Genomic DNA, 57,188 nt, shown 5'->3' on the forward strand with positions numbered 1-57,188 from the left:
ATCCATTCGCTCGACTTGCATGTATTAGGCACGCCGCCAGCGTTCATCCTGAGCCAGGATCAAACTCTCCAATAAAGTTAGTTTGTCTAGCATCTAAAAATAAAAATTGACGTTCACGTTGTTTGTTTCGTTCAGTTTTCAAAGAACTACTTSGYCGCTCAWTTGCGACTTCCTTATGTTAACATCTTCRTTTTTCGATGTCAACYAAGTTTTTYAATTTCTTTTTTGTCGTTTWCTGCGTTTCYGCATCAGCGACGTTTATTAATWTATCATATCCTTACTCTTAGCGTCAACACTTTTTAATAAAAAATTCTTTTTCTTACATAACGAATACATTCTTCCCTATTAGCAACTCTCCGAAATAAACAAAAAATGATTTTATACCTTTCTTCCATCGCCTTTTTTACAACGCTATGTATACGCTCATCTTCAAAATCAAATAAAAGTTCCTCTAACTCTCTCTTCAGTATGTATTCCATTTCTTTTTTCTCTTCCTTCGTCAACATAATCCCAAGCAAATTATCACCCCAATAACTCCTTACGTGTACCGATAAACGCCCCACTCATTTTCAATTATCAATACTGTATCATCAAAAAACAAAATTCTATCACTCATTATATCCACCACTTACGATATTAATCCCTTGTTCTCTTTTTTTAATTTAAAGCATATATGTAACTGAAAAGGATTGGACAAAGGGGCGTAATATTATGTTTTTCTTTTTTATTACGAGTAAAAGAACATTTAAACACATTAGCTTAATAATCGTACTTTCCTTATTTACAGCATGGCTACTCTTTTTAAAAACATATTCACATGAATCTGCTTTTTCAACTGCTACTGGCCCTAAAGTGATTTACAAAGGGGACACTGCAAAAAAACAAGTTGCATTCACGTTTGACATTAGTTGGGGGGACAAAAAAGCTATTCCAATCCTTAATACACTCAAAGAAAGAGAAATTAAGAATGCAACCTTCTTTCTCTCTGCTGCATGGGCTGAAAGACACCCCGATATTGTCGAACGCATCATGAAAGATGGACATGAGATTGGTAGTATGGGCTATAATTACACATCCTACACTTCACTAGAAGCAAATGAAATACGACGAGATCTTTTGCGGGCACAAGATGTTTTTACGAAACTTGGCGTAAAACAAGTCAAGCTATTACGTCCACCTAGTGGCGATTTTAACAAAACAACTCTTAAAATAGCGGAATCACTCGGATACACCATCGTTCATTGGAGTAACAATTCAAATGACTGGAAAAATCCCGGCGTAAATAAAATCATTTCCACAGTCTCTAGCAATTTAAAGGGTGGAGATATCGTCTTATTACATGCTTCTGATTCTGCCCTTCAAACAAATAAGGCTTTACCATTACTCTTACAAAAATTAAAGAGCGACGGATATGAACAAACATCTGTATCACAACTTATTTCCAACACAAGTACAAAAAGTGAAGATATTAAGTAGTTCCTTTCTACACGGTCCTTCACACATAAAAAGCTCTGCTATCTTTTGTTAAGATAGCAGAGCTTTTTTATCCTAGCATTTACAGACGGTAAGAATCTGGATAATTAAAAATCCACTCTCCTCATTAAGCTGACTTACTCTTTTGTCCAATTAAACGATGCAATACAAGTAACTGATATGAATTACATAATAAAAGTGGTATCACCATTAAATATAACCAATCTGTATCATTAATCCTGAGCGCTGGTACCCATTCAAGAATTGTTACAACAACCATAAAGAACAGAGCGGGAACAAATGCTTTTTTATTCGTTTCTTTACTCTTTATATAAGCGACGATTGCCCCAAACATAAATAACATCCCAGCAACAAGTATGTTATTCCCTAATGAAACTTCCCCATTTGCAACAAGTACTGACCTTAAATAAACGAAATCAAATAATACGAACGCAATAAAGAACAGTTGCACTGTATTCCATAAAGAAGATGACCGAAACATCCCTAATCCAAAACGATGGATCGTTAAATACGCAAAGAACCCCATTTGACTTATAACACTAAAAATAAATCCTACGCCCATCAACCAAAAGGAAATTGCTAAAATCTCTTTTCCGTCGAAATTTTGAAAAAATTTAGCGTACTTGTCCCACTCTAAAACAAAACCAATAAAGACTGTGCTAATCCCACCAAGAAACAAYGTCGTAAAAAATAGTCGTACCCACTTGCGGCTATTCACAACACATCCCCCATTATTCTTATATTTCTAATTAAATTGTAACAATGACAATTTCAAAAAGCTAGCCATGTTAATGTATAAATTCCTTAAAGAGATTTATATTAAAAAAAGAGAACTTTGCTGAAAGGAGCTCCAACTTATGAAACGGATGCTGCTCGTTTTGATTTCTTCTTTTCTATTTATAGCACTAGCGGCATGTGCACAAGAAAAAGAAGCAAAATCCGAACTTGATTATGATCAAACAAAAAAAATGATTGTTGATATTTTAAAAACCGATCAAGGAAAAAAAGCGATCCAAGATGTATTAACTGATGAAAAAATGAAACAAGCACTCATACTAGATGAAACAGTAGTAAAGAAAACGATTGAAGATGCACTGGTATCTGAAAAAGGGCAACAATTCTGGGAAAAGCTCTTTAAAGACCCTGAGTTCTCATCGAAATTTGCTAAAAGTATGGGAAAAGAACAAACAAACTTAATGAAAACTTTACTAAAAGATCCTGAATACCAATCAGGTGTTATAGAGATTATGAAAAATCCTGAAGTAGAGAAAATTATGTTACAAACAATGAAGAGTAAAGAATATCGTCAATATTTACAGCAAGTACTAACTGAAACTGCCGAAAGTCCTCTCTTCCAAGCTAAGATGATTGACATCATTAGTAAAGGTGTACAAAAAGCCGAAAAAGGTGGGTCTGATAAGAAAGGCGCAGGTGGTGAAGGCGGTTCTCAAGATGGGAACAAAGAACAATAATAAAAATTATAGCACTGAGTGGACAATGTATATATTGTCCACTCATTACTACTTTATTTTTGCGCGACAGCTGTTTTATCAATAACTGTCTCAGCTATCGTACGATAAATGAGACCCGTTGTATGTGTATCTTCATATACTGACGGCGCAAAGTCCTCTTTATTCCAATCAGGTTGTTGAAGTGGAATTCGGCCAAGTATATCCGTTTGGAGTTCCGTAGCCAATTTATCTCCTCCACCTCTTCCAAACACATACTCTTTTTCACCAGTTGCTTTACTTTCAAAATACGCCATATTTTCAACAACACCAAGAATRCTATGTTCTGTACGTAAAGCCATGGCTCCAGCGCGCGCTGCTACAAATGCCGCTGTTGGATGCGGCGTTGTTACAATAATCTCTTTACAAGCCGGCAACATCGAATGTACATCTAAAGCAACATCACCCGTACCTGGTGGTAGGTCCAATACTAAGTAATCTAAATCACCCCACTCTACTTCTGTGAAAAAGTGATTTAACATTTTCCCAAGCATCGGTCCTCTCCAAATAACAGGTGCGTTATCTTCTACAAAGAATCCCATTGAGATTACTTTCACGCCTAGACGCTCCACTGGTATTATCTTATCACCTCTTACGATTGGACGTTTTTCTATACCCATCATATCCGGTACACTAAAACCGTAAATATCCGCGTCRATGATACCAACCTTTTTGCCTAAACGAGCTAAAGCAATTGCAAGGTTAACAGAAACAGTTGATTTCCCTACTCCACCTTTTCCACTTGCCACTGCTAAAAATGTTGTATTTGAGTTCGGTGATAATAAGGATTCACTTTTCTCYTCCTCTTGCGGTGGTGCAAACTGAGCTAATTCCTCTTCTGTAAATTCTGCAAAACGAAGTCCCACTGTTGTTGCTCCAAGTTCTTTTACTAACTTTACAATTCCAGACTGCAACTGCATTTGTTCCGCTGTACCCGTCTTTACAATTGCAATTTTAACACTTACATGTTCCTTCTCAGGCTTGACTGTCACCTCTTTAATTGCATTTGTTTCTTTTAACGTTTTATGTATAAACGGATCTACAATCCCTTCCAATGCTTCCACTACCTGCTCTTTTGTTACCATAATTAGCCCAGCCCCCTGTATGAAAAATAACGTATTGTTAATTAAATTTATCTCTCTTTATTTTTGAAATAAATGCGTTTACATTTCCAGTATAACATATTTTCGGAAAACTTCGTTAACGAGAGAAACTCGAAAAAATCCTCCTTATTCTGGAGGATTTCCTTTTTCCGTAAAATAACGTAATATACCACGATATATTGCAGCAGCTACTTTTTGTTGGTATTTCTCCGAATTTAACATATATCTTTCATTCACATTCGATAAAAAGCCAGCCTCAATTAAAGCACCTGGTGTTTTGGCATACTTCAATAAATACACGTGAGGAATTGTTTTAGCAGAACGATTCGTATTTTCTAAGCTTGTTCTCAATTCAGCTTGTATAAATTTCGCAGCCCGTTCATTTTCAATAGAAGAACGATAGTAGAACGTTTGTGCGCCCTTAGATCCACTACTAGTTAGGGCATTTAAATGAATACTCGCAAAAAAGTCTACATCAGGCTTATTAATGATCTCAACACGCTTTTTTAAATCCTCTGCTTTACGTCTACTATATGACTTTGTATCTTTATTAGCTAAATCATAATCTCCTTCACGCGTTAAAATAACTAAAGCACCTTGTTCTTGTAAATAATCTTGTACCTTTTTTGTAATCTCAAGTGTAATATCTTTTTCTACAATATCCTTTCCACCAACAGCCCCTCCGTCTGGCCCACCATGCCCAGCATCTAGTACAATCACTTTCCCTGATAAGGGTAAATTCCAAGCTCGCCACGATTTTGTAATTTGAAATTCTTGTTTAACTAAAAAAAACAAAACAACCGCAGCGAGCGCAAAAGAGATAATTCGAATTCTCTTCATACCTTTCCTCCTCCAGCTAGTCCCTCTAATTACTTATATGGGACAAGAGGAAAGTTTATGCTTGTCTTAGTGTAGCTTTAATCGATATCTTCTTTCGCCTTTTTCATAGCCTTCCTGCCACCACAAGCCGATAAACTGCTGGCAAGATTCAAAAAGCAATTCCTCGTCTTGCAACTTAATTTCACGTATAGTCATACTCGTTAAAAATTGAAATAACGTTTCAGTTAATTGTTGTTCTTCTTCTAAAGCCCTATATTTCACATCAAAGAATGATTCGCCATGATAACCAAATTTACTGTATCTCGCTCCTAATAAATAAGATTCTATCCCTAGTTCAATGCAATAATCTTCATACTGACGATGAAGTTCTTGCATTTGAAAGGCATCACGAATATTTAAACGCAATGTTTTTAATGATAATTCTCGCAGCATCTTCCGCTCGTATTTTAACTGCTTTTCTTTTTGTTTTTCTTGTAAGCTGACAATGACATTCATAGTACTTATAAACCTCCCTAATACGTATTAGTCTAAACTTCTAAAGAAGAAGCATACGTAGGACGGTAGCACTAAAATATTCCAAGCTAAAAAAATTACAAAAGAAGAATTAAACATAAAAAACCCCAACCAAAATGGTTGGGGTTTGTAGTTCGCAAAAATTAACGTTTTGAGAACTGAGGTGCACGACGTGCGCCTTTAAGACCGTATTTTTTACGCTCTTTCATACGTGCGTCACGAGTTAATAGACCCGCACGTTTTAATGTTAGACGGTATTCTGGATCAGCTTTTAATAAAGCGCGAGAAATACCGTGACGAATAGCACCAGCTTGACCAGTGTATCCACCACCATTTACGTTTACAAGTACATTGTAGTTACCTAAAGTTTCTGTTGCAACTAGAGGTTGTTTCACTACTTCACGTAATGCAGCAAATGGGATATAGTTTTCAAAATCACGACCGTTAATAATAACGCGTCCTTCGCCTGGAACTAGGCGTACGCGCGCTACTGAACTCTTACGACGTCCAGTGCCATAGTATTGAACCTGTGCCAAAGTAAGCCCTCCTTTAATTAATTATCCGCGAAGTTCGTAAACTTCTGGTTGTTGTGCTTGGTGTGGATGCTCTGCTCCAGCATACACGTTTAATTTCTTAGACACTTGACGTCCTAAACGTCCTTTTGGAAGCATGCCTTTAATTGCAAGCTCTAACATTTGTACAGGGTAGTTTGTACGCATTTCTAGAGCTGTTCTTTGCTTAAGTCCACCTGGGTGGTTAGTGTGACGGTAGTAAATTTTATCGTTTAATTTATTACCTGTTAAATGAATTTTCTCAGCGTTAATAATAATTACATGATCACCCGTGTCAACGTGTGGTGTAAATGTTGGTTTGTGTTTACCACGTAAAATGGATGCTACTTCAGTAGATAGGCGACCTAAAGTTTGACCTTCAGCATCAACCACATACCATTCTCTGGAATACTATCCGGATCAAGCTTTCCTTGACCTACGCTAAGTAACGTACCAACAATAATTCTGACCATATTATATAAAAATCCATTACCTACAAAGCGAAAAATTAATTCATCGTCTTGCTCAATTAATTCGATTTCATAAATTGTTCGTACTTTATCTTTTTTGTCAGTTTTTGCCGAACAAAAAGAAGTAAAGTCATGCGTTCCAATAAAATAAGGAATCGCTTTTCTTATAGAGTTTATTTCGAGTGGATATGGATATTGATATACGTAATTTCTACGGAATACATCCGCAGTTTTTGATAATAATACACGATAGCGATATTCTTTTTTCTCGACACCGTAACGTGCATGAAATTCTTCTGTTTTCTTCTCTACCTGCCTGATAATAATATCATCCGGCAACATTGTATTTAAAGCATTACTCCATTGCCACTCTTCAAGAGACAAAGGTGTATCAAAGTGTATCACTTGTCCTTTGGCGTGAACAGTAGAATCCGTTCTGCCTGATGCCTGCACACGAACAAGTTCTCCTTTATGCAACTTCTGCAATGCTTTCTCTATTTCTTGTTGAACAGTCCGCTGCTGTGGTTGAATTTGGTAACCACAAAAATGAATGCCATCATATGCAACTGTACATTTTATTCTTTCCATTTCTCTATTCTCCATTACGACCGCACCCATGCCAAAATACAAGCTAAACAAAGTAAGCTTACAATTGTTACTGTATCACTTATTTTCCAGCGTAGTTGCCTAAATTTAGTACGTCCTTCGCCACTTTTATATCCACGAGATTCCATCGCAATCGCTAAGTCCTCTGCACGCTTAAAAGCACTGATAAATAATGGAACGAGTAGTGAGATAATAGCTTTCATCCTATCTTTTATAGGTCCCCCGGCGAAATCAATGCCCCGTGACGCTTGTGCTTTCATAATTTTACTCGTTTCATCCATTAATGTCGGGATAAAACGTAGTGAAATTGACATCATTAATGCGATTTCATGAACAGGAACTTTTATACGCTTGAACGGCTTTAATAACGTCTCCAACCCATCTGTAATTTCAATAGGTGTCGTCGTTAACGTTAATAATGTCGTCATTAAAATAATAACGAAGAATCGTATAGAAATGTATATCCCTTGCTCTAATCCTTTTTCATGTATCGAAAACCAACCAAGCTGGAATAGTACGTCCCCTTCTTTATTTGTAAAAATATGCAGGAAAAATGTAAAAAGAAAAATCCATAAAATTGGTTTTAAGCCCGAAAGTACATAACGAATCGGCACTTTTGCAAAAAATAAAGCAATGAGTGCATATAAAAATAAAAATCCATATGAAATCGCATTATTTGCTAAGAAAACAACAAATACATATAAAAAGACAATCAACAGCTTCGTACGAGGATCAAGTTGATGAATGAGTGACTGACCTGGAATATATCTCCCAATAATCAACTGCTGCATGATTCATGACCACCTTTTCGTAACACCTGTACAACTTCATGAGTAAGATCCTCTAAAGATAAGGTAGCCTTCGAAATTGAAATACCAAACTTCTCTTCAATTGCACGTTTATACTTTAAAGACATTGGAAGATCCACACCGATTTGTTCTAATTCATCAGCATATGAAAATACTTCCTCTGCTCTTCCTTGCAAAAAGACCGTTCCTTTATGCATGACCACTATTTGATCTGCATACTTAGCGGCATCCTCCATATTATGGGTAACAAGAATGACTGTAAGCCCCTGTTCCTTATGCAAATTGTAAAACATCTCCATGAGCTCGTGCTGTCCTTTTGGATCAAGCCCTGCTGTAGGTTCATCTAATACAAGCACTTCGGGTTCCATCGCAAGTACGCCTGCTATTGCAACACGCCTCATTTGCCCACCGCTTAATTCAAACGGAGAACGTGCTAATAACTCTATGTCCAATCCAACAAGCTGGATTGCATCTTTCGCCTTTTGTTTTGCCTCTTCTTCAGATACACCAAAATTAGTCGGTCCAAAACAAATGTCCTTTTCAACTGTTTCTTCAAATAGTTGATGTTCTGGAAACTGAAAGACAACCCCTACTTTTTTTCGTAGCGGCTTAAGCTTTTTCTCTTTCTTCCCTGCTGAAATTAAATGTTCACCAATTTGAACCGTACCATTTGTCGGCTGCAATAAACCATTTAAATGTTGAATCATCGTCGACTTACCTGAACCAGTATGACCGATAATGGCATAATAGCCCCCACTTGGAAACGACACGTCTACATCATAAAGTGCGCGTCTTTCAAATGGAGTTTTATATTGATAACGATGTTCTACTTTTTGGAATGTAATCTCCAAAGTTCGTTCACCAAGCTTTCCATTGTAAGATGCGTATTTTGCAAGTGAATTTCATTTCTTTTTAATAATTCTGCTATTTTCACCGAAAAAGGTACATCTAATCCAATCTCTTGGAGCATATGAGAGGATTTGAAAATTTGCTCTGGAGTACCTTCCTCTAGTATTTCTCCCTTGTTCAAAATAATAATACGGTCTGACTGTGCCGCTTCTTCTAAATCGTGCGTAATCGATAATACCGTAATACCCTTTTGATCAACAAGTTGTCTGACCGTTTCTACTACTTCACGTCTCCCCTGAGGGTCTAACATTGAAGTTGCTTCATCTAGTATTAAAATAGATGGTTGAAGTGCTAGAACACCTGCTATTGCGACTCGCTGCTTTTGTCCACCAGATAACGAATGGGGTTCTTCATTTAAAAAATCTTCCATACGGACAAGTTGCAGAGCTTGTTCTAGTCTTTCTATCATCTGCTCCCTCGGCATTCCGATGTTCTCTAGGCCGAATACAACGTCATCTTGTACTGTCGTTCCAACAAATTGATTATCTGGATTTTGAAATACCATMCCAATTTGCTTTCGAACATCCCATACTGTTTCCTCTGATAAAATCATTGTATCATTTAAAGTAATTTTCCCTGATTCCGGTAAAAATAAGCCATTCAATAATTTTGCAAGTGTAGACTTCCCTGAACCATTTTGTCCAATAACAGATACCCAYTCTCCTTYATATAAGGAAAACGAAACATCTTTTAATGCATAAGAGGCTGCCCCAGGATATTGAAATGATATATTTTCTGTCCGAAGTTTCTCTTTTTTCAATACAAGGCACCCTTTCTTTCGYCAAGTTAGCCTATTTTTATACTTAAAAAAAAAGGGCCATGACCAGTTACTTGAAAAGAACTGTCCTGCCCTTTTAATCATCATTATACTAACTCGATAATTACCATTGGTGCTGCGTCTCCGCGACGTGGACCAATTTTTGCAATACGAGTGTATCCGCCTTGGCGCTCAGCATAGCGTGGAGCTACATCAGCGAATAATTTTTGAAGTGCATCTTGACCAGTCTCAGCGTTAGCAACCTCATTACGGATGAAAGCTGCTGCTTGACGACGAGCATGAAGATCTCCGCGTTTACCTAAAGTGATCATTTTTTCCACTACAGAACGAAGTTCTTTTGCACGAGTTTCTGTCGTTTGGATGCGCTCGTTGATAATTAAATCAGTAGCTAAATCACGTAACATAGCTTTACGTTGCGCACTTGTACGGCCTAATTTTCTGTATGCCATTCGTAGTTCCCTCCTTTGTTGATGGGTTTAAATCCTCAGTCGTCTTTACGTAAACCTAAACCTAATTCCTCAAGTTTATGTTTAACTTCTTCTAAGGATTTACGTCCTAAGTTACGAACTTTCATCATATCTTCTTCTGTTTTGTTCGCAAGCTCTTGTACAGTATTAATTCCTGCACGTTTTAGGCAATTATAAGAACGAACAGAAAGATCTAGTTCTTCGATAGTCATCTCAAGAACTTTTTCTTTTTGATCTTCTTCCTTCTCGACCATAATCTCAGCATTTTGTGCTTCGTCAGTTAAACCAACAAAGATATTTAAATGCTCAGTTAAGATTTTGGCACCTAAAGAGATAGCTTCTTTTGGCCCGATGCTTCCATCCGTCCATACATCAAGCGTAAGCTTATCATAATTAGCCACTTGTCCGACACGTGTCTTTTCCACTTGGTAAGTCACACGTGATACTGGAGTATAAATAGAATCAATAGGAATTACTCCTATTGGTTGATCTTCGCTTTTATTTGCAACAGCTGGCGTATACCCACGGCCACGCTTTGCAGTTAAACGCATGCGGAAATGCGCATTTTTTGCTAACGTTGCAATGTGTAAATCTGGATTTAAGATTTCAACATCACTATCGTGAGTAATATCAGCAGCTGTGACAATACCTTCGCCCTGTACATCGATTTCCAACGTCTTCTCTTCTTCAGAGTAGATTTTAAGAGCTAACTTTTTCAAGTTTAAAATCATCGTAGTAACATCTTCTACTACGCCCTCAACTGTTGAAAATTCGTGTAAAACGCCATCGATTTGGATAGCAGTTACAGCGGCACCAGGGAGTGAGGATAAAAGAATACGACGTAAGGAGTTACCCAAAGTAGTACCATATCCACGCTCAAGCGGTTCAATCACGAATTTACCATACTTAGCATCTTCGTTAAGTTCAACCGTTTCGATTTTCGGTTTTTCGATTTCAATCATTAACTAAACCCTCCTTCAAAACGTCGAAACCCCGGTTAAACAAAGGAAGAACCTCTGTTTAACCGAAAGTCCCCCTTAGGCAGTTCCCGATTGTGCACAACAAGCGATGTTTCTGTACGAAATTTCTCGATAATGCATCATATCCATTATAGACAAAAGGGAAAATTCTATACAGAAAAATTACACACGACGACGTTTTGGTGGACGACATCCATTATGAGGAACTGGAGTAACATCTCTAATTGCTGTTACTTCTAGACCTGCCGCTTGAAGAGCACGAATTGCAGCTTCACGACCAGCACCAGGACCTTTAACAGTAACCTCTAAAGTTTTTAAACCATGCTCCATTGCAACTTTAGAAGCAGCTTCAGCAGCCATTTGCGCAGCGAATGGAGTAGATTTACGAGATCCACGGAAACCAAGTGCACCAGCACTAGACCAAGAAAGTGCGTTACCGTGAGTATCTGTAAGTGTTACGATTGTGTTGTTGAAAGTAGAACGAATATGAGCTATACCAGCTTCAATATTCTTTTTCACACGTTTTTTACGAGTGTTTGTTTTACGTGCCATTGTTAGTTCAACCTCCTTTACTTATTATTTCTTTTTATTTGCTACTGTACGACGTGGACCTTTACGTGTACGAGCATTGTTTTTAGAGTTTTGACCACGAACTGGTAAACCACGACGGTGACGAAGACCACGGTAAGAACCGATCTCCATTAGACGTTTAATGTTAAGAGATACTTCACGACGAAGGTCTCCCTCAACTTTAATACGATCGATGATATCACGGATACGTCCTAATTCATCTTCCGATAAATCACGAACTCGTGCTTCCGAAGAAATACCAGCTTCTGTAATGATTTTTTCAGCAGTTGGGCGACCAATGCCGAATACGTAAGTTAAAGAAATAACAACGCGCTTGTCACGAGGAATATCTACACCTGCGATACGTGCCATTCTGAATGCACCTCCTTCTGATTAACCTTGTTTTTGTTTATGTTTAGGGTTTTCACAAATAACCATTACTTTTCCACGTCTACGAATAACTTTACATTTTTCGCAGATTGGTTTAACTGACGGTCTTACTTTCATGTCTCGAACCTCCTTAAAGATTACGGAGTGCTATATTATTTAAAACGGTACGTAATACGACCACGATTTAAATCGTACGGAGATAATTCTACCGTAACTTTGTCTCCTGGTAAAATACGAATGAAGTTCATACGGATTTTACCAGAAACGTGAGCCAATACGACATGCCCATTCTCTAATTCTACTTTGAACATAGCATTTGGCAACGTTTCAAGAACGGTACCTTCGACTTCAATTACATCATCTTTAGCCATTCAATAGTTCTCCCTTCTTCAAATCAGTAACATTTTACACTGCTCTGAAATCCCGGAGAGCCAGCTACTTATAAAGTGGTAAGGATTTCGTATCCTGCTTCTGTAAGAGCAATCGTGTGCTCAAAATGGGCACACCATTTACCATCTACCGTTACCACTGTCCAGTCATCAGATAGTGTTTTTACATATCGTCTTCCTTGATTCACCATCGGCTCAACACAGATGACCATTCCCGGCTTTAATCTAGGGCCTCTATTTGGTGGACCATAGTGCGGGATTTGAGGGTCCTCATGTAAGTCTTGCCCGATTCCGTGACCAACATACTCCCTAACGATCGAGAACCCATTCTCTTCAGCATGTGTTTGAACCGCATGCGAGATATTTGATAATCTTTCGCCTGGTTTTACTTGTTCTAGACCAAGATACAACGATTTTTCTGTGACATCAAGTAGCTTTTGAACAGATTCAGAAATGTTTCCAACTGGATACGTCCATGCAGAATCACCATGGTACCCATTGTATTTCGCACCAATATCGATACTGATGATATCGCCCTCTTCGAGCTTACGCTTCCCTGGAATCCCGTGTACAAGCTCTTCATTTACAGAAGCACAAATGCTCCCCGGAAATCCGTTGTATCCTTTAAAAGATGGCGTAGCACCATATTTTCGAATCGTCTTTTCCGCTATTTGATCGAGCTCTTTCGTTGTAATTCCTGGAGTAATATGTTGTTTCAACTCTTGATGAGTTAAAGCAACGATCCTGCCAGCTTCTCGCATGATTTCTATCTCGCGAGGAGTTTTGCAGATGATCATTACGCTAAGTCTCCGATGAGAACATCGATATCAGCAAATACTTTATTGATATCTTGCTCACCATTAATGCTTTGTAAGTAGCCAAGCTCCTCGTAGAAATCAAGCAAAGGTTTTGTTTGCTTAATATTTACATCTAAACGATTTGCTACAGTTTCTTCATTGTCATCAGAGCGTTGATATAATTCGCCACCACATTTATCGCACACATCAGCTTTTGCTGGCGGATTGAATTCTAAGTGGTAAGTCGCACCGCATTCTTTACAAATGCGACGGCCTGTAAGGCGTGTTAATAACAACCCTGAATCCACATTAATGTTTAAAACATAGTCGATTTTTTTGCCAAGATCTTTCATAATCTCTTCAAGAGCTGATGCTTGTGCAACAGTTCGTGGGAAACCATCTAATAAGAAGCCTTTAATACAGTCTTCTTGGCTTAAACGTTCACGAACAATTCCAATTGTAACTTCATCTGGAACAAGCGCACCTTTATCAATAAAAGATTTTGCTTGTAAACCAAGTTCAGTTTCAGCCTTCATAGCTGCACGGAACATATCTCCTGTTGAGATGTGAGGGATGTTATACTTGGCAACAATCTGTTCGGCTTGTGTACCTTTACCAGCACCAGGAAGCCCCATTAAAATCAAGTTCATCCTTGTTCCCCCTCAGTACATGAGCATGTAGGGAAGACAGTTCTTCCCACTTACTCACTGCTTGATAAACCCTTTGTAATGGCGTTTTACCAATTGGCTTTCTAGCTGCTTCATTGTTTCTAAAGCAACGCCGACAACGATTAACATACTCGTTCCACCAATCTGTGCAGATGGAGGAAGATTTCCCAATTTCGTAAAGATAACTGGTAAGATTGCAATCGCTGCTAGGAAAATTGATCCCACAAAGGTCAAACGATACAAGATTTTTGTTAGATATTGTTCTGTATTCTTACCCGGACGAATACCTGGAACATATCCACCTTGCTTGTTTAGATTCTCTGACATTTGCTCTGGATTAACCTGAACAAATGCATAGAAATATGTGAAGGCTACAATGAGCGCAACATATATGATCATTCCCACTGGGTGAGAATAGTTAAAGTTTGCAATAATCCACTGCGATACATCATGTTTCGGGAAGAACTGTGCAATAGTTGGAGGCGTAATTAAGAATGAAACAGCAAAAATGACTGGAATAACACCCGCACTATTTACCTTAAGTGGTAAATGAGTGTTTTGTGCTCCAGCATGATTCCCATTCCCTCCTGTTACACGCTTCGCGTATTGAATTGGGATCTTTCTAACAGCCTGTTGAATGAAAATAACACCAACAATAACTGCTAGCACAGCTAGTAAAATCAATGCAACTTTAACGATACTCATGAACAATTGATCTCCGATATTTTGAAACTGTTGTTGATACACTTGAGATATAACACTTGGGATCGCTGCGGCAATACCACCAAAGATAAGAATGGAAATACCATTACCTACACCTTTAGATGTAATCTGTTCACCTAACCACATTAAAAATGCAGTACCAGCAGTCAGTACCGTAGCAATGTATAAATAAGTGCTCCAACCTGGATTCAAAATTAATTGCCCACCTACCATACCGTTAAAACCGATTGACATACCAAACCCCTGAATAAACGCAAGAACAATTGTAAAGTAACGCGTGAATTGCGTTAGTTTACGACGGCCCATTTCGCCTTGCTTCGACCATTCCGAAAATTTAGGAACAACATCCATCTGCAATAATTGCACGATGATGGATGCTGTAATATACGGCATGATTCCCATCGCGAAGATGGAGAAGTTCTTCAAGGCGCCACCGCCAAATGTATTTAGGATACCTAAGGCATTTAATTGATCTTGTGCTTTCAGTACGTCTCCATTTGTAAATGGCACTGGGATAAACGTGCCAATCCTGAATACGACTAACATCGCTAAAGTGAATAATATTTTACGTCTTATCTCAGCAACGCGCATAAAGTTGGAGATTGTACGAAACATTAGATCACCTCAACTGATCCGCCAGCTGCTTCAATTGCTTCTTTAGCACTTGAAGAGAACTTGTGCGCTTTAACAGTTAATTTTTTCTCTACTGCTCCGCTTGCAAGAATTTTAACACCGTCGTTTAACTTGCTGATAACGCCAGTTTCCAGCAATAATTCAGGTGTTACTTCTGTACCATCTTCAAAACGATTTAACGTTGATAAGTTTACAATAGTAAACTCTTTACGGTTAATGTTTGTGAAGCCGCGTTTTGGTAAACGACGGAATAGTGGAGTTTGACCACCTTCGAAGCCAAGACGAACACCGCCGCCAGAACGTGCGTTTTGTCCTTTATGACCTCTACCAGCAGTTTTACCGTTACCAGAACCGATACCACGACCGACACGGTTACGTACTTTACGAGAACCTTCTGCAGGTTTTAATTCATGAAGTTTCATTCCCAGGCACCTCCTTATATTAATGAGTTATCCTTAAGCTTCTTTTACAGAGATAAGGTGAGAAACTTTGTTGATCATACCAAGAATAGCAGGAGTTTCTTCCTTAACTACAGTTGAATTCAACTTTTTAAGACCTAAAGCTTCTACCGTCGCACGTTGATCTTGTGGACGACCAATTACACTACGAGTGAGGGTAATTTCTAACTTTTTCGCCATTTGTTTTCCCTCCTTAACCTAGTAGCTCTTCTACAGATTTACCGCGTAATTTTGCAACATCTTCAGCGCGCTTAAGTTCGCTTAATCCGTTCACAGTAGCGCGAATCATGTTGATTGGTGTGTTAGTACCAAGAGATTTCGAAAGAATATCTTGTACACCAGCTAATTCTAGTACCGCACGAACAGGTCCACCAGCAATAACACCAGTACCCTCAGCAGCAGGTTTTAAGAATACTTCACCAGCTCCAAAATGACCGTTGATTGTATGTGGAATTGTTGTACCAACTAATGGTACTGCGATTAGGTTTTTCTTAGCGTCTTCGATAGCTTTACGGATTGCGTCTGGTACCTCTTGTGCTTTACCAGTACCGAATCCAACATGACCGTTTTTATCGCCAACTACAACTAGTGCAGCAAAGCGGAAACGACGACCACCCTTAACAACTTTCGCGACACGATTTATCGTAACTACACGTTCTTCAAGTTCTAATTTACTTGGGTCAATGCGTTGCATCAATTTTCCCTCCTTTGACCATTAAAATTGTAATCCAGCCTCACGAGCAGCTTCAGCTAGAGCTTTAACACGGCCATGGTATAAGTAACCACCGCGATCAAATACTACTTCTTTAACGCCTTTCTCTACAGCACGCTTAGCAACTGATTCTCCAACTTTCGTAGCAGCTTCAGTATTGCTAGTACCGTTAAGAGCAAGGTCTTTATCAAGAGTAGATGCACTTACTAATGTTACACCATTTACATCATCAATAACTTGAGCGTAAATATGTTGGTTAGAACGGTACACGTTTAAACGTGGACGTTCTGCAGTACCAGTAAGTTTAGCACGTACACGTGCATGTCTTTTCTTACGAGTCGCATTTTTAGCAGCTTTAGTGATCATTCTTGTCACTCCTTTCTTTCACCTAACGGGTTTACTTAGCAGTTTTACCTTCTTTACGACGAACAACTTCGCCTTCGTAACGAATACCTTTACCTTTATATGGCTCAGGAGCACGTACAGCACGGATGTTAGCAGCAAATTCGCCAACACGTTGCTTGTCGATACCTTTAATTACGATTTTAGTTGGTACAGGTACTTCAACTTCAAGTCCTGCTTCTGGAGTCATTTCTACTGGATGAGAATAACCTACGCTTAAAACAAGTTTATCACCTTGTTTTTGAGCACGGTAACCAACACCGACTAATTCAAGTCCGCGTACGAAACCTGTAGTTACACCTTCAACCATGTTTCCGATTAAAGCACGAGTTGTACCGTGTAATGCACGGTGTTCCTTCTGTTCAGATGGACGCTCAACTGTTAGTGTATTTTCTTCAATTTTGATAGACATATCAGTTTTGAAAGTACGAGTTAATTCACCTTTAGGGCCTTTTACTGTTACAGTATTGTCTTCTGCAACTGTAATAGTAACACCTGCAGGGATTTCAAGAATCTTTTTACCAATACGAGACATGTGGTCACACCTCCGTTCGTTTTAAATATATATTACCAAACGTATGCTACTACTTCTCCACCAGTTTGTAATTGACGAGCATCTTTGTCTGTCATTACTCCCTTAGATGTAGAAACAAGAGCGATACCTAATCCGTTAAGTACACGAGGTACTTCATCAGCTTTTGCGTAAACGCGTAAGCCAGGTTTACTGATACGCTTTAATCCAGTGATTACACGTTCATTGTTTGCACCATATTTCAGGAAAATACGAAGGATACCTTGTTTGTTATCCCCGATGTATTCTACATCACGAATGAAACCTTCACGTTTTAAAAGTTCAGCGATCTCTTTTTTGATTTTAGAAGCAGGAACCTCTAATTTCTCATGACGTACCATATTCGCATTACGGATGCGAGTAAGCATGTCTGCAATTGGATCTGTCATCACCATGTGTTTTACCTCCTTCCCATTTGTGGGTTTTACCAACTAGCTTTTTTAACACCAGGAATTTGACCTTTATATGCAAGTTCACGGAAACAAATACGGCAAAGCTTAAATTTGCGGTATACAGAATGCGGACGACCGCAGCGTTCGCAACGTGTATACTCTTGTACTTTAAACTTAGGAGTACGCTTTTGTTTCGCGATCATAGATTTTTTAGCCACGTTTTCGCCTCCTCTACTTAGCGTTGGCTTCCATTATTTTTGGAATGGCATACCGAATTGTGTTAAAAGTTCACGAGCTTCTTCATCAGTTTTCGCTGTAGTAACGATTACGATGTCCATACCTCGGACTTTACTTACTTTATCATAATCAATCTCAGGGAAAATTAGTTGCTCTTTAACACCTAATGTGTAGTTCCCACGACCATCAAATGATTTCTTAGAAACACCACGGAAATCACGTACACGTGGTAAAGAAACTGATACTAATTTGTCGAAGAACTCATACATTTGCTGACCGCGTAAAGTTACTTTCGCACCGATTGGCATACCTTCACGAAGACGGAAACCAGCGATTGATTTTTTAGCGCGAGTTACAACAGGTTTTTGACCTGCGATTTGAGTTAATTCTTCTACTGCATTGTCTAAAGCTTTTGAGTTAGATACCGCGTCACCAACACCAGTGTTGATTACGATCTTTTCGATTTTCGGTACTTCCATCACAGATTTATAGTTAAACTTGCTCATTAGAGCAGGAGTAATTTCCTTTTGGAACTTCTCTTTAAGGCGATTCAATGAAGTGACCTCCTTTCTTAAGAAAATTATTTATCTAATAATTCACCAGATTTTTTTGCAATACGCACTTTTTTACCATCTTCTACTTTGAAGCCTACGCGAGTAGGTTCGCCTGTTTTCGGATCTAATACCATAACATTAGAAACGTGAATAGGTGCTTCTTTCGTAATAATTCCACCTTGTGGATTTAATTGAGATGGCTTAGAGTGTTTTTTAACGATGTTAACACCCTCAACGATAACACGGTTTTGCTTTGGGAAAGCCACAAGGATAACACCTTGTTTTCCTTTGTCTTTACCAGTGATTACCTGAACTTTATCACCTTTTTTTACATGCATCTTAATTCTGCACCTCCTTAGCAAGGCAATACCTTAAATTATAGAACTTCTGGAGCTAAAGAAACGATCTTCATGAAGTTGCTATCACGTAATTCACGAGCTACTGGTCCGAAGATACGAGTACCACGTGGGCTCTTATCGTCTTTGATGATAACCGCTGCGTTTTCATCAAATTTAATGTAAGAACCGTCCGGACGACGAGCTCCGCTCTTCGTACGTACCACTACTGCCTTAACAACGTCACCTTTTTTAACAACGCCACCTGGTGTTGCTTGTTTTACCGTAGCAACGATAATATCACCAATATAAGCATATTTACGACCAGAGCCGCCTAATACTTTAATTGTTAAAAGTTCGCGGGCACCAGAGTTGTCAGCAACTTTCAAACGAGATTCTTGTTGGATCATGTTATGAAACCTCCCTTCGGACTAAAAATTCCGATTCGTCTATTTAGATAACAACCGCTTCTTCAACGATTTCAACTAAACGGAAACGCTTAGTAGCAGAAAGCGGGCGAGTTTCCATGATTTTAACGATATCGCCAAGTTTCGCTTGGTTTTGCTCATCATGGGCTTTATACTTTTTAGAATACTTAACACGTTTTCCGTATAAGGAATGAGTTTTGTAAGTTTCAACTAAAACTGTAATCGTTTTGTCCATTTTGTCAGAAACAACACGACCAGTATAAACTTTGCGTTGGTTACGTTCGCTCACTATGCAAACCTCCCCTCAATTTATCGATTAATTCCGATCTCTCTTTCACAAACTACAGTTTTCATACGAGCAATCGCTTTACGTACTTCACGAATGCGAGTTGGGTTCTCTAATTGTCCTGTAGCAAGTTGGAAGCGAAGATTAAACAACTCTTCCTTTAAAGCTTTAACTTTTGTTTCGATTTCGGCAGTGGTTAATTCACGAATATCATTAGTTTTCATTAGATTCACCACCATTTTCTTCACGTTTTACGAATTTACATTTCACAGGTAACTTGTGAGCTGCAAGACGTAATGCTTCGCGTGCTACCTCTTCAGATACACCCGCAATTTCAAACATAATTTTCCCAGGTTTTACTACTGCTACCCAGCCTTCTGGTGCCCCTTTACCGGAACCCATACGTACTTCTAGAGGTTTTGCAGTGTAAGGTTTAGAAGGGAAAATTTTAATCCATACTTTACCGCCACGTTTCATGTGACGAGTCATTGCACGACGAGCAGCTTCGATTTGACGGTTTGTAATCCATGAAGCAGCTAGTGCTTGTAAACCAAATTCACCAAAAGCGATTTCAGTTCCACCTTTTGCACGACCACGCATTTTACCACGATGCTCTCTACGATATTTTACGCGTTTAGGCATTAACATATTATTTTCCTCCTTCCTCAGAAGCTTTCTTTTTTGTAGGAAGGACTTCTCCACGGTAGATCCATACTTTTACGCCTAATTTACCGTATGTTGTATCAGCTTCAACTGCTGCATAGTCAATATCAGCGCGAAGTGTATGAAGTGGAACAGTTCCTTCACTGTAAGATTCTGCACGAGCGATATCAGCTCCGCCAAGACGACCAGAAACCTGTGTTTTAATACCTTTTGCTCCTGCACGCATAGCACGTTGAATAACTTGCTTTTGTGCACGACGGAATGATACACGGTTTTCTAATTGACGAGCGATGTTTTCGCCTACTAATTTAGCGTTAAGATCAGCTCTCTTAACTTCTAAAATGTTAATGTGTACACGCTTGCCTGTTAATTGGTTAAGAGCTTTACGAAGTGCTTCAACTTCAGTACCACYTTTACCAATTACCATACCAGGTTTTGCAGTGTGAATTGTAACATTTACACGATTTGCTGCACGTTCGAYTTCTACTTTAGCAACAGCAGAATCTTTTAAGCGTACAGTAATGTACTCACGGATTTTGATGTCTTCATGTAATAACGTAGCATAATCTTTCTCAGCGAACCAACGAGATTCCCAGTCGCGGATAATACCGACACGAAGACCAATTGGATTAACCTTCTGACCCATCGATTATCCCTCCTTCTTTTCTGATACCACAACTGTGATGTGGCTTGTGCGTTTGTTAATTTGGCTTGCACGACCCATTGCACGTGGACGGAAACGTTTCAACGTTGGACCTTCGTCAACGAAGACTTTTTCAACAACTAGGTTGTTAATATCCATCTCATAATTGTGCTCTGCATTTGCGATTGCAGATTTTAAAACTTTTTCTACAACTGGAGAAGCAGTTTTTGGTGTGTGGTTAAGGATAGCAATCGCTTCACCCACTTGCTTACCTCGGATTAAGTCTACTACTAAACGAACCTTACGAGGAGCAATACGAACTGTTCTCACTACTGCTTTAGCTTGCATTGAAGTGCCTCCTCTCATTATCTTCTAGTTTTCTTATCGTCAGCAAGGTGACCTTTATACGTACGAGTTGGTGCGAATTCACCTAACTTATGGCCAACCATATCCTCAGTGATGTACACAGGTACGTGTTTACGACCATCATATACAGCAATTGTATGTCCGATGAACTGAGGGAAGATTGTTGAACGGCGAGACCAAGTTTTAACAACTTGTTTTTGCTCAGATGCAACTAATTTTTCCATTTTGTTCATTAAGTGATCATCGACAAATGGTCCTTTTTTTAAGCTACGAGCCATTTTGGTGCCTCCCTTCGTGATTGGCGTACGGTTCTTGAAGCGAACCGTACTACAATCCCATTATTTTTTACGACGACGAACGATAAATTTATCAGACGCTTTGTTTTTCTTACGAGTCTTGAATCCAAGAGTTGGTTTACCCCATGGAGACATTGGAGACTTACGTCCGATTGGAGAGCGACCTTCACCACCACCGTGTGRGTGATCAACCGGGTTCATTACAGAACCACGAACTGTTGGGCGCTTACCTAACCAGCGAGAGCGACCTGCTTTACCGATTTTGATAAGTTCGTGTTGTTCGTTACCAACTTGACCGATTGAAGCGCGACAAGCAGATAATACTAAACGTACTTCACCAGAAGTTAAACGTACAAGTACGTATTTTCCTTCTTTACCAAGTACTTGAGCAGATGTACCAGCAGAACGAACTAATTGTCCGCCACGACCAGGCTTAAGCTCGATGTTATGAACAACAGTACCTACTGGAATGTTGATTAATGGTAATGCGTTACCGATTTTAATGTCAGATTCAGGACCAGACATAACTTCCATACCTACTTCTAAAGTTTTAGGAGCAAGAATGTAACGTTTTTCACCGTCAACGTAATTAATTAATGCGATATTCGCAGAGCGGTTTGGATCATATTCGATCGTAGCAACGCGTCCTGGAATTCCATCTTTGTTACGCTTAAAGTCGATGATACGGTATTGACGCTTATGTCCGCCACCTTGATGACGTACAGTAATTTTACCTTGGTTATTACGACCAGCCTTTTTGCTTAAAGGAGCAAGTAAAGACTTTTCCGGTCTGTCGGTCGTGATTTCAGCGAAATCATTCGTAGTCATGTTACGACGACCGTTAGTAGTTGGATTATACTTTTTAATTCCCATCTCAATTTCCCTCCTTCTTTAGTAAGAATTAAACGCCTTGGAAGATTTCGATTTCTTTGCTGTCAGCAGTTAGCTTAACGATTGCTTTACGACGACGGCTAGTAAAACCAGCGTGACGACCAACACGTTTTGCTTTCGGCTTGTAGTTCATGATATTTACTTTGTCTACATTAACACCAAAGATCGCTTCTATAGCGTCTTTAACCTCTGTTTTATTAGATTTAACGTCCACGTCGAACGTGTATTTTTTTTCAGCCATCATTTCCATAGAACGTTCAGTGATAACTGGGCGCTTAATGATATCACGAGGATCTCTCATTATGCAAGCACCTCCTCTACTTTTTCCACTGCCGCTTTTGTCATGATTAGCTTATCATGATGAAGCACATCTAGCACGTTTACGCCATCAGCAGTGATTACTGTTACTCCAGGGATATTGCGAGCAGATAACTCTACAGATTCGTTTGCATCAGCAGTTACGATAAGAGCTTTCTTCTCAACAGTTAAYCCTTTAAGTACTGCTACCATGTCTTTTGTTTTTGGTGCATTTAACACTAGGTCCTCAAGAACTACAATGTTGTTCTCAACTACTTTAGTAGCTAATGCAGATTTGATTGCTAAACGACGAACTTTCTTAGGAAGTTTGTACGCATAGCTTCTTGGTGTAGGTCCGAATACCGTACCACCACCACGCCATTGAGGAGAGCGGATAGAACCTTGACGAGCACGTCCAGTTCCTTTTTGACGCCACGGTTTACGACCACCACCGCGAACTTCAGAGCGAGTTTTTACTTTGTGTGTACCTTGACGTAAAGATGCACGTTGCATCATTACAGCTTCAAATAGTACAGCTTCATTTGGTTCGATACCGAAAATAGCTTCAGCTAATTCGATTTCACCAACCTGTGAACCAGTTTGGTTATATACAGTAACTTTTGGCATTGGAATTCCTCCTTCCTATTGTGAATTATTTGCTAACCTTCACAGCGCCTTGAACAACTACAAGAGATTTCTTAGCACCTGGAACGTTACCTTTTACTAGTAATAAGTTGCGCTCAGTGTCAACTTGAACGATTTCTAAGTTTTGGATAGTAACTTGGTCTCCACMCATACGTCCAGCAAGTTTTTTGCCTTTGAATACACGGTTCGGAGCAACTGGCCCCATTGAACCTGGACGACGGTGATAGCGAGAACCATGAGACATAGGTCCGCGAGATTGTCCGTGGCGTTTAATAACACCTTGGAAACCTTTACCTTTAGAAATTCCTGTTACGTCAACGATTTCACCTGCAGCGAAAACTTCAACTTTTACCTCTTGACCAACCTCTAATCCGTCCACGTCTGCATCGCGGATTTCGCGAATGAAGCGCTTAGGAGTTGTAGATGCTTTAGCAGTGTGGCCTTGTTCAGGTTTGTTAGTTAACTTTTCACGTTTATCTTCAAATCCTAACTGAATTGCGTTGTAGCCATCAGTTTCAGTTGTTTTCTTTTGAAGAACAACGTTTGGATTAGCAGCGATTACCGTTACTGGGATTAACTCACCGTTCTCAGCAAATACTTGAGTCATACCGATCTTTCTTCCTAAGATTCCTTTGGTCATGAGTTACACCTCCTACATTTTTAAGTTATATGAATTATAATTTGATTTCGATATCTACACCAGATGGTAAATCTAAACGCATTAATGAATCTACTGTTTGCGGAGTAGGACTCACGATGTCGATTAGACGTTTGTGCGTGCGCATTTCGAATTGTTCACGAGAATCTTTGTACTTATGAACAGCACGAAGAATTGTGTAAATAGTCTTCTCAGTTGGTAATGGGATTGGACCAGAAACTGTTGCCCCAGAACGCTTAGCTGTTTCTACAATTTTCTCAGCTGATTGATCAAGAATACGGTGATCATAAGCTTTTAAACGGATACGAATTTTTTCTTTTGCCATTATTTTCCCTCCTTCGTTCGCCTATTTCTAAAATAGACCTTCTCCATGGAAATTTCCCCACACCATGCCATGGCAAAGCGGCCGGGTGTGTCAGCAACCTTCCACTTCATCGCAGTCAAAGACCAACATTGTCTATTATACAATGTTATTCGTCTAGATGCAAGCATCTTTTTGTTCGCATCTGCTTTTCTCTACTTTTGCTATTATACATGGCACTTTAAAGAATATCAAGTTTTCATCTACTCTTATTCACCTTACAGTTTTTGGGTGTTGTTTTCGTTTTATATACTATAGAAGAAACTCATCCAAAAATAGAAAACGCATCTCTTTCTTCTATAGTAATAAGCAATAAAAAAAACTCAAGGGAGAATCCCTTGAGTTTTTAATAATCTAATTAAAGACTACTCAGCAACGATTGTAGCAACTACACCGTAACCTACTGTACGTCCACGCTTGAGCTTGGTCAAGAAGCTTACGGAACATTTCGACACCAGTTACAGTTGTAGTAGCATTCTCTTCAGCAAGACCGATGATTTCTACTACGTCACCAACTTTAACGATTCCACGCTCAACACGACCAGTTGCAACTGTACCACGACCTGTGATAGAGAATACATCCTCGATAGGCATTAAGAATGGTTTGTCAGTTTCACGTTCTGGAGTTGGGATGTAAGCATCAACTTCAGTCATTAATTCGATGATTTTTTCTTCCCACTCAGCTTCTCCTTGAAGAGCTTTAAGAGCAGAACCTTTAATTACAGGAATATCGTCGCCTGGGAATCCGTATTCAGATAATAGGTCGCGAACTTCCATTTCTACTAATTCTAATAATTCTTCGTCATCTACCATGTCGCATTTGTTTAAGAATACAACGATGTAAGGAACACCTACTTGACGAGAAAGAAGGATGTGCTCACGTGTTTGAGGCATTGGACCATCAGCAGCAGATACTACTAAGATACCGCCGTCCATTTGAGCAGCACCAGTGATCATGTTTTTAACATAGTCAGCATGACCTGGGCAGTCAACGTGTGCATAGTGACGAGTTTCAGTTTCGTACTCAACGTGTGCAGTTGAGATTGTGATTCCGCGCTCTCTTTCTTCTGGAGCAGCGTCGATTTGATCGTATCCGCGTGCTTCAGCACCACCAGCTTTTGCAAGAACTGTAGTGATCGCAGCAGTTAATGTAGTTTTACCATGGTCAACGTGGCCGATTGTACCGATGTTAACATGGGGTTTAGAACGTTCGAATTTAGCTTTAGCCATTCTAAATTCCTCCTTAGTTTATATAGGTTATTTTATATTTAGACTAGAAAGTGAAACTTGCATCTCACTTTCTAAGCTTACATAAGTAGTTATACTTGAACAATCGATAAAAATCAATTATTCACCTTTATTTTTTTTAATAATTTCTTCAGAAACAGACTTCGGTACTTCTTCATAATGATCAAATGTCATTGAGAATGTTCCGCGTCCTTGAGTGTTAGAACGTAATGCTGTTGCATAACCGAACATTTCAGAAAGTGGAACCATAGCGCGAACAACTTGTGCGTTACCGCGAGCTTCCATACCTTCTACACGTCCACGACGAGATGTTACGTCGCCCATAATGTCACCCATGTACTCTTCAGGAATTACAACTTCAACTTTCATCATTGGCTCAAGAATTACTGGGCTACATTTAGAAACCGCAGCTTTAAGCGCCATAGATGCAGCGATTTTGAACGCCATCTCAGATGAATCGACATCATGGTAAGATCCGTCAACTAACGCAGCTTTAATATCAACTAGTGGATAACCAGCTAGTACACCATTTTTAAGTGCGTCTTCAAGACCCGCTCCAACAGCTGGGATGTATTCACGTGGAACTACACCACCGACAACCTTGTTTTGGAATTCGAATCCTTTACCTTCTTCATTAGGTTCAAACTCAATCCAAACGTGACCGAATTGTCCACGACCACCAGATTGACGAGCGAACTTACCTTCAACTTTCGCAGCAGCGCGGAAAGTCTCACGGTATGCTACCTGAGGAGCACCAACGTTTGCTTCCACTTTGAATTCACGGCGCATACGGTCAACAATGATATCAAGGTGAAGTTCACCCATACCAGCGATGATTGTTTGGCCAGTTTCTTGGTCAGTGTGAGCACGGAATGTTGGATCTTCTTCAGAAAGCTTAGATAATGCTGTACCCATTTTATCTTGGTCAGCTTTAGATTTTGGTTCGATAGCTACAGAGATAACTGGTTCTGGGAATTCCATAGACTCAAGGATAACAAGACTCTTCTCATCACAAAGAGTATCACCAGTAGTAGTATCTTTTAAACCTACAGCAGCAGCGATATCACCAGCGTAAACTGTTGAAATCTCTTCACGGCTGTTAGCGTGCATTTGTAGGATACGACCTACACGCTCACGCTTACCTTTAGTTGAGTTTTTCACGTATGATCCAGAGTTTAACACACCAGAGTACACACGGAAGAACGTTAACTTACCAACATAAGGGTCAGTCATGATTTTGAATGCTAGAGCTGCGAATGGTTCTTCATCGCTAGACTTACGCTCGATAGCTTCCTCCGTATCCGGAAGAGTACCTTTAATAGCGGGTACATCTAATGGAGATGGTAGGTAGTCAATAACTGCGTCTAACAGAATTTGAACACCTTTATTTTTGAATGCAGAACCACAGATTACTGGGAAGAATTCWACAGAAGTTGTAGCCTTACGGATACCAKCTTTAAGCTCTTCTACAGTGATTTCTTCACCTTCTAGGTACTTCATCATCATTTCTTCATCAAGCTCAGCTACCGCTTCAATAAGTTTYCCACGGTATTCTTCAGCTAATTCTTTGTGCTCTTCAGGAATTTCAACACGCTCGATGTCTGTTCCTAAATCGTTACTGTACATGTAAGCACACTCTTCAACAAGGTCAATAATACCATTGAACTCGTCTTCAGCACCGATTGGTAACTGAATTGGATGTGCGTTTGCTTGCAAACGATCGTGGATTGTTCCTACAGAGTATAAGAAATCTGCACCAATCTTATCCATTTTGTTAACGAATACGATACGAGGTACACCATAAGTAGTAGCCTGACGCCAAACAGTTTCTGTTTGTGGTTCTACACCAGATTGTGCATCAAGTACTGCTACTGCGCCATCAAGTACGCGTAAAGAACGTTCTACTTCTACTGTGAAATCTACGTGTCCTGGAGTGTCAATGATATTTACACGGTGACCTTTCCATTGTGCTGTAGTTGCAGCAGAAGTAATTGTGATACCACGTTCTTGCTCTTGCTCCATCCAGTCCATCTGAGATGCACCTTCATGAGTTTCACCGATTTTATGAATACGTCCTGTGTAATACAGAATACGCTCAGTTGCTGTTGTTTTACCAGCATCGATGTGAGCCATGATACCAATATTACGAGTGTTTTCTAAAGAGAACTCTCTAGTCATTTGGTGTCTTGCTCCTTCCATATATGGATTGGATTATTTTATTTTAAGTAGCAAAAAAGCCACTTTATATTGTTACATATGCCAGTGTCCAGTACCCTCATTATGTAAAACGAGCGCCCAACGAAAGGGAGAGGCATTCTCCCTCTCCACACTTCCATAAGCGACAAATAAAGCGGTTTATGCTTACATTTATTTTACGTTGAATCCTACCAACGGTAATGAGCAAATGCTTTGTTAGCTTCTGCCATTTTATGAGTATCTTCACGTTTCTTAACAGCTGCACCAGCGTTGTTAGATGCATCTAAGATTTCGTAAGCTAGACGCTCTTCCATAGTTTTTTCACCACGAAGGCGAGCATAGTTTACTAACCAGCGAAGACCTAAAGTTGTACGGCGTTCTGGACGAACCTCAACTGGAACTTGGTAGTTAGCACCACCAACACGACGAGCGCGTACTTCAAGAACAGGCATGATGTTCTTAAGAGCTTGCTCGAATACTTCCATTGGTTCTTTATCTGAACGTTCACGAACGATCTCGAAAGCGTTATAAAGAATTGTTTGAGATTTACCTTTTTTACCGTCAACCATCATTTTGTTGATTAGGCGTGTTACAAGCTTAGAATTGTACATTGGATCTGGTAACACGTCACGTTTCGCAACAGGTCCTTTACGAGGCATATTGAGTTCCTCCTTTCATTATAAATTTATTATTTTTTAGCAGGTTTTGGTCGCTTAGTACCATATTTAGAACGTCCTTGCATACGTTTGTCAACACCAGCTGTATCAAGCGCACCACGAACGATGTGGTAACGTACCCCTGGTAAATCCTTTACTCGACCACCGCGAATTAATACTACGCTATGCTCTTGTAGGTTATGACCGATACCTGGGATGTAAGCTGTAACTTCAATACCATTTGTTAAACGTACACGAGCGTATTTACGTAACGCTGAGTTAGGTTTCTTCGGAGTCATTGTACCAACACGAGTACACACACCACGTTTTTGAGGTGCAGAGATATCAGTTGATTTTTTCTTTAAAGAATTAAAACCTTTGTTTAACGCAGGTGATTTAGACTTCCATACTTTATCAGTACGACCATTTCTCACTAATTGGTTAATAGTAGGCATTTGATTATCCTCCCTTCGCATGTTTGTATGACCACATATCCAGGTGGTTCATTATTAGTTGAAAACAAAGTTTTTGCAAGGAAGAGCAAATGCTCTCTCCTCACAAAAACAGTTTTAACTTATTATTCCTATTGCTGAAGCTCCCACTTGAATCCCCGAAACTTTTCCAAGCTTACGAACTGATTCAACTTTGGTTATGGGTATGTTATGTTGCAAGGCAGTACGAATGATAACATGGGTTAACCGCACATCAGCATCTTCCGCAATAACAACTTCTTTAACTATACCATTTTTGATTGCTTCCAATGTTCGTTTATGACCAACGACTACATTTTCAGCATTTGACACTTTTTGATAAGACATATAAATATCCTCCAAAGCATCGTTCAGGAGCAACCTTGATTATAGTAACATTTTGTCTCATACAATGTCAACTAGGATTAGCTGTTTTTATACAAAATTTACGACGGAAAATTTTACTGTTCCACATAAACTTCATCGTTTTCTACATTCATGTTATCTTGTGTTGTTTTTACAAGATCCACTTTGCGATAACGATTCATACCTGTTCCAGCAGGAACAAGCTTACCGATAATAACATTCTCTTTCAATCCTAGAAGCTCATCGCGTTTACCCTTAATTGCTGCATCTGTTAGAACACGAGTTGTTTCTTGGAATGACGCCGCAGATAAGAACGAATCTGTCTCAAGTGAAGCTTTTGTAATACCAAGTAGAACCGGTCTAGCCGTTGCTGGTTGTTTACCTTTCAGTAACACCTTCGCATTCGCATCAGTAAACTGATGGATATCTAGTAATGTTCCTGGTAATACATCTGTTTCACCCGCATCACTTACACGAACTTTACGTAGCATTTGACGTACCATTACTTCTACGTGTTTGTCACCAATTTCTACCCCTTGCATACGGTATACTTTTTGAACTTCACGTAATAAGTATTCTTGAACTGCTGTAATGTCCGTTACTTTTAGTAATTCCTTCGGATCAATAGAACCTTCTGTTAACTCTTTACCGTGGCTAATTGGCTGTCCTAGAGTTACTTTCAGACGAGCACCGTAAGGAATAGCATACGTACGAGCTTCAACTTCACCCTGTACAACTACTTCTTGGCGATCTTTAACATCGTTGATCGCTGCGATAACACCGTCAATTTCACTGATAACTGCCTGCCCCTTCGGATTACGAGCTTCGAAGATCTCTTGGATACGAGGTAAACCTTGTGTGATATCATCCCCGGCAACCCCACCTGTATGGAACGTACGCATCGTTAACTGTGTACCTGGCTCACCGATAGATTGAGCTGCGATAATACCTACCGCTTCTCCTACTTCTACGTCTGTACCAGTTGCTAAGTTACGACCGTAACACTTCTTACATACACCATGGCGAGTATTACACGTAAACGCTGAACGAATGTTTACAGTTTCAACACCCGACTTTTCAACGATATGAGCAATATCTTCAGTAATTAATTGATTTTCAACAACTAATACTTCACCTGTCTCAGGATGTTTTACAGTTTTTCTTGCAAAACGTCCAACAAGACGATCATATAGTGACTCAATAACTTCATTACCCTCTTTAATCGCACCAATTAGTAAACCGCGATCTGTTCCACAATCATCTTGACGAACAATTACATCTTGTGCAACGTCTACAAGACGACGTGTTAAGTAACCAGAATCGGCAGTTTTAAGTGCTGTATCGGCAAGACCTTTACGCGCACCATGCGTAGAGATGAAGTACTCAAGTACTGTTAAACCTTCACGGAAACTCGATTTGATCGGAAGCTCAATGATACGACCAGATGGATTGGCCATCAGACCACGCATACCAGCAAGCTGGGTAAAGTTCGATGCGTTACCACGGGCACCGGAATCACTCATCATGAAGATTGGGTTGCGTTTATTCAAGGATTTCATCAGCTTTCCTTGGATAACATCTTTTGCATTACTCCAAATAGAGATAACRCGATCGTAACGTTCTTCTTCCGTGATTAAACCGCGACGGAATTGTTTAATTACATTATCTACTTTTGCTTGTGCTTCATGGAGAATTTCATCTTTTTCACCTAATACAAGAATATCTGATACCCCAACTGTAATACCAGCTTTTGTAGAGTATTTAAATCCTAAGTTTTTCATACGGTCAAGCATGCGAGACGTTTCTGTAATTTGGAAACGTTTGAATACTTCCGCAATAATATTACCAAGGATTTTCTTGCTAAATGGTGCCACTTCTTCGCGACTAGCAATAATTTCTTTAATGTTCGCACCTTTTTCAACGAAATATTCCGCTGGTGTTTCTTTTTCAAGGTTTGAGTTTGTTGGTTCATTAATATAAGGGAACGACTCTGGTAAGATTTCGTTAAATATTAATTTACCAACTGTTGTTAATAGAAGCTTACTCTTTTGCTCTTCAGTAAACGTTACATTATTTACCGAACTCGCAGCAACTGCAACACGTGTGTGCAGATGTACATATCCATTTTGGTATGCAAGTATTGCTTCGTTTGCATCTTTGAAGACCATACCTTCACCGATTGCACCCTCGCGCTCAAGTGTTAAGTAATAGTTACCTAATACCATATCCTGAGATGGAGTAACAACTGGTTTTCCGTCTTTTGGATTCAAGATGTTTTGTGCCGCTAACATAAGGATACGAGCTTCTGCTTGTGCCTCTGATGATAACGGAACGTGAACCGCCATTTGGTCACCGTCAAAGTCCGCGTTGTATGCAGTACATACAAGTGGGTGAAGACGGATTGCACGACCTTCTACTAGTGTAGGTTCAAACGCCTGGATACCAAGACGGTGAAGTGTTGGTGCGCGGTTTAGAAGCACTGGATGCTCTTTGATCACAGATTCTAAAACGTCCCAAACTTCAGGGTGTACACGCTCGATTTTACGTTTAGCACTCTTAATGTTGTGTGCTAATCCTTTTCCAACTAACTCTTTCATAACGAAAGGTTTAAACAATTCAAGTGCCATTTCTTTCGGCAATCCACATTGGTACATCTTTAAGTTCGGTCCTACRACGATTACAGAACGGCCAGAGTAGTCAACACGTTTACCTAATAAGTTTTGACGGAAACGTCCTTGTTTACCTTTAAGCATGTGAGATAGTGATTTTAATGGACGGTTACCTGGTCCAGTAACTGGACGGCCACGGCGACCATTATCGATTAATGCGTCTACAGCTTCTTGTAACATACGTTTTTCGTTTTGAACGATAATGCTTGGTGCACCTAAGTCCAATAGACGTTTTAAACGGTTGTTACGGTTAATTACACGACGATATAAGTCGTTTAAGTCAGAAGTAGCAAAACGTCCACCATCTAACTGTACCATCGGGCGTAGTTCTGGTGGGATAACTGGAAGAACCTCTAAGATCATCCAAGATGGGTGATTTCCAGAGTTACGGAATGCTTCTAATACTTCTAGACGTTTAATAGCACGAGTACGGCGTTGTCCTTGTGCTGTTTTTAATTCTTCTTTTAAGAAGTCTACTTCTTTATCTAAATCGATGTCTTGCAGTAATTTTTTAATCGCTTCTGCACCCATAGCAGCATGGAATGTACTGCCATATCGATCACGATATGCACGGTATTCTTTTTCAGAAAGTAATTGCTTCTTATCAAGTGGTGTATCTCCACTTTCTGTTACAACATAAGAAGCGAAATAAATTACTTCTTCAAGCGCGCGAGGGGACATGTCTAAGACAAGTCCCATGCGGCTCGGGATACCTTTGAAATACCAAATATGAGATACAGGAGCAGCTAATTCGATATGACCCATACGTTCACGACGAACTTTTGCACGCGTTACTTCAACGCCACATCGATCACAAACTACACCTTTATAACGTACACGTTTATATTTCCCGCAATGACATTCCCAGTCCTTTTGTGGTCCGAAAATACGCTCACAGAACAAGCCATCTTTTTCAGGCTTTAACGTACGATAGTTAATTGTTTCTGGTTTCTTAACTTCACCGTATGACCAAGAACGAATCTTGTCAGGTGAAGCAAGTCCAATCTTCATATATTCAAAGTTATTTACATCTATCAAGGGGCCTACCTCCCTTTTAGTCTACAGGTTATCCCAATTATTCCTTAGTTGTCTCAACTTCAACATTCAATTTATCTGCTGATTGATGATCATCGTCATCTTCCGTATCACGCATTTCAATTTCTGTATCGTTGATAGACATCATTTTAACGTCCATACCTAAACTTTGCAGTTCTTTAATCAATACTTTGAATGATTCAGGAACGCCTGGTTCTGGAACATTTTCACCTTTAACAATTGCTTCATACGTCTTAACACGTCCAATAACATCATCAGACTTCACTGTTAAGATTTCTTGAAGAGTATAAGCAGCACCATAAGCTTCAAGTGCCCAAACCTCCATCTCACCGAAACGCTGTCCACCGAACTGAGCTTTACCTCCAAGAGGTTGCTGCGTTACAAGTGAGTATGGTCCAGTAGAACGAGCATGAAGTTTATCGTCAACCATGTGCGCAAGTTTGATCATATACATGACACCAACAGATACACGGTTATCGAATGGCTCACCAGTACGTCCGTCATACAGGATTGTTTTCGCGTCATTTGCCATACCAGCTTCTTCAATTGTGCCCCATACATCTTCCTCACGAGCACCATCGAATACCGGTGTTGCAATGTGAATACCAAGGTATCTTGCTGCCATACCAAGATGAAGCTCTAATACCTGACCGATATTCATACGAGATGGTACCCCTAATGGGTTTAACATGATATCGATTGGCGTACCATCTGGTAAGTAAGGCATATCTTCTTCCGGTAAAATACGGGAGATAACACCTTTGTTACCATGACGACCGGCCATTTTGTCACCTTCAGAAATTTTACGCTTTTGAACGATATATGCACGTACAAGTTGATTCACGCCTGGTGGCAATTCATCGCCATCTTCACGGTTAAACACTTTTACGTCTAAGATAATACCGCCACCACCGTGTGGTACACGTAGTGATGTATCACGTACTTCACGTGCTTTTTCACCGAAGATTGCATGTAATAGACGTTCTTCTGCCGTTAATTCTGTTACACCTTTTGGCGTTACTTTACCAACAAGTAGATCTCCATCTTTTACTTCAGCACCGACGCGAATAATACCGCGCTCGTCAAGATTACGAAGTGCATCTTCTCCAACATTCGGGATATCACGTGTAATTTCTTCTGGTCCAAGCTTCGTATCACGAGCTTCTGATTCATATTCTTCAATATGGATAGAAGTGTACACATCATCTTTTACAAGGCGCTCACTCATGATGATCGCATCCTCATAGTTATAACCGTCCCATGTCATAAAGCCAACAAGCACGTTACGTCCAAGCGCCAGTTCACCTAGTTCCATAGAAGGACCATCCGCAAGGATTTCACCTTTTACAACTTGGTCTCCAACACTTACGATTGGACGTTGGTTGTAGCAAGTTCCTTGGTTAGAACGAATGAATTTTTGCATTTTGTAGCGATCTAAGTCGCCTTTTACTGTTTGACCGTCAACGTCTACATAGCGACGTACCCAAACTTCACGTGCTTCTACGCGCTCAACAACACCAGGCTGTTTACTCATCTGCTGTTAAATAATCAACCTGCCCTGTTACAAGACCAGTTTCTGGGTCAACACGACGGTATGGCGTTTCAATGAAACCAAACTCATTTACTTTCGCAAACGAAGATAATGAGTTAATCAAACCGATGTTTGGTCCCTCTGGTGTTTCAATTGGACACATACGACCATAGTGAGAGTAGTGAACGTCACGTACTTCAAAGCCTGCGCGCTCACGCGTTAAACCACCGGGTCCTAATGCAGATAGTCTTCGTTTGTGAGTTAACTCTGCTAATGGGTTTGTTTGATCCATGAACTGAGATAACTGAGAACTTCCGAAGAACTCTTTAATAGATGCAATAACCGGGCGAATGTTAATTAACGCTTGTGGTGTAATTGCATTTGTATCTTGAATCGACATTCTCTCACGAACAACACGTTCCATACGAGAAAGACCGATACGGAATTGGTTTTGTAGTAACTCTCCTACAGAACGCAGACGACGATTTCCTAAGTGGTCAATATCATCTGTATCCCCTACTTTATATAGCAAGTTAAAGAAGTAGCTAATAGAAGCAAGAATATCACCTGGTGTGATGTGTTTTATATCACGAGTAATATTTGCATTCCCAATTACGTTTATAGATCGTTCGCCTTCTGATTCTGGAGCATAAATCTTAATAGATTGCAGCTCAACATCGCCTGCTACCACTCCACCCATTGGTTTCGCTGTTTTGAATCCAATGTTTTTCTCTAAGTAAGGTAGAATGCGATCCAGTGTACGACGATCTAAGACTGTTCCTTCTGCCGCTAAAATTTCACCAGTTTCTGGATCCACCAGTGTTTCAGCTAAACGTTGGTTAAACAATCTGTTTTTAATGTGTAGCTTTTTGTTGATCTTATAGCGACCTACATTTGCTAAATCGTAGCGCTTCGGATCAAAGAAACGAGACACAAGTAAGCTCTTTGCATTTTCTACTGTTGGTGGTTCACCAGGGCGTAGACGCTCATAAATTTCAAGCAATGCYTTCTCWGTGCTATCTGTGTTGTCTTTTTCTAACGTATTGCTTAAGTATTCGTTATCACCTAAAAGCTCGGTGATTTCTTGATCAGAGCCAAACCCTAATGCGCGTAACAAAACAGTTACAGGAAGTTTACGCGTACGGTCAATACGCACATATACAACATCCTTAGCATCTGTTTCATACTCTAACCAAGCTCCGCGGTTTGGAATTACAGTAGCAGTAAAACCACGTTTTCCGTTTTTATCCACTTTGCCACTATAGTATACGCTTGGAGAGCGAACTAACTGGGAAACGATAACACGTTCTGCACCGTTAATTACGAATGTTCCAGTCTCTGTCATGAGTGGGAAATCTCCCATGAACACATCTTGTTCTTTTACTTCACCAGTTTCCTTGTTGATTAGACGCACTTTTACACGAAGTGGTGCTGCATACGTCACATCACGCTCTTTGCATTCTTCTACAGAGTATTTAGGTTCACCCAAGCTGTAGTCGATAAATTCAAGCGATAGATTTCCCGTAAAGTCTTCGATCGGAGAAATGTCTTGGAACATTTCTCGCAAACCCTCATCAAGAAACCACTGATAAGAAGAGGTTTGAATTTCGATAAGATTTGGTAACTCTAATACTTCACTAATACGGGCATAACTTCTTCGTTGGCGGTGGCGTCCGTATTGAACTAGTTGACCTGTCAACTGCTTCACCCCTCAAATCATGAGTATTATAAATGCACAAAAAAATTTGTGCAAAATCACAAATAAATACAACTACTGCTATTAGCGTAGTTTTTTTCTCTTAAAGATAGATACGTTGAGTCTTTCTACCTGCTCAAAAAAGAAAAATGGCTTCTATAAGAAAACCATCATTCTGTTTCATAATCTGCTGATTTTACTATCTTTTCCAAGAGAAGCAAAAATATACATCTTTCTCAACGCAGAAAATCATATATTGGCATTGTATAATGTTAACATAGCCAAAAATAACCGTCAACGCTTTTTTGATTTTATGATATAATATCCTTTTTTCTTTTCTACAACTTCAACTTCAGAAAATACTTCTTCTAGTTTTTTCATCGCAGATGGCGCACCTTGTTTCTTTTGAATAACAATCCACAATTCTCCACCTGAAACTAAATACTCCACAGCCTTTTCTAAAATCTCATGCACGATATCTTTACCAGCACGAATTGGAGGATTAGATAGAATAACAGCATACTTGCCATCTACATTTTCATAGACACTACTTTGCAAAATACGTATATTTTCAATTCTGTTATTAGCGGCATTTTCTTTTGCAAGTCCCAAGGCCCTTTCATTCACATCCACCATGTGAATTTCACGATTTTGAAACTCTTTCGCTAACGACAAACCGATTGGACCGTACCCACATCCTACGTCTAACACATTACCTTTAACATCTGGCATTTGAAACGCTTCAATTAAAAGACGAGAACCAAAGTCCACTTCGTTTTTCGAGAACACCCCATGGTCAGATAAAAAAGTGAATCGAGATTCACGAAGTGTAACTTCCCATCGTTTACGATCACTTTTACTAGAAGGGTCGTTAGAAAAATAATGGTCTGCCATATGGCCACCTCTTTTCTTTACAGTTAAAAAAAAAGCTCGCATAAGAGCGAGCTTTTTTTAAAGCACCAAAAGTTAATTACTTAACTTCTACAGCAGCGCCAACTTCTTCAAGTTTAGCTTTCATTTCTTCAGCTTCCTCTTTAGTAACGCCTTCTTTGATTGCTTTTGGAGTGTTGTCAACTAATTCTTTAGCTTCTTTTAAGCCAAGACCAGTGATTTCACGTACAGCTTTGATAACTTTGATTTTTTGAGCGCCAGCACTTGCAAGTACTACGTCAAATTCAGTTTGCTCAGCAGCAGCTTCACCAGCGCCACCAGCTACAGCTACAGGAGCAGCAGCAGTTACGCCGAATTCTTCCTCGATAGCTTTTACTAAGTCGTTAAGTTCTAATACAGTCATAGATTTAACTGCTTCAATGATTTGTTCTTTAGTCATTGTAAATATCCTCCCTTAAATAGGTTTGTATTGTTTTATAGATAACAAGTAATTATCTTTTAAAAAATTAAGCGCCTTGCTCTTCCTTTTGATCTGCAACTGCTTTAGTAGCAAGTGCAAGGTTACGGATTGGAGCTTGAAGAACGCTAAGAAGCATAGAAAGTAAGCCTTCACGTGATGGAAGAGTAGCGATAGCTTTAACCTCATCAAGTGTTACAAGTTTACCTTCGATTACGCCCGCTTTAATTTCTAAAGCTTCATGATTTTTAGCGAAGTCGTTTAATACTTTCGCAGGAGCAACTACATCCTCGTTACTGAACGCGATTGCGTTTGGTCCTGTTAAGAATTCGTTTAACTCAGCCATTTCAGCAGACTCTGCAGCACGACGAGTTAAAGAGTTTTTGTAAACTTTGAACTCAACGCCAGCTTCACGTAAGTTTTTACGTAATTCTGTTGCTTCAGAAACTGTTAAACCACGGTAGTCAACAACAATTGTAGATTTACTCGCGCGAAGTTTTTCAGCGATTTCAGTTACAACTTGTTGTTTAGTTTCGATTACTTTGCTCATGTTATTACACCTCCTGTAGATTATATAGAAGATGTACCGAAAGTGCACTAAAAACCTCCATGCCCAACTTGTAGACATGGAGGCATATAGTCACAGAAAAAAGATTCCGCTTCGTATATTAACACCTAGGTAGGAAATTAAGTCGAATCGACTCCTACTGTCTACGGTACACTATTAAAATTCACAACATAAATGATTATATTAAAACTTCTTTATGAAGTCAACTTCCAATTTTTACGCAAGTGTAGAAACGTCTACGCGTACGCCAGGTCCCATTGTAGAAGCAACAGTTGCGTTCTTCATGTAAGTACCTTTTGCAGCAGCTGGCTTAGCTTTTTGTAGCGTGYCAGCAATTGTTTTGAAGTTTTCTACTAATTTAGCATCTTCGAAAGATACTTTACCGATTGGAACGTGGATGTTACCAGCTTTATCAACGCGGTATTCAACTTTACCAGCTTTGATTTCGTTAACAGCTTTAGTTACATCGAAAGTAACTGTTCCAGTTTTAGGGTTTGGCATTAAACCTTTAGGTCCTAATACACGACCAAGTTTACCAACTTCACCCATCATATCAGGAGTTGCTACTACTACATCGAAATCAAACCAACCTTTTTGGATTTTACCGATGTAATCAGCATCGCCTACGAATTCAGCGCCAGCAGCTTCAGCTTCTTTTGCTTTTTCGCCTTTAGCGAATACTAATACACGTTGTACTTTACCAGTACCGTGTGGAAGAACAACTGCACCACGAATTTGTTGGTCAGCTTTCTTAGGGTCAACACCTAAACGGAATGCAGCTTCTACAGTTGCATCAAATTTAGCTGTGTTTGTTTTCTTTACTAATTCTACTGCTTCTGTTGCAGAGTAAGCAGATGCACGATCAACAAGCTTCGCAGCTTCAACGTACTTTTTACCTCTTTTAGCCATGTTTGTTTCCTCCTTGAATGTGGTTTTAGCGGAATAACCTCCCACGTTTACGCCTTCATTCCGGGAACCCCCGAGGATGTGCGCCCATCCATTTATTTAAAAATGATGATCATTTACGATAATAAAGGTTGCGAATTGGAATTCCAGACCCGCAACCTTTTTTACAAAAAACAAATCGAATTAGTCTTCGATAACGATGCCCATACTGCGCGCAGTACCTTCAACCATACGCATTGCAGCTTCTACGCTAGCAGCGTTTAGGTCAGGCATTTTAGTTTCAGCGATTTCGCGTACTTTATCACGCTTAACAGTTGCCACTTTATTACGGTTTGGTTCACCAGAACCAGACTCAATACCAGCTACTTTCTTAAGAAGAACAGCAGCAGGAGGAGTTTTAGTAATGAAAGTGAATGAACGGTCTTCAAATACCGTAATTTCAACAGGGATGATAAGACCAGCTTGATCAGCTGTACGAGCGTTAAACTCTTTACAGAAGCCCATGATGTTAACACCTGCTTGTCCTAATGCTGGACCAACCGGCGGAGCTGGATTAGCTTTACCTGCAGGAATCTGAAGTTTTACCATTTTAATTACCTTTTTAGCCACGAGACACACCTCCTTAAGTCCGTGATGTGGTCAATTGGGCAGTGATTTGCCCTCCCACTTCATATTTTATCATAATGATAAAATCTTTTTCAAAAAACGTCTCCGTTACCGAAGACGTACTGACTTAAAAGATATTATCACTTTTTACAATTCATTTCAAGTTTCATTTTATAATTTTTCAATTTGATGGAAATCAAGTTCAACCGGAGTCTCGCGACCGAACATGTCTACAAGCACGCTAACTTTTTTCTTTTCCACAYCAATTTCTTCAATCGCACCTGTATAATCCGCGAATGGCCCCTCATTTACACGCACTGTTTCATGAAGTTCAAATTCGAAATCAACCACTTCATTGTCCATTCCCATATGCTTCATGATGGTAACAACTTCCTCTTCTAATAGAGGCGATGGTTTAGATCCTGAACCAGAAGAACCGACAAAGCCTGTTACACCTGGCGTATTACGAACAACATACCAAGAATCGTCAGTCATGATTAGTTCTACTAATACGTAACCTGGGAACACTTTTCTTTTCGTTATTTTTTCTTTACCATTTTTCATTTCTACTTCTACTTCTTCCGGGACAACAACACGGAAAATTTTATCTTGCATACCCATTGATTCTACACGTTTCTCTAGGTTTGCTTTTACTTTATTTTCATATCCAGAATAAGTATGGACAACATACCAACTTTTTTCCATTCATTTAGGACGAGCGTCCTTCCCTCCCTGACGTACATTTTTTTGCGCAAATGAAAAAACCCGTTCACCGGGCTTTTACACAGTTCTTATAAATAACATTATATCATGGATAAGTGCTTCTTATTCAAGAATTAACCAAGAATTAACCGAATTAAAGAAGAAATGCCCATATCAACCACTGCGAAGAAAATCGCAAAGAACACAACTGTCGCGATAACAGTCGTTGTTGATCGGAGTAATTCATCTTTTTTAGGCCAACTTACTTTTTTCATTTCGCGACCTACATCGCCGAAAAAGTTCGTTAAACGCATCTACGGGACCTCCAGTTTATTATTTCAATTATTTATTTTGTTTCTTTGTGAACTGTATGCTTATTGCATGTTTTACAAAACTTCTTTATCTCAAGTCGCTCTACTGAGCTCGTATCTTTCATCGTAGAGTAGTTTCGATTTTTACACTCTTCACATGAGAGTACAACTTTTTTCCTCATTAGTTACACCAACCTTGTAACATTGTCCCTAAAAATGTATCATACAACAAAAGACAATGTCAATGTCATGACTTTCACTCTCTTAACAAAAAGAAAACAGGTGAATTATTTTACACCTGCGGCACTTGCTATGAATTTAAAGTTGTGCTCTCTCTCATCTCCATATATCTTTCTAATTTCCTTTTTACACGCTGCAATGCGTTATCAATAGATTTCACGTGCCTGTTTAACTGTTCTGAAATTTCTTGATAGGAACGACCATCTAAGTATAAAGAGAGCACTTTTCTTTCTAAATCGCTTAATAATTCAGATATTTTAGATTCTATGTCTGTATATTCTTCCTGACTTATAATCATCTCTTCTGGATCAGTTACTTTCGATTCCGAAATAACATCTAATAATGTTCGATCAGATTCCTCATCGTAAATTGGCTTATCTAAAGACACATACGAATTTAACGGAATATGTTTTTGCCTTGTTGCTGTTTTAATAGCGGTAATAATTTGTCGAGTGATACACAGTTCAGCAAATGCTTTGAACGAAGACAGCTTGTCCCCTTTATAATCACGAATAGCTTTAAACAATCCAATCATGCCTTCTTGAACAATATCTTCTCGATCGGCACCCACTAAGAAATAAGATCTTGATTTCGCGCGAACAAAGTTCTTATATTTGTGAATTAAATATTCTAGAGCGTCAGTATTACCTTTTCGAACTAACTCAACGATTGCCTCATCCTCTAAATCACGAAATGTAACGTCGCCTACACTTACGAAGCCTGCTTCCACCCTGATCCCTCCGACCGCTATATATTTAGCAATATTATACAGTAAAAAGATAAAGAGCGTCAATGCTTCAACGCTCTCCTCTTCTTAATTTTTCTAATTTTTCTGTAATATCTTCACTAAATATCTTTCGCATGGCGGGTTGCTTTTCTTTCGTGTCTTTTGTACACCTTCTTACTTGTTGTTCCATCGCTTGCACTTCTAACTCTAATTCACGCGCAGATTTTCGAAGTGCACCTTGCGCAAATATAATCCATTGCTCCGTATAATCCGAAGTTGCAACGTATATTTGTGTATTTATATTTCTAAGCTCAATCGCAAGTTGTTCTATCTTTTCATCTGCAGTTTGATTTTTTCTCGTGAATATTACTTCCACCCGTGATTGTTTCATCTTTTTTTCAATACCATAGACTGTATAGGCATCAAAGACAATCATTACCTTTGTGCCTGTATAGCCTTGATAATCCGCCATCTTATCAATAAGTGCGTCTCTTGATGACTGTAAATCTACATCCCGCAGTTTCTTCAAGTCTCCCCAAGCCCCGATAATGTTGTAACCGTCAACGATTAAAATATCGTTCATTTTTTATTTACCAATTTCGTGACGTTTACGATATACCTCATACATTAACAAACTTGCGGCTACTGAAGCATTTAAGGATGTAACTTTACCGACCATCGGTAAAGTAATTAGGAAATCACACTTTTCACCAATAATACGACTCATACCTTTTCCTTCACTACCAATTACTAGTCCGATTGGCATATTACCATCTAAATTACGGTAATCTGTTTTCCCTTTGGCATCTGTACCAGCAATCCAAAGTCCACGTTCTTTTAATTCATCAATTGTACGCGATAAATTTGTTACACGTGCAACAGGAATATATTCAATTGCCCCAGTCGACGCTTTCGCAACTGACGCTGTAAGCCCCACCGCTCTTCTTTTTGGAATAATAACCCCATGAGCCCCTGTTGCATCCGCAGTACGCATAATAGAGCCTAAGTTATGTGGGTCTTCAATTTCATCTAAAATTAAGAAGAACGGATCTTCATTGCGTTTTTCTGCTAATTTAAACAAATCCTCTAACTCAGCATATTGATATGCAGCTACTTGAGCAATTACACCTTGATGATTACCCTCAACTAATTGATCTAATTTCTTCTTTGGTGCGTGTTGCAAAATAACCTTATTCTCTTTTGCTAATGCTAGTACAATTTGCACTTGTCCTTTGGCAGCACCTTCCGCTACCAAAATTTTATTAATATCTCGCCCCGCTCTTAAAGCTTCAATTACAGGGTTACGTCCGATAATATATTCACTACTCATGATGATGTGCTCCCTTCCTTTTCTTCCAAAACGTCAATCGCCTTATATACAATCTCGTCCAATCTTTCACGATTATTCAACAAGTGATGATAACCGATTAGCGCTTCAAAGGCTGTACTGTGTCGATATGTTTGTACATCTGTATTTTTTGGAACAGTACCCGAATTCGCATTACGCCCTCTTCTTAATACCGCCTCTTCCTCTTCTGTCAAAAATGCCGTTTCTAATAAATGATAAACAACTTTCGCCTGTGCTTTTGCCGAAACAAAGCCCGTCCCTAAGCGATGTAATTGATTAGGGCGAACTGTCCCCTTTTGAAGGAGGTGATAGCGGATATATTGCTCATATACCGCATCACCCATATATGCTAAAGCTAAGCTGTTCAATTGCTTTGCATCAATCATTCTTATCCTCTTTTCCATCTTGTACCTTGAGCGGTATCTTCTAAAATAATATTACGTCCTTTTAAATCATCGCGAATTTGATCAGATAGTGCGAAGTCACGATTTTGACGAGCTTCAATACGCTTTTGGATTAGTGCTTCAATTTCTTCATCAAGCAACTCTTCTTGCGCTAATTCTAATCCTAAAATACTAAATAATGTTTCAAGTTGTTTTACATACGCTTCAATTACAACTTTAGAAGTATGTTCTTCTAACAAATATTGATTTGCGTGATTTAACGCCTCAGACTGCGCAATTTCATTTTCATGATGAGGAAATGCTAAATCTTGACCACCAGCATGAATATCAATTGTATCCCCTAAATATTTACGCGCCATTGCTGAGCATTCAATATGCCACCCTGGGCGTCCTTTCCCCCAAGGGCTTTCCCAGAAGATTTCTCCTTCTTTCGCAGCTTTCCATAAAGCAAAATCAAGAGGGTCTTGTTTCTTTTCTCCTACTTCAATACGTGCACCGTGACGTAAGTCTGCAATCGGTTGATGTGATAATTTACCGTAACCTTCGAATTCTTTCGTTTTAAAGTACACATCACCTTCTGATTCATATGCATACCCTTTATTCACAAGTTCTTGAATAAATTCAATAATGATATCCATATTTTCCGTTACACGTGGATGAACCGTTGCATGTTTGCAACCTAGTGCCGTTACATCTTCAAAGTAAGCTTCAACAAAACGATCTGCAATTGTTGGCACATCTTCACCTAATTCGTTTGCCGCCTTAATTAATTTATCATCCACGTCAGTAAAGTTAGATACATACTGCACATCATATCCTTTATATTCTAAGTAACGGCGTACTGTATCAAACACCATAGGTGGTCTTGCATTCCCAATGTGAATGTAGTTATACACTGTAGGTCCGCACACATACATCTTTACCTTATTTTCTTCTAATGGCATAAACTCTTCTTTTTGACGCGTTAACGTATTATAAATGTGAATAGTCATTTTTATCCTTCCTTCCTACCTTTACTTCGAGTTGCTTTCTCAATTTATCAAGTTCTACTTCCATAACCTTTAATTTATCAAAAATCGGATCCGGAAGATCAGAATGATTTAATTCTTGACCAATCTTTACTCCATTTTGAATAACGACTCGGCCAGGTATACCTACAACTGTAGAATGCGCAGGAACTTCCTTTAACACGACAGATCCTGCTCCAATTTTAGAATTCTCTCCAATAGTAATAGAACCTAGTACTTTAGCACCTGTTGCAATTAATACATTATCCTGAATTGTAGGGTGCCTCTTTCCTTTTTCTTTACCTGTACCACCTAATGTGACACCTTGATAAATTGTTACGTTTTCGCCAATTTCACACGTTTCTCCAATTACAACCCCCATTCCATGATCAATGAAAAAACGACGACCAATAGTTGCTCCTGGATGAATCTCAATGCCAGTAAAAAAACGACTAACTTGCGAAATCCAACGTGCCATAAAGAAAAAATTCCTTTTATAAAAAGCATGTGCAATTCGATGGGCCCAAACTGCATGTAATCCAGAGTAAGTTAAAATGACTTCGAAATAACTTCTTGCCGCTGGATCCTGTTCAAAAACGACTTCAATATCTTCCCGAAGCCTCTTAAACATCGATGTTCCCTCCCCTTTATGGGCTGCTTTTTTCGAGTGAACTAACTCCCCACTTCCCCCTAAATCTCTATACAAGGGGATAAAACTTATACTCACACCATTTACACGGTATAAAAAAAAGACGTCTCTGTCATATAGACAGAGACGCCTTTTAAGCGCGGTTCCACTCTGTTTAGGCTAAAGAAGCCTCAAACTCATCCATGATAACGGTTTACACCGCTTCTGTTTACTTTGCGCCCTAAGACGTTCCGCGAAATACTTCGCTGTTCAACAGAAGACTCGAAGGGGCATTTCAAAAATCCGCTTATAAACCACTTCCAGCCTAAGGGTGGTTCTCTCTGTAAAAAGCCTGATTTTCTACTTCTCCTTCTCGTCGCTTTTCCTTATTAGATTTTAGATATACTTATTATATTGCTAAACCTAGAAAATGTTAACCAATTACTTTTTGAATACGATTTAAAACTTTTTCTTTTCCAAGAAGAGCAATAGCGTTAGGAAGCTCTGGACCATGTGTTTGTCCAGTAGTAGCAACACGGATTGGCATAAATAGGTTTTTACCTTTATGTCCTGTTTCTTTTTGAACTGCTTTAATAGCCGCCTTAACTGCCGCTGGCTCCATTGCTTCTAAAGCTTCTAATTGATCGGCAAATGCACGAAGTACTTCAGGTACTTGTTCACCTTTCAATACTTCTTGTCCCTCTTCTTCATGATCAACATGATCTTTAAAGAACATTTCAGAAAGCTCTACAATTTCAGCTCCAAAGCTCATTTGGTCATGATATAAAGCAATTACATCACGAACCCACGCTTGTTCTTGTTCGCTTAAGTTTTCACCTACGCGACCCGCTTTCACTAAATGCGGTAAGCTTAGTTCAACAACCGTATCTAAATCTTGTTTTTTCATATATTGGTTGTTCATCCATTTTAGTTTTTGGGAATCAAATAATGCAGGTGATTTTGATAAACGAGCTGCATCAAACATTTTGATAAACTCATCTTGAGAGAAGACTTCTTCTTCACCTACTGGTGACCAACCTAGTAATGCAATAAAGTTAAAGATTGCTTCTGGAAGATATCCAAGCTCTTTATATTGCTCAATAAATTGAATAATAGATTCGTCACGCTTACTTAGCTTTTTACGGCTTTCGTTTACAATTAAAGTCATATGACCGAACTTCGGGATATCCCAACCGAAAGCTTCATAAATCATCATTTGTTTTGGCGTGTTTGAAATATGATCATCACCACGAAGTACGTGTGTAATCTCCATTAAGTGATCATCTACCGCTACCGCAAAGTTATAAGTTGGAATTCCATCTTTTTTCACGATAACGAAATCACCAAAATCATTTGAATGGAATGCAACTTCATCTTTTACGAGATCTTTAAACGTGTAGTCACTATCAGCCGGCACACGGAAGCGAATACTTGGAATACGGCCTTCAGCCTCAAATCCTTTAATTTGCTCCTCAGTTAAATCACGGTGGTTTCCTGCATAACGCGGTGTTTCACCACGAGCGATTTGACCTTCACGCTCTGYTTCTAGCTCTTCTTCTGTCATATAACATTTGTAAGCTAAATCACGCTCTAATAAATCTTTATATAATTTTTTATAAATATCTAAACGCTCTGTTTGACGATATGGTCCAAATTCACCACCAACATCAACACCTTCATCCCAGTCCATACCGAGCCATTTCAAGTATTTTAATTGGCTTTCTTCTCCACCAGCAACATTACGTTTCACATCAGTATCTTCAATACGAATAATAAACTTACCATCTTGATGACGAGCAAATAAATAATTAAATAATGCCGTACGCGCATTTCCGATATGTAAGTGTCCTGTTGGACTTGGCGCATAGCGCACTCTCACTTGCTTTTCCATAGTTGGTACACCTTCCAATCTTAATGTCAACACATTCTATAATTGTACACCAAAAAAACGTGATTATCCATCTTACGAATTAAAAACCACTATTTTTTCTGTAATAAAACAACCGCTTGAGAAGCAATCCCTTCTTCTCTACCTGTAAATCCTAATTTTTCTGTTGTTGTTGCCTTTACATTAATATTATCAATAGACGTTTCTAATAGTTCACTAATACGTTTACGCATGCTTTCAATATGCGGTGCCATTTTTGGCTTTTGGGCAATAATTGTACAATCTAGGTTCCCTAGCTCATAACCTTGTTCACGCACAAATTCCCAAACCTTTTGTAACAATACAGCTGAATCCGCATCTTTAAAGGCAGGATCTGTATCGGGAAAATGTTTTCCAATATCTCCTGCTGCAATTGCTCCTAGACATGCGTCAGCAATCGTATGTAACAATACATCTGCATCCGAGTGACCGATTAATCCTTTTTCATGAGGAATTGTAATTCCRCCGATAATTAACGGTCTMCCTTCCGCAAATTCATGTACATCAAAACCTTGTCCAATTCGAAACATTCTTTACATCCTCCTCAATCTAAACTACTTTATAAATTCTATATTATATTGCTATCTCTATAAAGAAAAGCCCGGCAACTGCCGAGCTTTTCTTTACTATAATACCATCACTTCTATTTCTTCTGAACATGAAGGAAACTTTCAGCAATTAGTAAATCCTCTGGAGTCGTCACTTTAATATTATAGTAACTCCCCTCTACTACGCCTACTTTCTTCCCTACACGTTCTACGAGACTTGCGTCATCTGTACCAAGAAAACAACTTTGCTTTGCACTTCTGTGAGCTTCTAATAAAAGAGGAACAGAAAATCCTTGTGGTGTTTGAACCGCTTTAAGCTGAGAACGTTCTACCGTTTCAACAACAACACCCTGTTCTACTTTCTTAATGGTATCCTTCACTGGCACCGCACAAATGGAAGCACCATATTTCTCTGCTGCAGTTAATACATCTTGCATCATCTTATTCGTTACGAACGGGCGTGCACCATCGTGTACGAGAACATAYTCMACWCCACTCACATACTGAAGCGCATTATACACACTATCTTGTCTTTCGGCCCCGCCTTGAATAAATTGCACCTGCTTTTCAACCGGGTACTTCTGCATTAACTCCTCAAAATAAGGGCGTTCYTCTTCGTTAATTGCCATGATAATACGTTTACATGCTTTATCTTTTTCAAAAGCACGTAATGTATGCACAATGATAGGTACTCCATTTATAAGTAAGAACAACTTGTTTTTGCCAGCACCCATCCGTTTCCCTTGACCCGCTGCTGGAATAATTAACGTATACATATTAATAATCCTCTACTTATAATGCTTTTTCTAATAATTTACGTTTTGCGAAAATCATACGACCAGCCGATGTTTGCAACACACTTGTAACTAGTACATTAAGTTGCGAACCGACATATTCTCTACCGTCTTCTACTACAATCATCGTGCCATCATCTAAATATGCCACACCTTGATTTTGTTCTTTACCATCTTTCACAACATAAACACTTAATTCTTCGCCAGGGAGTACGACTGGTTTAATTGCATTTGCTAAATCGTTAATGTTTAATACTGTTACTCCTTGTAATTCAGAAACTTTGTTTAAGTTGAAATCATTTGTTACAACAGTTCCACCAGTGATTTTAGCTAACTTTACAAGCTTGCTATCCACCTCTTGGATATCCTCAAAATCGCCTTCATAAATTTCCACCGGAATTGGTAGCTCTTTTTGAATACGATTTAAAATGTCTAATCCTCTGCGACCACGATTACGCTTTAAAGCATCAGAAGAATCGGCAATATGCTGAAGCTCTTCTAATACGAATTGTGGAATCACAATTGTTCCTTCTAAAAACTTCGTTTGGCAAATATCCGCAATACGTCCATCAATAATTACGCTTGTATCGAGAATTTTCCAATGAGTTGTAGATTTTTCTACCTCTACCTCTTCGTTCTCGCTATTGTTTTTCTTCTTACCTCCACGCTGGGGTAATGTAAATAATCCTAGCAATTCRTTTCTCTTTTTAAATCCTACTTGGAATCCTAAATAACCAAGTAAAAGAGTAAAGAACACTTGTAATACTGTACTAATGACTGGAATCGTGAATTCACGAATTGGTATCAAAATTAAATATGCAACAATAAGACCAGAGATCAACCCTAATGTACCAAATAAAACATCCGCTACCGGTGCCTTTACAAGGGCTTCTTCGATATGTTTAATAAGTTGAACAATATAATCCACAAGCCAAAATGTTGTTAAAAATAAAATAATTGCACCAATAATTGCACGAACGTACGATCCCTCAAGCAAAGGAACAGCACCAACGTCCAATACATTAATAACTTTTGGGATTAGAAAAATCCCTAACGCTCCCCCGATCACTAAAAAGAAGAGCTGTACGATCCTTTTTAACATCCAACCACCTCCTACTCATTATTAACCATTGTTTTGCTAATCAAAACGCCGAATGCAAAAGCGGACGTGTTTTTTTGTAAATAGTTTTATTTACCAATATACCATATCATATAACAAAAATGTTCTAGTGTCGTTATATTATGGAATCAATGTAATATTCTTAATTGTGTCTACTCATATAGAGATGCTCTTGAATTCTTTTTAGGCCCTCTCGTATTTTCTTCGCCCTAACTTCCCCAATTCCTTCCACATCATCCAATTCATTAATAGTTGCACGACAAACACCTTGCAATGTTTTAAATCGATTAATTAAATTTTCAATGATAAGTGGTGGAACACGAGAAATTTTGCTTGCGATTCGGTATCCCCTCGGTGTCACGCTTTCTTCTAAGCTCATTTGCCCTGGATAGCCGAGCAATTTAACTAAATCGCTATCCTCTAAAAGCTGTGTATTTGCAAGATCTTGTAACTTTTTCAAAATTTGATGGTGATCCTGCGTTTTTTCTTGATAATAATCCTTAATTAATAACGCTGCCTCTGCTTCTAAGTCGGCTAGTAATTCTGTAAGTTGTAAACGAATTAACCTTCCTTCCGTTCCTAACTCATGAATGTAGCTCACTATTTCATTTTTAATACGCAGTACCATTTCAACACTATGTAAAACGTGAACTACCTCGGACATTGTAACGACCTCTTCAAATTCTAGAATRCCCAAATTCGTAATCCCATCATTCCATACAGCTTTATATTTTTCTAACGTTTGAATAGCTTGGTTTGCCTTTGTTAAAATTACACCTATATCTTTTAGTGTATAACGTAAGTTCCCTTGATATAGTGTAATTACGTTACGTCTTTGTGAAATAGCCACAACAAGGCTAGCCGTCTGCTTTGCTACACGCTCTGCCGTTCGGTGACGCATACCTGTTTCAATAGAATCAATGGATGGATCTGGAACTAATTGTGCATTTGCAATTAAAATTTTGCTCCCAGTTTCATTTAAAATAAGTGCCCCATCCATTTTTGCTAATTCATATAAACTAGCCGGTGAGAATGCACAATTAATGTGAAATCCTCCATCAACAATACTTTTAATCTGCTCATTATACCCAAGAACAATTAGCCCTCCAGTTTGCGCACGAAGTACGTTATCTATCCCTTCGCGTAGTGGTGTTCCTGGGGCAACAAGCTGTAGAATATTAATCATGCTTTTGACACGCTGCTTGTTTTCCTCCATAGCCTAGCCTCCTAATGTCAAACGAAGCGCTTCTCCTAAATTAGAAACACCTACTACCTCAATCCCATCTGGAATTGTCCATCCTCCCAAATTTTTTCTAGGAATAATAGCACGTTGAAATCCTAATTTCGCTGCTTCTTGTACACGTTGTTCAATTCTTGATACTCTTCTTATTTCTCCAGTTAGGCCTACTTCTCCTATTACCGCATCGGCTGGTGCAGTAGCTTTATCTCTGAAACTTGAAGCAATACTTAAGGCGACAGCTAAATCGATTGCTGGTTCATCTAATTTCAAGCCACCCGCAACTTTTAAATATGCGTCTTGATTTTGCAACAATAAACCTGTTCTTTTTTCTAGCACTGCCATAATAAGTGAAACGCGGTTATGATCAATTCCCGTCGCCATTCTTCGAGGATTTCCAAAACTAGTAGGGGAGATTAATGCTTGTATTTCTACTAAAACCGGTCTTGTTCCTTCCATTGAAGCAACCACTGTGGATCCTGCAACTCCAACTGGACGTTCCTCAAGGAAAATTTCAGAAGGATTTAGTACTTCTGCAAGACCTAGTTCCTTCATTTCAAAGATACCCATTTCATTTGTGGAACCAAAACGGTTCTTCACAGCTCGCAAAATACGATATGTATGGTGACGATCTCCTTCAAAGTAAAGAACTGCATCAACCATATGTTCTAGCATACGTGGTCCTGCAATTGCCCCTTCTTTTGTCACATGTCCGACGATAAAAATAGGAATCCCTTTYGTCTTTGCAAGTTTCATTAATTCCGCTGTACATTCACGTACTTGTGTTACACTCCCTGGGGCTGACGTCACTTCAGGTAAATGTATCGTCTGAATGGAGTCAATAACAACAAAAGCTGGATTCATCTCTTCAATGTGCGCTGCAATTCTCTGTAAATCAGTCTCTGCTACAACAAATAGATTACTACCCTTTACATGCAAACGATCTGCACGAAGTTTGATTTGCTTTGCTGACTCCTCACCTGATATGTATAGTACATCATATGAAGAATCTGCTAATTGCGATGAAATTTGTAATAACAATGTTGATTTCCCAATCCCAGGGTCTCCACCAATAAGTACTAAAGATCCATCTACAATCCCGCCACCAAGTACACGGTTAAACTCTTGAAATTTCGTTTCAATACGCGCCTCAGACTTTGTTTCTACCTCTGTTAAGCGTCTTGGTTTTGTTACTTCTGATTGAATTGCATTGGCATAATTAAGGCGTCTTGATGATACAACTGGTTCCATCTCTTCAACAAGCGTATTCCATTGACCACATCCAGGACATTTCCCCATATATTTTGGCGACTGATAACCACATTCTTGACATGTAAATTTTGTTTTCTTTTTAGCCATATCTTTTATAGTTCACTTCACTTTCATCTACAAACGTTTATCCTTCTCGTACAAGAAAGAGGGCTATCGCGTAGCCCTCTTTGTTTGTCTATACTTATTTTACCTTTTCCGCACTATGAATGACAAATGATTCTCCTTCTATATCAAAGATAACTTTTTGTCCTTTCTCAATAGCACCTTTTAACAGTTCTTCTGATAGTCTATCTTCTACATGTTTTTGAATTGCTCTACGAAGCGGACGAGCACCGTACTCTCGATCAAATCCTTTATCAGCAATTGCTGAAATTGCTCCTTCTGTTAAGTGCAATTCAATCTCTTGTTCTTTTAAGCGATTCACTAACTGATTCACCATAAGAGTTACAATTTCTTGAATATGTTTTTTCTCAAGCATATGGAACACGATAATTTCATCAATACGGTTTAAGAATTCTGGACGAAATGCTTTTTTCAATTCATCCATTACTTTACCTTTCATATCTGAATAATCGCGGCTCTCATCTTGTACGTTAAATCCAAGATGTTTATTACGTTTTAATGCGTCTGCACCAACATTAGACGTCATAATAACAATTGTATTACGGAAATCAACTGTACGTCCTTTAGAATCTGTTAAACGGCCRTCTTCTAATACTTGTAGTAAAATATTAAACACATCAGGATGAGCTTTCTCTACTTCATCTAATAAGACAACTGAATATGGCTTACGACGAACTTTCTCTGTTAATTGTCCACCTTCTTCATATCCAACATATCCTGGAGGAGATCCAACTAAACGAGAAGTAGAATGCTTTTCCATGTACTCAGACATATCGATGCGGATCATTGCATCCTCATCACCGAACATAGATTCCGCTAATGCCCTTGCTAGTTCTGTTTTACCTACACCAGTAGGTCCTAGGAAAATAAATGAGCCAATTGGACGTTTCGGATCTTTTAATCCCGCTCTCGCACGACGAACAGCTTTTGCCACAGCTACAACTGCTTCATCCTGCCCAATTAAACGATCATGTAAAATTGATTCCAAGTTTAATAATTTATCTGTCTCTGTTTGTGCAAGTTTAGAAACTGGAATACGTGTCCATGTGGAAACGACATTTGCAATATCTTCTACTGTTACTTCTGAGTTTTCTTGTCCTTGTTTCTCTTTCCACTGACGCTTTGTATCTTCTAACTTTTCACGCAAACGTTGTTCCATATCACGTAAGGAAGCAGCTTTTTCAAATTCTTGGCTTTGTACAGCTGCATCTTTTTCTTTTCTAATTTCCTCAAGCTTCACTTCAAGCTCTTTTAAGTTTGGCGGTGTTGTATAAGAACGTAAGCGCACTTTTGATGCAGCCTCATCAATTAAATCGATTGCTTTATCAGGTAAAAAACGGTCTGTAATGTAACGATCTGAAAGTTTTACAGCCGCATCGATTGCATCATCTGTAATAGATACGCGGTGATGCGCCTCATAACGGTCACGTAAACCTTTTAAAATTTGAACTGATTCTTCTAAGTTTGGTTCATCAACATGAATTGGTTGGAAACGTCTTTCTAATGCCGCATCCTTTTCAATATATTTACGATATTCGTCTAAAGTTGTTGCACCAATACATTGTAATTCACCACGTGCTAAAGATGGTTTTAAAATATTCGATGCATCAATTGCACCTTCCGCCCCTCCTGCACCAATTAACGTATGAAGCTCATCAATAAATAGAATGATGTTACCAGCTTGGCGAATCTCATCCATCACTTTCTTTAAACGATCCTCAAATTCACCACGATATTTTGTTCCAGCAACAACTGTACCCATATCTAATGTCATAACACGCTTATCTCTTAAAGTTTCAGGAACTTCATTATTTACAATTTGCTGTGCTAATCCTTCCGCAATTGCTGTCTTACCTACACCAGGTTCTCCAATTAATACTGGATTGTTTTTTGTTCTACGGCTTAACACTTCAATTACACGTTGAATTTCTTTACTACGTCCAATAACAGGATCTAAACGATTTTCACGTGCAACAACTGTTAAATCACGTGCTAGACTGTCAAGTGTAGGTGTATTCGCATTTGTTGATGAACCACCCTGGTGACCTGAACTAGCTTCATTACTTCCAAGGAGTTGTAACACTTGTTGTCTTGCTTTATTTAGGCTTACACCTAAATTATTTAAAACGCGTGCTGCTACACCTTCACCTTCACGGATTAAACCAAGTAAAATATGTTCTGTTCCAACGTAGGAATGGCCTAGCTTACGAGCTTCGTCCATAGACAACTCAATAACTTTTTTAGCACGAGGTGTGTAATGTACTGTTTGAGAAGCTTCCGTTCCACGTCCAATTAATGCTTCTACCTCTTTTTGAACTTTCTCTGGACTTAATCCAAGAGCAATTAACGCTTTTGCTGCAATTCCTTCACCTTCGCGTACAAGCCCAAGTAAAATATGTTCTGTTCCAATATTATTATGCCCAATGCGAATTGCTTCCTCTTGAGATAAAGCTAATACTTTCTGTGCTCGTTCTGTAAATCTTCCAAACATCATAGAAATCGCCTCCTACTTGCGCTTAATTTTGTTCAATTCGTAATCGCTCACGGATTAAGGTTGCTCTTCGATAATCTCTTTCTTCTGGTCCTAAAGGTCCTCCTGCATATTGTTGCAAAATGCCCGGCTGAGTAAGAACCATTAACTCAGTTAAAATATTTCTCGATATACCTTGTATATATCCTAAGTCAATACCAAGCCGTACATCTGATAAGCAAGTGGCTGCTTCTGCAGATTGAATTAAACGACTGTTAGCTAGTATTCCGTAAGAACGATATACTTTATCTTCAAGCTCAATGCTTGAATTTTGTACAATTAATTCTCTAGCCGTTTTTTCTTGATGGATGATTTGTTGAATGACACTCTTTAAATCTGCAATAATATCTTCTTCTGATTTCCCTAGTGTCATTTGATTTGACACTTGAAATATATTACCTAACGCTTCGCTACCTTCACCGTATATTCCTCTTACTACTAACCCTAATTTTTGAATTACTTGTATAATACGGTTAATTCTTTTCGTTAAAACCAGTCCCGGCAAATGAATCATTACCGAAGCCCTTAATCCTGTACCGACGTTAGTCGGGCAACTCGTAATATATCCAAGCGATTCATCAAAAGCATATTCAACCTGCTCCTCGATCCAATTATCTATTTGATTGGCACTTTGAAGCGCCTCTGATAACTGTAAACCTGAAAATAGGCACTGAATCCTAACATGATCCTCTTCATTAAGCATGATACTTATATGTTCACTTTCTGATAGTAGGCATGCTCCGTATTCTGTTCCTGCAAGATTTGGACTAATTAAATGCTTCTCAACTAAAACTCTCCTTTGAAGAGGATTTAATTCATTCATTTTTAATAGTTCAAACTCCCCAAAAGGTTCAACAGGTTTTTTTATAAACTTCTTCTTAAATAACTCATGAATCTGCTTAGCTTCTTCCTCGTTTTGCATAGTAGAGAATTGATATTTTTTAAAATTACGAGCCAAACGAATTCGACTACTTAAAACAATATCAGAATCAGGGCCATCTCCCTTCATCCATGGACTAATCGCTTCATTCATGATTCTGTCCAGTGACATAGAACTATTCCCCCTCTCTATGCTCACTAAGCTGATTTACAAGACCTCGAATTTTATCTCGTACTTCAGCCGCTTTCTCAAATTCCTCTTTCTGTACATATTGTTTCAGATTGAGTTTTAGTTCATCTAATTCTTTCTTTAAGTAGATATTTCCTTCTATACGTTCAGGAATTTTTCCACAATGATCCGTATGCCCACCGTGAAGACGTTTTAACAATGGTTTTAAATGCYCCTTAAATGTATCGTAACAAGAAGCACATCCAAAKCGTCCCACTTTTGTAAATTGTTCATATGTCATCTTACAATTCGGACATCTTGATATATTTGTATTTGAAAATGCATCTTGCCCTTCTTCAAACATTGCTGGTTCACTATGCAATAATCCGGCTAATAGGTCATGGAATGAAAAATTAGACTGCGGTGATTGAAAGAAAGACGTATAGCCACTTTGTTCTGCACATTGCTCGCAAAGATGAACTTCCGCCTTTTTTCCGTTGATTACTTTTGTATAATGTAAAGTTGCTGGTCTTATATTACAGTTTTGACAAGTCATCGCTATCCCCCACCTTTACAACAGGAACGATCTATCTCATGATACTTTTCATACATTACTAGATTGTTCTCTTTCCTTAATCCATTTAGTAAAAGCACATGTCATCTTTCAAAATCCCTACAATATTAAACTGCATTATCTTAGCTATCATTCTTAACAAAAGTTATATTTATTTATATTTCAGTGTTCTTAACATTGCGCATAATATTCGAGCCCTAAGTTCATCTCGAGAAGGAACATCCATTAATAATACAGAACGATCTAGTACGCTTAACATAAGTTTAGCTTCACGATTTGTTATAATCCCCTCTTCTATTAAACGTATAATCATACTTTCAGCATTTCCTTGTGCAACGCTATGATCAATCATATGAAGCRTTTGATCAATAATGTCTATATCATCATGCAGTGTGACTTTTATAATGCGAATGTAACCTCCTCCACCTCGTTTACTTTCTACTACAAATCCTCTTTCTAACGTAAAACGGGTATTGATTACATAGTTGATTTGAGACGGCACACAATCGAATCGATCAGCGACCTCATTCCTCTTGATTTCAATCGCATTATTATTGCTTAAGTCAATAACTTGCTTTAGATATTTCTCAATGATATCAGATATATTTCTCATTTATCCGCCACCTTTATTGACTTTGACTATCTTTGACTTTAATTATATACGTATTAAAAAAATTTGCAACTCTTTTGCTTATTCACTATCCTAGCCACATTTCCCTGTCTTTAATCAAAAGGACGATTCTTTAAGTAAAGATTTTTTAAATTACTATGAATTGTAAAAAGAAACGCGAAAAAACACAAGTCAAAAGACTTGTGTTTTTATCTTGCTTGGCGACGTCCTACTCTCACAGGGACAAGGTCCCAACTACCATCGGCGCTAGAGAGCTTAACTTCCGTGTTCGGTATGGGAACGGGTGTGACCTCTCTGCCATCATCACC

71 protein-coding genes, 2 rRNA genes, 3 pseudogenes and 2 other annotated features are annotated in these 57,188 nt (G+C 38.9%); of the genes and pseudogenes, 2 read left to right on the forward strand and 74 right to left on the reverse strand.

Features of this window, described 5'->3' with window-relative positions; translation table 11 throughout:
* Both AC1DJR_RS02110 and AC1DJR_RS02115 read right to left on the reverse strand, forming a co-directional pair.
* Positions 1-75 (reverse strand): 16S ribosomal RNA (locus AC1DJR_RS02110); the annotation flags it as partial.
* Positions 76-299: 224 nt separating this feature from the next.
* Entirely contained in the window at positions 300-518 is a 219-nt protein-coding gene (locus tag AC1DJR_RS02115; RefSeq protein ID WP_002139933.1) for a hypothetical protein, read from the reverse strand.
* 193 nt (positions 519-711) lie between these two features.
* On the opposite strand from AC1DJR_RS02115, the gene pdaB reads away from it, so the two are divergent.
* Positions 712-1,476, forward strand: coding sequence for a polysaccharide deacetylase family sporulation protein PdaB (pdaB, locus tag AC1DJR_RS02120; RefSeq protein ID WP_002091556.1), 765 nt, complete (start codon positions 712-714; stop codon positions 1,474-1,476).
* A 124-nt stretch (positions 1,477-1,600) separates the two neighbouring features.
* On the opposite strand, the gene kbaA is transcribed toward pdaB, so the two are convergent.
* Positions 1,601-2,212: a KinB signaling pathway activation protein KbaA gene (kbaA, locus tag AC1DJR_RS02125; RefSeq protein WP_002091555.1), complete on the reverse strand. Its 612-nt coding sequence runs from the start codon at positions 2,210-2,212 to the stop codon at positions 1,601-1,603.
* A 139-nt stretch (positions 2,213-2,351) separates the two neighbouring features.
* On the opposite strand from kbaA, the gene gerD reads away from it, so the two are divergent.
* Positions 2,352-2,966: a spore germination lipoprotein GerD gene (gene gerD / locus AC1DJR_RS02130; RefSeq protein WP_002009716.1), complete on the forward strand. Its 615-nt coding sequence runs from the start codon at positions 2,352-2,354 to the stop codon at positions 2,964-2,966.
* A 53-nt stretch (positions 2,967-3,019) separates the two neighbouring features.
* On the opposite strand, the gene AC1DJR_RS02135 is transcribed toward gerD, so the two are convergent.
* The 71 genes and pseudogenes from AC1DJR_RS02135 to rrf all read right to left on the reverse strand — a co-directional run.
* Positions 3,020-4,087 carry an Mrp/NBP35 family ATP-binding protein gene (locus tag AC1DJR_RS02135; protein ID WP_088293531.1) on the reverse strand — a complete coding sequence of 356 codons (1,068 nt, stop codon included), beginning with the start codon at positions 4,085-4,087 and terminating at the stop codon, positions 3,020-3,022.
* 144 nt (positions 4,088-4,231) lie between these two features.
* Complete coding sequence (gene cwlD, locus AC1DJR_RS02140) at positions 4,232-4,945, reverse strand: N-acetylmuramoyl-L-alanine amidase CwlD (protein WP_002009721.1); 714 nt, start codon at positions 4,943-4,945, stop codon at positions 4,232-4,234.
* Between the two features lie 66 nt (positions 4,946-5,011).
* Positions 5,012-5,440, reverse strand: a complete 429-nt coding sequence (locus tag AC1DJR_RS02145; RefSeq protein ID WP_002029335.1) for a DUF2521 family protein — start codon at positions 5,438-5,440, stop codon at positions 5,012-5,014.
* A 161-nt stretch (positions 5,441-5,601) separates the two neighbouring features.
* Positions 5,602-5,994, reverse strand: a complete 393-nt coding sequence (gene rpsI, locus AC1DJR_RS02150) for a 30S ribosomal protein S9 (RefSeq protein ID WP_002009728.1) — start codon at positions 5,992-5,994, stop codon at positions 5,602-5,604.
* Between the two features lie 21 nt (positions 5,995-6,015).
* Positions 6,016-6,402, reverse strand: a complete 387-nt coding sequence (gene rplM / locus AC1DJR_RS02155; RefSeq protein WP_477001939.1) for a 50S ribosomal protein L13 — start codon at positions 6,400-6,402, stop codon at positions 6,016-6,018.
* An 8-nt stretch (positions 6,403-6,410) separates the two neighbouring features.
* Positions 6,411-7,067 (reverse strand): annotated as a pseudogene (gene truA, locus AC1DJR_RS02160) (tRNA pseudouridine(38-40) synthase TruA); the annotation flags it as partial.
* Between the two features lie 14 nt (positions 7,068-7,081).
* Complete coding sequence (locus AC1DJR_RS02165) at positions 7,082-7,876, reverse strand: energy-coupling factor transporter transmembrane component T family protein (protein WP_429687388.1); 795 nt, start codon at positions 7,874-7,876, stop codon at positions 7,082-7,084.
* Positions 7,864-8,745 (reverse strand): energy-coupling factor ABC transporter ATP-binding protein, encoded by an 882-nt coding sequence (locus tag AC1DJR_RS02170; RefSeq protein WP_002124690.1) that lies wholly within the window; start codon positions 8,743-8,745, stop codon positions 7,864-7,866. Before AC1DJR_RS02170 ends, AC1DJR_RS02165 begins: the two co-directional genes overlap by 13 nt.
* Entirely contained in the window at positions 8,721-9,563 is an 843-nt protein-coding gene (locus tag AC1DJR_RS02175; RefSeq protein ID WP_477001940.1) for an energy-coupling factor ABC transporter ATP-binding protein, read from the reverse strand. Before AC1DJR_RS02175 ends, AC1DJR_RS02170 begins: the two co-directional genes overlap by 25 nt.
* 104 nt (positions 9,564-9,667) lie before the next feature.
* On the reverse strand, positions 9,668-10,030 hold the full coding sequence (gene rplQ, locus AC1DJR_RS02180; RefSeq protein WP_000331490.1) for a 50S ribosomal protein L17: 363 nt from the start codon (positions 10,028-10,030) through the stop codon (positions 9,668-9,670).
* Between the two features lie 35 nt (positions 10,031-10,065).
* Positions 10,066-11,010 (reverse strand): DNA-directed RNA polymerase subunit alpha, encoded by a 945-nt coding sequence (locus tag AC1DJR_RS02185; RefSeq protein WP_002091540.1) that lies wholly within the window; start codon positions 11,008-11,010, stop codon positions 10,066-10,068.
* 180 nt (positions 11,011-11,190) lie between these two features.
* Positions 11,191-11,580, reverse strand: coding sequence for a 30S ribosomal protein S11 (gene rpsK, locus AC1DJR_RS02190; protein WP_002009745.1), 390 nt, complete (start codon positions 11,578-11,580; stop codon positions 11,191-11,193).
* Between the two features lie 24 nt (positions 11,581-11,604).
* On the reverse strand, positions 11,605-11,970 hold the full coding sequence (rpsM, locus tag AC1DJR_RS02195) for a 30S ribosomal protein S13 (RefSeq protein ID WP_002091539.1): 366 nt from the start codon (positions 11,968-11,970) through the stop codon (positions 11,605-11,607).
* 21 nt (positions 11,971-11,991) lie between these two features.
* Positions 11,992-12,105, reverse strand: coding sequence for a 50S ribosomal protein L36 (gene rpmJ / locus AC1DJR_RS02200; RefSeq protein WP_000868344.1), 114 nt, complete (start codon positions 12,103-12,105; stop codon positions 11,992-11,994).
* A 35-nt stretch (positions 12,106-12,140) separates the two neighbouring features.
* The gene (gene infA, locus AC1DJR_RS02205) at positions 12,141-12,359 is read right to left on the reverse strand and encodes a translation initiation factor IF-1 (RefSeq protein WP_001029884.1); all 219 of its coding nucleotides are present in this window, start codon (positions 12,357-12,359) and stop codon (positions 12,141-12,143) included.
* Positions 12,360-12,427: 68 nt separating this feature from the next.
* Positions 12,428-13,174, reverse strand: a complete 747-nt coding sequence (map, locus tag AC1DJR_RS02210) for a type I methionyl aminopeptidase (RefSeq protein ID WP_000582542.1) — start codon at positions 13,172-13,174, stop codon at positions 12,428-12,430.
* Positions 13,174-13,824 carry an adenylate kinase gene (locus AC1DJR_RS02215; protein WP_113770694.1) on the reverse strand — a complete coding sequence of 217 codons (651 nt, stop codon included), beginning with the start codon at positions 13,822-13,824 and terminating at the stop codon, positions 13,174-13,176. Before AC1DJR_RS02215 ends, map begins: the two co-directional genes overlap by 1 nt.
* A gap of 54 nt (positions 13,825-13,878) precedes the next feature.
* Positions 13,879-15,180, reverse strand: a complete 1,302-nt coding sequence (secY, locus tag AC1DJR_RS02220; protein WP_002091534.1) for a preprotein translocase subunit SecY — start codon at positions 15,178-15,180, stop codon at positions 13,879-13,881.
* On the reverse strand, positions 15,180-15,620 hold the full coding sequence (gene rplO, locus AC1DJR_RS02225) for a 50S ribosomal protein L15 (protein ID WP_002009754.1): 441 nt from the start codon (positions 15,618-15,620) through the stop codon (positions 15,180-15,182). The genes secY and rplO overlap by 1 nt, the downstream gene beginning before the upstream one ends.
* A gap of 33 nt (positions 15,621-15,653) precedes the next feature.
* Complete coding sequence (rpmD, locus tag AC1DJR_RS02230; RefSeq protein ID WP_002009757.1) at positions 15,654-15,836, reverse strand: 50S ribosomal protein L30; 183 nt, start codon at positions 15,834-15,836, stop codon at positions 15,654-15,656.
* Between the two features lie 13 nt (positions 15,837-15,849).
* Positions 15,850-16,350 carry a 30S ribosomal protein S5 gene (gene rpsE, locus AC1DJR_RS02235; protein WP_002063426.1) on the reverse strand — a complete coding sequence of 167 codons (501 nt, stop codon included), beginning with the start codon at positions 16,348-16,350 and terminating at the stop codon, positions 15,850-15,852.
* Positions 16,351-16,371: 21 nt separating this feature from the next.
* On the reverse strand, positions 16,372-16,734 hold the full coding sequence (rplR, locus tag AC1DJR_RS02240; protein WP_002009761.1) for a 50S ribosomal protein L18: 363 nt from the start codon (positions 16,732-16,734) through the stop codon (positions 16,372-16,374).
* A gap of 31 nt (positions 16,735-16,765) precedes the next feature.
* A complete protein-coding gene (gene rplF, locus AC1DJR_RS02245; RefSeq protein WP_002009762.1) occupies positions 16,766-17,305 on the reverse strand; it encodes a 50S ribosomal protein L6 in 540 nt (179 codons plus the stop codon).
* A gap of 32 nt (positions 17,306-17,337) precedes the next feature.
* On the reverse strand, positions 17,338-17,736 hold the full coding sequence (gene rpsH, locus AC1DJR_RS02250; protein WP_002009764.1) for a 30S ribosomal protein S8: 399 nt from the start codon (positions 17,734-17,736) through the stop codon (positions 17,338-17,340).
* Between the two features lie 29 nt (positions 17,737-17,765).
* A complete protein-coding gene (rpsN, locus tag AC1DJR_RS02255; protein ID WP_001085700.1) occupies positions 17,766-17,951 on the reverse strand; it encodes a 30S ribosomal protein S14 in 186 nt (61 codons plus the stop codon).
* A gap of 33 nt (positions 17,952-17,984) precedes the next feature.
* Entirely contained in the window at positions 17,985-18,524 is a 540-nt protein-coding gene (gene rplE / locus AC1DJR_RS02260; protein WP_002091528.1) for a 50S ribosomal protein L5, read from the reverse strand.
* A gap of 26 nt (positions 18,525-18,550) precedes the next feature.
* On the reverse strand, positions 18,551-18,862 hold the full coding sequence (gene rplX, locus AC1DJR_RS02265; RefSeq protein WP_000558201.1) for a 50S ribosomal protein L24: 312 nt from the start codon (positions 18,860-18,862) through the stop codon (positions 18,551-18,553).
* Positions 18,863-18,900: 38 nt separating this feature from the next.
* A complete protein-coding gene (gene rplN, locus AC1DJR_RS02270; protein WP_002063420.1) occupies positions 18,901-19,269 on the reverse strand; it encodes a 50S ribosomal protein L14 in 369 nt (122 codons plus the stop codon).
* Positions 19,270-19,312: 43 nt separating this feature from the next.
* The gene (gene rpsQ / locus AC1DJR_RS02275; RefSeq protein WP_002091526.1) at positions 19,313-19,576 is read right to left on the reverse strand and encodes a 30S ribosomal protein S17; all 264 of its coding nucleotides are present in this window, start codon (positions 19,574-19,576) and stop codon (positions 19,313-19,315) included.
* Between the two features lie 20 nt (positions 19,577-19,596).
* The gene (gene rpmC, locus AC1DJR_RS02280; RefSeq protein ID WP_002091523.1) at positions 19,597-19,797 is read right to left on the reverse strand and encodes a 50S ribosomal protein L29; all 201 of its coding nucleotides are present in this window, start codon (positions 19,795-19,797) and stop codon (positions 19,597-19,599) included.
* Entirely contained in the window at positions 19,787-20,221 is a 435-nt protein-coding gene (gene rplP, locus AC1DJR_RS02285; RefSeq protein ID WP_002063419.1) for a 50S ribosomal protein L16, read from the reverse strand. Before rplP ends, rpmC begins: the two co-directional genes overlap by 11 nt.
* A gap of 1 nt (position 20,222) precedes the next feature.
* Positions 20,223-20,882 carry a 30S ribosomal protein S3 gene (gene rpsC / locus AC1DJR_RS02290; RefSeq protein ID WP_477001941.1) on the reverse strand — a complete coding sequence of 220 codons (660 nt, stop codon included), beginning with the start codon at positions 20,880-20,882 and terminating at the stop codon, positions 20,223-20,225.
* Positions 20,883-20,885: 3 nt separating this feature from the next.
* On the reverse strand, positions 20,886-21,227 hold the full coding sequence (gene rplV, locus AC1DJR_RS02295) for a 50S ribosomal protein L22 (RefSeq protein ID WP_002009773.1): 342 nt from the start codon (positions 21,225-21,227) through the stop codon (positions 20,886-20,888).
* Positions 21,228-21,244: 17 nt separating this feature from the next.
* Positions 21,245-21,523 (reverse strand): 30S ribosomal protein S19, encoded by a 279-nt coding sequence (gene rpsS / locus AC1DJR_RS02300; protein ID WP_000124452.1) that lies wholly within the window; start codon positions 21,521-21,523, stop codon positions 21,245-21,247.
* A gap of 60 nt (positions 21,524-21,583) precedes the next feature.
* Positions 21,584-22,414 carry a 50S ribosomal protein L2 gene (gene rplB, locus AC1DJR_RS02305; RefSeq protein WP_477001942.1) on the reverse strand — a complete coding sequence of 277 codons (831 nt, stop codon included), beginning with the start codon at positions 22,412-22,414 and terminating at the stop codon, positions 21,584-21,586.
* 28 nt (positions 22,415-22,442) lie between these two features.
* A complete protein-coding gene (gene rplW, locus AC1DJR_RS02310) occupies positions 22,443-22,733 on the reverse strand; it encodes a 50S ribosomal protein L23 (protein ID WP_001205557.1) in 291 nt (96 codons plus the stop codon).
* On the reverse strand, positions 22,733-23,356 hold the full coding sequence (gene rplD / locus AC1DJR_RS02315; RefSeq protein WP_001127261.1) for a 50S ribosomal protein L4: 624 nt from the start codon (positions 23,354-23,356) through the stop codon (positions 22,733-22,735). Before rplD ends, rplW begins: the two co-directional genes overlap by 1 nt.
* 25 nt (positions 23,357-23,381) lie before the next feature.
* On the reverse strand, positions 23,382-24,014 hold the full coding sequence (gene rplC, locus AC1DJR_RS02320) for a 50S ribosomal protein L3 (RefSeq protein WP_477001943.1): 633 nt from the start codon (positions 24,012-24,014) through the stop codon (positions 23,382-23,384).
* A 34-nt stretch (positions 24,015-24,048) separates the two neighbouring features.
* Positions 24,049-24,357, reverse strand: a complete 309-nt coding sequence (gene rpsJ, locus AC1DJR_RS02325; protein WP_001040595.1) for a 30S ribosomal protein S10 — start codon at positions 24,355-24,357, stop codon at positions 24,049-24,051.
* A gap of 450 nt (positions 24,358-24,807) precedes the next feature.
* Positions 24,808-25,623: pseudogene (tuf, locus tag AC1DJR_RS02330) on the reverse strand (elongation factor Tu); the annotation flags it as partial.
* 117 nt (positions 25,624-25,740) lie between these two features.
* The gene (gene fusA / locus AC1DJR_RS02335; RefSeq protein ID WP_477001944.1) at positions 25,741-27,819 is read right to left on the reverse strand and encodes an elongation factor G; all 2,079 of its coding nucleotides are present in this window, start codon (positions 27,817-27,819) and stop codon (positions 25,741-25,743) included.
* Positions 27,820-28,025: 206 nt separating this feature from the next.
* Entirely contained in the window at positions 28,026-28,496 is a 471-nt protein-coding gene (gene rpsG / locus AC1DJR_RS02340; RefSeq protein WP_002063416.1) for a 30S ribosomal protein S7, read from the reverse strand.
* Positions 28,497-28,525: 29 nt separating this feature from the next.
* Positions 28,526-28,948 carry a 30S ribosomal protein S12 gene (gene rpsL, locus AC1DJR_RS02345; RefSeq protein WP_001142341.1) on the reverse strand — a complete coding sequence of 141 codons (423 nt, stop codon included), beginning with the start codon at positions 28,946-28,948 and terminating at the stop codon, positions 28,526-28,528.
* Between the two features lie 114 nt (positions 28,949-29,062).
* Entirely contained in the window at positions 29,063-29,311 is a 249-nt protein-coding gene (locus AC1DJR_RS02350) for a 50S ribosomal protein L7ae-like protein (protein WP_000121833.1), read from the reverse strand.
* Positions 29,312-29,424: 113 nt separating this feature from the next.
* The gene (gene rpoC / locus AC1DJR_RS02355) at positions 29,425-33,036 is read right to left on the reverse strand and encodes a DNA-directed RNA polymerase subunit beta' (protein ID WP_002009783.1); all 3,612 of its coding nucleotides are present in this window, start codon (positions 33,034-33,036) and stop codon (positions 29,425-29,427) included.
* A 37-nt stretch (positions 33,037-33,073) separates the two neighbouring features.
* Positions 33,074-36,284 (reverse strand): annotated as a pseudogene (locus tag AC1DJR_RS02360) (DNA-directed RNA polymerase subunit beta).
* Positions 36,285-36,575: 291 nt separating this feature from the next.
* Complete coding sequence (locus AC1DJR_RS02365) at positions 36,576-37,175, reverse strand: class I SAM-dependent methyltransferase (RefSeq protein ID WP_002124684.1); 600 nt, start codon at positions 37,173-37,175, stop codon at positions 36,576-36,578.
* Between the two features lie 76 nt (positions 37,176-37,251).
* Positions 37,252-37,611, reverse strand: a complete 360-nt coding sequence (gene rplL / locus AC1DJR_RS02370) for a 50S ribosomal protein L7/L12 (protein WP_002009788.1) — start codon at positions 37,609-37,611, stop codon at positions 37,252-37,254.
* Between the two features lie 67 nt (positions 37,612-37,678).
* A complete protein-coding gene (gene rplJ, locus AC1DJR_RS02375; protein ID WP_002009790.1) occupies positions 37,679-38,179 on the reverse strand; it encodes a 50S ribosomal protein L10 in 501 nt (166 codons plus the stop codon).
* A gap of 39 nt (positions 38,180-38,218) precedes the next feature.
* Positions 38,219-38,364 (reverse strand) — a sequence feature (ribosomal protein L10 leader region).
* 49 nt (positions 38,365-38,413) lie between these two features.
* The gene (rplA, locus tag AC1DJR_RS02380; protein WP_477001945.1) at positions 38,414-39,106 is read right to left on the reverse strand and encodes a 50S ribosomal protein L1; all 693 of its coding nucleotides are present in this window, start codon (positions 39,104-39,106) and stop codon (positions 38,414-38,416) included.
* 180 nt (positions 39,107-39,286) lie between these two features.
* The gene (gene rplK, locus AC1DJR_RS02385; protein WP_001085872.1) at positions 39,287-39,712 is read right to left on the reverse strand and encodes a 50S ribosomal protein L11; all 426 of its coding nucleotides are present in this window, start codon (positions 39,710-39,712) and stop codon (positions 39,287-39,289) included.
* 168 nt (positions 39,713-39,880) lie between these two features.
* On the reverse strand, positions 39,881-40,414 hold the full coding sequence (gene nusG / locus AC1DJR_RS02390) for a transcription termination/antitermination protein NusG (RefSeq protein WP_477001946.1): 534 nt from the start codon (positions 40,412-40,414) through the stop codon (positions 39,881-39,883).
* 131 nt (positions 40,415-40,545) lie between these two features.
* Positions 40,546-40,725: a preprotein translocase subunit SecE gene (gene secE, locus AC1DJR_RS02395; protein WP_002009797.1), complete on the reverse strand. Its 180-nt coding sequence runs from the start codon at positions 40,723-40,725 to the stop codon at positions 40,546-40,548.
* Positions 40,726-40,757: 32 nt separating this feature from the next.
* A complete protein-coding gene (rpmG, locus tag AC1DJR_RS02400; RefSeq protein ID WP_012260172.1) occupies positions 40,758-40,904 on the reverse strand; it encodes a 50S ribosomal protein L33 in 147 nt (48 codons plus the stop codon).
* Between the two features lie 128 nt (positions 40,905-41,032).
* Complete coding sequence (locus AC1DJR_RS02405; protein WP_002009799.1) at positions 41,033-41,692, reverse strand: RNA polymerase factor sigma-70; 660 nt, start codon at positions 41,690-41,692, stop codon at positions 41,033-41,035.
* A gap of 67 nt (positions 41,693-41,759) precedes the next feature.
* The gene (locus tag AC1DJR_RS02410; protein WP_002009801.1) at positions 41,760-42,272 is read right to left on the reverse strand and encodes an NYN domain-containing protein; all 513 of its coding nucleotides are present in this window, start codon (positions 42,270-42,272) and stop codon (positions 41,760-41,762) included.
* Between the two features lie 3 nt (positions 42,273-42,275).
* The gene (rlmB, locus tag AC1DJR_RS02415) at positions 42,276-43,019 is read right to left on the reverse strand and encodes a 23S rRNA (guanosine(2251)-2'-O)-methyltransferase RlmB (RefSeq protein ID WP_002091503.1); all 744 of its coding nucleotides are present in this window, start codon (positions 43,017-43,019) and stop codon (positions 42,276-42,278) included.
* Complete coding sequence (locus tag AC1DJR_RS02420; RefSeq protein ID WP_002009804.1) at positions 43,016-43,423, reverse strand: Mini-ribonuclease 3; 408 nt, start codon at positions 43,421-43,423, stop codon at positions 43,016-43,018. The genes rlmB and AC1DJR_RS02420 overlap by 4 nt, the downstream gene beginning before the upstream one ends.
* A 2-nt stretch (positions 43,424-43,425) precedes the next feature.
* Positions 43,426-44,433 (reverse strand): cysteine--tRNA ligase, encoded by a 1,008-nt coding sequence (cysS, locus tag AC1DJR_RS02425; RefSeq protein WP_477001947.1) that lies wholly within the window; start codon positions 44,431-44,433, stop codon positions 43,426-43,428.
* Entirely contained in the window at positions 44,414-45,079 is a 666-nt protein-coding gene (cysE, locus tag AC1DJR_RS02430) for a serine O-acetyltransferase (protein ID WP_002091498.1), read from the reverse strand. The genes cysS and cysE overlap by 20 nt, the downstream gene beginning before the upstream one ends.
* Positions 45,080-45,216: 137 nt before the next feature.
* Positions 45,217-45,462, reverse strand: a binding site (T-box leader).
* Between the two features lie 47 nt (positions 45,463-45,509).
* Positions 45,510-46,967 carry a glutamate--tRNA ligase gene (gene gltX / locus AC1DJR_RS02435; RefSeq protein WP_477001948.1) on the reverse strand — a complete coding sequence of 486 codons (1,458 nt, stop codon included), beginning with the start codon at positions 46,965-46,967 and terminating at the stop codon, positions 45,510-45,512.
* Between the two features lie 89 nt (positions 46,968-47,056).
* Positions 47,057-47,533, reverse strand: a complete 477-nt coding sequence (gene ispF, locus AC1DJR_RS02440; RefSeq protein WP_000488386.1) for a 2-C-methyl-D-erythritol 2,4-cyclodiphosphate synthase — start codon at positions 47,531-47,533, stop codon at positions 47,057-47,059.
* Between the two features lie 113 nt (positions 47,534-47,646).
* Complete coding sequence (ispD, locus tag AC1DJR_RS02445) at positions 47,647-48,327, reverse strand: 2-C-methyl-D-erythritol 4-phosphate cytidylyltransferase (RefSeq protein WP_002009811.1); 681 nt, start codon at positions 48,325-48,327, stop codon at positions 47,647-47,649.
* A 16-nt stretch (positions 48,328-48,343) separates the two neighbouring features.
* Entirely contained in the window at positions 48,344-49,447 is a 1,104-nt protein-coding gene (locus AC1DJR_RS02450; protein WP_002063406.1) for a PIN/TRAM domain-containing protein, read from the reverse strand.
* Between the two features lie 160 nt (positions 49,448-49,607).
* A complete protein-coding gene (gene disA, locus AC1DJR_RS02455) occupies positions 49,608-50,681 on the reverse strand; it encodes a DNA integrity scanning diadenylate cyclase DisA (RefSeq protein WP_000392162.1) in 1,074 nt (357 codons plus the stop codon).
* A 3-nt stretch (positions 50,682-50,684) separates the two neighbouring features.
* On the reverse strand, positions 50,685-52,061 hold the full coding sequence (radA, locus tag AC1DJR_RS02460; protein WP_002009817.1) for a DNA repair protein RadA: 1,377 nt from the start codon (positions 52,059-52,061) through the stop codon (positions 50,685-50,687).
* A 94-nt stretch (positions 52,062-52,155) separates the two neighbouring features.
* Positions 52,156-54,591 (reverse strand): ATP-dependent protease ATP-binding subunit ClpC, encoded by a 2,436-nt coding sequence (clpC, locus tag AC1DJR_RS02465; RefSeq protein WP_002063405.1) that lies wholly within the window; start codon positions 54,589-54,591, stop codon positions 52,156-52,158.
* A gap of 22 nt (positions 54,592-54,613) precedes the next feature.
* Positions 54,614-55,678, reverse strand: coding sequence for a protein arginine kinase (locus AC1DJR_RS02470; protein ID WP_002169332.1), 1,065 nt, complete (start codon positions 55,676-55,678; stop codon positions 54,614-54,616).
* 4 nt (positions 55,679-55,682) lie between these two features.
* Entirely contained in the window at positions 55,683-56,231 is a 549-nt protein-coding gene (locus AC1DJR_RS02475) for a UvrB/UvrC motif-containing protein (RefSeq protein WP_477001949.1), read from the reverse strand.
* A 169-nt stretch (positions 56,232-56,400) separates the two neighbouring features.
* Positions 56,401-56,862 carry a transcriptional regulator CtsR gene (gene ctsR / locus AC1DJR_RS02480; protein WP_477001950.1) on the reverse strand — a complete coding sequence of 154 codons (462 nt, stop codon included), beginning with the start codon at positions 56,860-56,862 and terminating at the stop codon, positions 56,401-56,403.
* A 213-nt stretch (positions 56,863-57,075) separates the two neighbouring features.
* Positions 57,076-57,188: ribosomal RNA gene (gene rrf / locus AC1DJR_RS02485) — 5S ribosomal RNA — on the reverse strand; the annotation flags it as partial.

It is taken from the genome of Bacillus sp. 05T31 (assembly GCF_056396725.1).

Bases quoted from the DNA above. Each gene is read 5' to 3' on its own strand.
- rpsG (WP_002063416.1), bottom strand. From the start codon at position 28,496: ATGCCTCGTAAAGGACCTGTTGCGAAACGTGACGTGTTACCAGATCCA.
- rplQ (WP_000331490.1), bottom strand. From the start codon at position 10,030: ATGGCATACAGAAAATTAGGCCGTACAAGTGCGCAACGTAAAGCTATG.
- rpmD (WP_002009757.1), bottom strand. From the start codon at position 15,836: ATGGCGAAAAAGTTAGAAATTACCCTCACTCGTAGTGTAATTGGTCGT.
- AC1DJR_RS02215 (WP_113770694.1), bottom strand. From the start codon at position 13,824: ATGAACTTGATTTTAATGGGGCTTCCTGGTGCTGGTAAAGGTACACAA.
- rpmG (WP_012260172.1), bottom strand. From the start codon at position 40,904: ATGAGGAAAAAAGTTGTACTCTCATGTGAAGAGTGTAAAAATCGAAAC.
- rpsM (WP_002091539.1), bottom strand. From the start codon at position 11,970: ATGGCACGTATCGCAGGTGTAGATATTCCTCGTGACAAGCGCGTTGTT.
- secE (WP_002009797.1), bottom strand. From the start codon at position 40,725: ATGCGTTTAACGAACTTTTTCGGCGATGTAGGTCGCGAAATGAAAAAA.
- rpmC (WP_002091523.1), bottom strand. From the start codon at position 19,797: ATGAAAACTAATGATATTCGTGAATTAACCACTGCCGAAATCGAAACA.
- rpmJ (WP_000868344.1), bottom strand. From the start codon at position 12,105: ATGAAAGTAAGACCGTCAGTTAAACCAATCTGCGAAAAATGTAAAGTT.
- AC1DJR_RS02410 (WP_002009801.1), bottom strand. From the start codon at position 42,272: ATGAACGATATTTTAATCGTTGACGGTTACAACATTATCGGGGCTTGG.
- rplX (WP_000558201.1), bottom strand. From the start codon at position 18,862: ATGCATGTAAAAAAAGGTGATAAAGTTCAGGTAATCACTGGTAAAGAC.
- rplN (WP_002063420.1), bottom strand. From the start codon at position 19,269: ATGATCCAACAAGAATCTCGTTTGAAAGTTGCTGACAACTCTGGTGCC.
- cwlD (WP_002009721.1), bottom strand. From the start codon at position 4,945: ATGAAGAGAATTCGAATTATCTCTTTTGCGCTCGCTGCGGTTGTTTTG.
- rpsE (WP_002063426.1), bottom strand. From the start codon at position 16,350: ATGCAACGCATTGACCCAAGTAAATTAGAACTTGAAGAACGTGTAGTT.
- AC1DJR_RS02365 (WP_002124684.1), bottom strand. From the start codon at position 37,175: ATGGCAGACCATTATTTTTCTAACGACCCTTCTAGTAAAAGTGATCGT.
- rplP (WP_002063419.1), bottom strand. From the start codon at position 20,221: ATGTTAATGCCTAAACGCGTAAAATATCGTAGAGAGCATCGTGGTAAA.
- AC1DJR_RS02350 (WP_000121833.1), bottom strand. From the start codon at position 29,311: ATGTCTTATCAAAAAGTGTCAAATGCTGAAAATGTAGTCGTTGGTCAT.
- rplF (WP_002009762.1), bottom strand. From the start codon at position 17,305: ATGTCTCGTATTGGTAAAAAGATTCTTGAAATCCCTGCAGGTGTTACT.
- rplJ (WP_002009790.1), bottom strand. From the start codon at position 38,179: ATGAGCAAAGTAATCGAAACTAAACAACAAGTTGTAACTGAAATCGCT.
- gerD (WP_002009716.1), top strand. From the start codon at position 2,352: ATGAAACGGATGCTGCTCGTTTTGATTTCTTCTTTTCTATTTATAGCA.
- rpsK (WP_002009745.1), bottom strand. From the start codon at position 11,580: ATGGCACGTAAAACAAACACTCGTAAAAAACGTGTGAAAAAGAATATT.
- rpsL (WP_001142341.1), bottom strand. From the start codon at position 28,948: ATGCCTACTATTAACCAATTAGTGAGAAATGGTCGTACTGATAAAGTA.
- cysE (WP_002091498.1), bottom strand. From the start codon at position 45,079: ATGTTTAAGAGGCTTCGGGAAGATATTGAAGTCGTTTTTGAACAGGAT.
- rplW (WP_001205557.1), bottom strand. From the start codon at position 22,733: ATGAGAGATCCTCGTGATATCATTAAGCGCCCAGTTATCACTGAACGT.
- AC1DJR_RS02185 (WP_002091540.1), bottom strand. From the start codon at position 11,010: ATGATTGAAATCGAAAAACCGAAAATCGAAACGGTTGAACTTAACGAA.
- AC1DJR_RS02165 (WP_429687388.1), bottom strand. From the start codon at position 7,876: ATGCAGCAGTTGATTATTGGGAGATATATTCCAGGTCAGTCACTCATT.
- rlmB (WP_002091503.1), bottom strand. From the start codon at position 43,019: ATGAGTAGTGAATATATTATCGGACGTAACCCTGTAATTGAAGCTTTA.
- pdaB (WP_002091556.1), top strand. From the start codon at position 712: ATGTTTTTCTTTTTTATTACGAGTAAAAGAACATTTAAACACATTAGC.
- map (WP_000582542.1), bottom strand. From the start codon at position 13,174: ATGATCATCTGCAAAACTCCTCGCGAGATAGAAATCATGCGAGAAGCT.
- rplL (WP_002009788.1), bottom strand. From the start codon at position 37,611: ATGACTAAAGAACAAATCATTGAAGCAGTTAAATCTATGACTGTATTA.
- rplO (WP_002009754.1), bottom strand. From the start codon at position 15,620: ATGAAACTTCATGAATTAAAACCTGCAGAAGGTTCTCGTAAAGTACGT.
- cysS (WP_477001947.1), bottom strand. From the start codon at position 44,433: ATGACTATTCACATTTATAATACGTTAACGCGTCAAAAAGAAGAGTTT.
- infA (WP_001029884.1), bottom strand. From the start codon at position 12,359: ATGGCTAAAGATGATGTAATTGAAGTCGAAGGTACCGTTCTTGAAACG.
- AC1DJR_RS02470 (WP_002169332.1), bottom strand. From the start codon at position 55,678: ATGTCACTGGACAGAATCATGAATGAAGCGATTAGTCCATGGATGAAG.
- secY (WP_002091534.1), bottom strand. From the start codon at position 15,180: ATGTTTCGTACAATCTCCAACTTTATGCGCGTTGCTGAGATAAGACGT.
- rpsJ (WP_001040595.1), bottom strand. From the start codon at position 24,357: ATGGCAAAAGAAAAAATTCGTATCCGTTTAAAAGCTTATGATCACCGT.
- rpsS (WP_000124452.1), bottom strand. From the start codon at position 21,523: ATGGCTCGTAGCTTAAAAAAAGGACCATTTGTCGATGATCACTTAATG.
- AC1DJR_RS02420 (WP_002009804.1), bottom strand. From the start codon at position 43,423: ATGATTGATGCAAAGCAATTGAACAGCTTAGCTTTAGCATATATGGGT.
- rplR (WP_002009761.1), bottom strand. From the start codon at position 16,734: ATGATCACTAAAGCTGCTAAAAATGCGACTCGTAAGAAAAGACATGCA.
- rplV (WP_002009773.1), bottom strand. From the start codon at position 21,227: ATGCAAGCTAAAGCAGTAGTGAGAACAGTTCGTATTGCTCCTCGTAAG.
- rpsH (WP_002009764.1), bottom strand. From the start codon at position 17,736: ATGGTGATGACAGATCCAATTGCAGACATGCTTACTCGCATCCGTAAT.
- AC1DJR_RS02145 (WP_002029335.1), bottom strand. From the start codon at position 5,440: ATGAATGTCATTGTCAGCTTACAAGAAAAACAAAAAGAAAAGCAGTTA.